This window comes from Vallitalea guaymasensis (assembly GCF_018141425.1).
Lineage (GTDB): Bacteria > Bacillota > Clostridia > Lachnospirales > Vallitaleaceae > Vallitalea > Vallitalea guaymasensis.
This window is the reverse complement of sequence record NZ_CP058561.1, coordinates 3,748,648-3,806,318: the sequence shown is the minus strand read 5'-3', so window position 1 is coordinate 3,806,318 and position 57,671 is coordinate 3,748,648. Positions and strand designations below refer to the sequence as shown.

At 30.6% G+C, this 57,671-nt stretch carries 49 protein-coding genes (2 of these 49 only partly in view); 4 read left to right on the top strand and 45 right to left on the bottom strand.

From position 1 onward, the window contains the following. The 7 genes from HYG85_RS16335 to HYG85_RS16305 form a co-directional block, all read right to left on the bottom strand. On the bottom strand, positions 1-1,430 hold the 5' portion of the coding sequence (locus HYG85_RS16335) for an ABC transporter ATP-binding protein (protein ID WP_212690543.1). It extends 310 nt beyond the left edge of the window; only the first 1,430 of its 1,740 coding nucleotides appear in the window; it begins with the start codon at positions 1,428-1,430; the stop codon falls past the left edge of the window. Beyond that, entirely contained in the window at positions 1,423-3,174 is a 1,752-nt protein-coding gene (locus tag HYG85_RS16330) for an ABC transporter ATP-binding protein (protein WP_212690542.1), read from the bottom strand. Before HYG85_RS16330 ends, HYG85_RS16335 begins: the two co-directional genes overlap by 8 nt. Continuing rightward, entirely contained in the window at positions 3,175-4,674 is a 1,500-nt protein-coding gene (locus HYG85_RS16325) for an ABC transporter ATP-binding protein (protein WP_212690541.1), read from the bottom strand. It abuts the gene before it with no gap. Continuing rightward, entirely contained in the window at positions 4,665-5,396 is a 732-nt protein-coding gene (locus HYG85_RS16320) for an energy-coupling factor transporter transmembrane component T family protein (protein ID WP_212690540.1), read from the bottom strand. Before HYG85_RS16320 ends, HYG85_RS16325 begins: the two co-directional genes overlap by 10 nt. Continuing rightward, positions 5,389-5,997 carry an MptD family putative ECF transporter S component gene (locus HYG85_RS16315; protein ID WP_212690539.1) on the bottom strand — a complete coding sequence of 203 codons (609 nt, stop codon included), beginning with the start codon at positions 5,995-5,997 and terminating at the stop codon, positions 5,389-5,391. Before HYG85_RS16315 ends, HYG85_RS16320 begins: the two co-directional genes overlap by 8 nt. A 142-nt stretch (positions 5,998-6,139) precedes the next feature. Further along, a complete protein-coding gene (locus tag HYG85_RS16310) occupies positions 6,140-7,108 on the bottom strand; it encodes a helix-turn-helix transcriptional regulator (protein WP_212690538.1) in 969 nt (322 codons plus the stop codon). A 27-nt stretch (positions 7,109-7,135) separates the two neighbouring features. After that, positions 7,136-7,798, bottom strand: a complete 663-nt coding sequence (locus tag HYG85_RS16305) for a class I SAM-dependent methyltransferase (RefSeq protein WP_212690537.1) — start codon at positions 7,796-7,798, stop codon at positions 7,136-7,138. A 213-nt stretch (positions 7,799-8,011) separates the two neighbouring features. On the opposite strand from HYG85_RS16305, the gene HYG85_RS16300 reads away from it, so the two are divergent. Continuing rightward, on the top strand, positions 8,012-9,193 hold the full coding sequence (locus tag HYG85_RS16300; RefSeq protein ID WP_212690536.1) for an MFS transporter: 1,182 nt from the start codon (positions 8,012-8,014) through the stop codon (positions 9,191-9,193). Between the two features lie 97 nt (positions 9,194-9,290). Here HYG85_RS16300 and HYG85_RS16295 read toward each other — a convergent pair whose 3' ends face one another. After that, on the bottom strand, positions 9,291-11,471 hold the full coding sequence (locus HYG85_RS16295) for an alpha-galactosidase (protein ID WP_212690535.1): 2,181 nt from the start codon (positions 11,469-11,471) through the stop codon (positions 9,291-9,293). 137 nt (positions 11,472-11,608) lie between these two features. Here HYG85_RS16295 and HYG85_RS16290 point away from each other — a divergent pair, with 137 nt between their 5' ends. Next, positions 11,609-13,579: a GTP-binding protein gene (locus HYG85_RS16290; protein WP_212690534.1), complete on the top strand. Its 1,971-nt coding sequence runs from the start codon at positions 11,609-11,611 to the stop codon at positions 13,577-13,579. A 290-nt stretch (positions 13,580-13,869) separates the two neighbouring features. On the opposite strand, the gene HYG85_RS16285 is transcribed toward HYG85_RS16290, so the two are convergent. The 34 genes from HYG85_RS16285 to HYG85_RS16120 all read right to left on the bottom strand — a co-directional run bounded on the left by HYG85_RS16285 (position 13,870) and on the right by HYG85_RS16120 (position 52,650). Continuing rightward, positions 13,870-14,973, bottom strand: coding sequence for a DUF3810 domain-containing protein (locus HYG85_RS16285; RefSeq protein WP_212690533.1), 1,104 nt, complete (start codon positions 14,971-14,973; stop codon positions 13,870-13,872). A gap of 69 nt (positions 14,974-15,042) precedes the next feature. Beyond that, the gene (locus tag HYG85_RS16280; protein ID WP_212690532.1) at positions 15,043-17,265 is read right to left on the bottom strand and encodes an AraC family transcriptional regulator; all 2,223 of its coding nucleotides are present in this window, start codon (positions 17,263-17,265) and stop codon (positions 15,043-15,045) included. Positions 17,266-17,370: 105 nt separating this feature from the next. Then, positions 17,371-18,774: a sulfatase-like hydrolase/transferase gene (locus HYG85_RS16275; RefSeq protein WP_212690531.1), complete on the bottom strand. Its 1,404-nt coding sequence runs from the start codon at positions 18,772-18,774 to the stop codon at positions 17,371-17,373. Positions 18,775-18,784: 10 nt separating this feature from the next. Next, positions 18,785-20,167 (bottom strand): sulfatase family protein, encoded by a 1,383-nt coding sequence (locus HYG85_RS16270; protein WP_212690530.1) that lies wholly within the window; start codon positions 20,165-20,167, stop codon positions 18,785-18,787. Positions 20,168-20,178: 11 nt separating this feature from the next. Beyond that, a complete protein-coding gene (locus HYG85_RS16265) occupies positions 20,179-21,291 on the bottom strand; it encodes a glycoside hydrolase family 88 protein (RefSeq protein ID WP_212690529.1) in 1,113 nt (370 codons plus the stop codon). A 27-nt stretch (positions 21,292-21,318) separates the two neighbouring features. Further along, positions 21,319-22,173, bottom strand: a complete 855-nt coding sequence (locus HYG85_RS16260; RefSeq protein WP_113673954.1) for a carbohydrate ABC transporter permease — start codon at positions 22,171-22,173, stop codon at positions 21,319-21,321. Continuing rightward, positions 22,173-23,117 carry an ABC transporter permease gene (locus tag HYG85_RS16255; RefSeq protein ID WP_244971211.1) on the bottom strand — a complete coding sequence of 315 codons (945 nt, stop codon included), beginning with the start codon at positions 23,115-23,117 and terminating at the stop codon, positions 22,173-22,175. The genes HYG85_RS16260 and HYG85_RS16255 overlap by 1 nt, the downstream gene beginning before the upstream one ends. Positions 23,118-23,194: 77 nt before the next feature. Then, positions 23,195-24,727: an extracellular solute-binding protein gene (locus HYG85_RS16250; protein WP_212690528.1), complete on the bottom strand. Its 1,533-nt coding sequence runs from the start codon at positions 24,725-24,727 to the stop codon at positions 23,195-23,197. Positions 24,728-25,198: 471 nt separating this feature from the next. Then, the gene (locus HYG85_RS16245; protein WP_113673952.1) at positions 25,199-25,924 is read right to left on the bottom strand and encodes an MgtC/SapB family protein; all 726 of its coding nucleotides are present in this window, start codon (positions 25,922-25,924) and stop codon (positions 25,199-25,201) included. A 154-nt stretch (positions 25,925-26,078) separates the two neighbouring features. After that, positions 26,079-27,479, bottom strand: coding sequence for a sensor histidine kinase (locus HYG85_RS16240; RefSeq protein WP_212690527.1), 1,401 nt, complete (start codon positions 27,477-27,479; stop codon positions 26,079-26,081). Then, the gene (locus HYG85_RS16235; RefSeq protein ID WP_330408026.1) at positions 27,469-28,140 is read right to left on the bottom strand and encodes a response regulator transcription factor; all 672 of its coding nucleotides are present in this window, start codon (positions 28,138-28,140) and stop codon (positions 27,469-27,471) included. Before HYG85_RS16235 ends, HYG85_RS16240 begins: the two co-directional genes overlap by 11 nt. A 126-nt stretch (positions 28,141-28,266) precedes the next feature. Beyond that, entirely contained in the window at positions 28,267-29,094 is an 828-nt protein-coding gene (locus tag HYG85_RS16230) for a hypothetical protein (RefSeq protein ID WP_212690526.1), read from the bottom strand. Positions 29,095-29,252: 158 nt separating this feature from the next. Continuing rightward, the gene (locus HYG85_RS16225) at positions 29,253-30,359 is read right to left on the bottom strand and encodes a class II fructose-bisphosphate aldolase (RefSeq protein ID WP_212690525.1); all 1,107 of its coding nucleotides are present in this window, start codon (positions 30,357-30,359) and stop codon (positions 29,253-29,255) included. A 46-nt stretch (positions 30,360-30,405) separates the two neighbouring features. Next, positions 30,406-31,830: a hypothetical protein gene (locus tag HYG85_RS16220; protein WP_212690524.1), complete on the bottom strand. Its 1,425-nt coding sequence runs from the start codon at positions 31,828-31,830 to the stop codon at positions 30,406-30,408. Between the two features lie 207 nt (positions 31,831-32,037). Next, the gene (locus tag HYG85_RS16215) at positions 32,038-33,246 is read right to left on the bottom strand and encodes an ROK family transcriptional regulator (protein WP_212690523.1); all 1,209 of its coding nucleotides are present in this window, start codon (positions 33,244-33,246) and stop codon (positions 32,038-32,040) included. Between the two features lie 95 nt (positions 33,247-33,341). Then, complete coding sequence (locus HYG85_RS16210; protein ID WP_212690522.1) at positions 33,342-33,881, bottom strand: 2'-5' RNA ligase family protein; 540 nt, start codon at positions 33,879-33,881, stop codon at positions 33,342-33,344. A gap of 69 nt (positions 33,882-33,950) precedes the next feature. Next, positions 33,951-34,655 carry an MBL fold metallo-hydrolase gene (locus tag HYG85_RS16205; RefSeq protein ID WP_212690521.1) on the bottom strand — a complete coding sequence of 235 codons (705 nt, stop codon included), beginning with the start codon at positions 34,653-34,655 and terminating at the stop codon, positions 33,951-33,953. A gap of 34 nt (positions 34,656-34,689) precedes the next feature. Beyond that, positions 34,690-34,896: a hypothetical protein gene (locus tag HYG85_RS16200; RefSeq protein WP_212690520.1), complete on the bottom strand. Its 207-nt coding sequence runs from the start codon at positions 34,894-34,896 to the stop codon at positions 34,690-34,692. A gap of 106 nt (positions 34,897-35,002) precedes the next feature. After that, positions 35,003-35,230, bottom strand: a complete 228-nt coding sequence (locus HYG85_RS16195; RefSeq protein ID WP_212690519.1) for a cupin domain-containing protein — start codon at positions 35,228-35,230, stop codon at positions 35,003-35,005. 80 nt (positions 35,231-35,310) lie between these two features. Next, a complete protein-coding gene (locus HYG85_RS16190) occupies positions 35,311-35,625 on the bottom strand; it encodes a hypothetical protein (RefSeq protein ID WP_212690518.1) in 315 nt (104 codons plus the stop codon). 99 nt (positions 35,626-35,724) lie between these two features. After that, positions 35,725-36,351, bottom strand: coding sequence for a non-canonical purine NTP pyrophosphatase (locus tag HYG85_RS16185; protein WP_212690517.1), 627 nt, complete (start codon positions 36,349-36,351; stop codon positions 35,725-35,727). A 268-nt stretch (positions 36,352-36,619) separates the two neighbouring features. Then, the gene (locus HYG85_RS16180) at positions 36,620-38,470 is read right to left on the bottom strand and encodes an ABC transporter ATP-binding protein (protein ID WP_212690516.1); all 1,851 of its coding nucleotides are present in this window, start codon (positions 38,468-38,470) and stop codon (positions 36,620-36,622) included. After that, a complete protein-coding gene (locus HYG85_RS16175) occupies positions 38,467-40,194 on the bottom strand; it encodes an ABC transporter ATP-binding protein (protein WP_212690515.1) in 1,728 nt (575 codons plus the stop codon). Before HYG85_RS16175 ends, HYG85_RS16180 begins: the two co-directional genes overlap by 4 nt. Before the next feature lie 30 nt (positions 40,195-40,224). Further along, positions 40,225-40,647, bottom strand: a complete 423-nt coding sequence (locus HYG85_RS16170; protein ID WP_113673939.1) for a MarR family winged helix-turn-helix transcriptional regulator — start codon at positions 40,645-40,647, stop codon at positions 40,225-40,227. A gap of 243 nt (positions 40,648-40,890) precedes the next feature. After that, the gene (locus HYG85_RS16165) at positions 40,891-41,517 is read right to left on the bottom strand and encodes a hypothetical protein (RefSeq protein ID WP_212690514.1); all 627 of its coding nucleotides are present in this window, start codon (positions 41,515-41,517) and stop codon (positions 40,891-40,893) included. Between the two features lie 4 nt (positions 41,518-41,521). Continuing rightward, positions 41,522-42,397, bottom strand: a complete 876-nt coding sequence (locus HYG85_RS16160) for a permease prefix domain 1-containing protein (protein ID WP_212690513.1) — start codon at positions 42,395-42,397, stop codon at positions 41,522-41,524. Continuing rightward, positions 42,390-42,713 (bottom strand): PadR family transcriptional regulator, encoded by a 324-nt coding sequence (locus HYG85_RS16155; RefSeq protein ID WP_212690512.1) that lies wholly within the window; start codon positions 42,711-42,713, stop codon positions 42,390-42,392. Before HYG85_RS16155 ends, HYG85_RS16160 begins: the two co-directional genes overlap by 8 nt. Before the next feature lie 179 nt (positions 42,714-42,892). Beyond that, on the bottom strand, positions 42,893-45,019 hold the full coding sequence (gene recQ, locus HYG85_RS16150; protein WP_212690511.1) for a DNA helicase RecQ: 2,127 nt from the start codon (positions 45,017-45,019) through the stop codon (positions 42,893-42,895). A 38-nt stretch (positions 45,020-45,057) separates the two neighbouring features. Next, the gene (locus HYG85_RS16145) at positions 45,058-45,999 is read right to left on the bottom strand and encodes a hypothetical protein (protein WP_212690510.1); all 942 of its coding nucleotides are present in this window, start codon (positions 45,997-45,999) and stop codon (positions 45,058-45,060) included. Positions 46,000-46,057: 58 nt separating this feature from the next. After that, positions 46,058-46,678, bottom strand: coding sequence for a TadE/TadG family type IV pilus assembly protein (locus HYG85_RS16140; protein WP_212690509.1), 621 nt, complete (start codon positions 46,676-46,678; stop codon positions 46,058-46,060). Between the two features lie 40 nt (positions 46,679-46,718). Continuing rightward, positions 46,719-47,324 (bottom strand): prepilin peptidase, encoded by a 606-nt coding sequence (locus HYG85_RS16135; protein ID WP_212690508.1) that lies wholly within the window; start codon positions 47,322-47,324, stop codon positions 46,719-46,721. Further along, a complete protein-coding gene (locus HYG85_RS16130; RefSeq protein ID WP_212690507.1) occupies positions 47,321-48,502 on the bottom strand; it encodes a TadE/TadG family type IV pilus assembly protein in 1,182 nt (393 codons plus the stop codon). Before HYG85_RS16130 ends, HYG85_RS16135 begins: the two co-directional genes overlap by 4 nt. A gap of 23 nt (positions 48,503-48,525) precedes the next feature. Then, the gene (locus HYG85_RS16125) at positions 48,526-51,771 is read right to left on the bottom strand and encodes a DUF5702 domain-containing protein (RefSeq protein WP_212690506.1); all 3,246 of its coding nucleotides are present in this window, start codon (positions 51,769-51,771) and stop codon (positions 48,526-48,528) included. A 348-nt stretch (positions 51,772-52,119) separates the two neighbouring features. Beyond that, entirely contained in the window at positions 52,120-52,650 is a 531-nt protein-coding gene (locus HYG85_RS16120) for a DUF6512 family protein (RefSeq protein WP_212690505.1), read from the bottom strand. A 221-nt stretch (positions 52,651-52,871) separates the two neighbouring features. On the opposite strand from HYG85_RS16120, the gene HYG85_RS16115 reads away from it, so the two are divergent. Then, the gene (locus HYG85_RS16115; RefSeq protein WP_212690504.1) at positions 52,872-54,125 is read left to right on the top strand and encodes an MFS transporter; all 1,254 of its coding nucleotides are present in this window, start codon (positions 52,872-52,874) and stop codon (positions 54,123-54,125) included. Between the two features lie 120 nt (positions 54,126-54,245). Here HYG85_RS16115 and HYG85_RS16110 read toward each other — a convergent pair whose 3' ends face one another. Next, positions 54,246-55,511, bottom strand: coding sequence for a tetratricopeptide repeat protein (locus HYG85_RS16110; RefSeq protein ID WP_212690503.1), 1,266 nt, complete (start codon positions 55,509-55,511; stop codon positions 54,246-54,248). Between the two features lie 245 nt (positions 55,512-55,756). Here HYG85_RS16110 and HYG85_RS16105 point away from each other — a divergent pair, with 245 nt between their 5' ends. Continuing rightward, on the top strand, positions 55,757-56,953 hold the full coding sequence (locus HYG85_RS16105; protein ID WP_212690502.1) for an MFS transporter: 1,197 nt from the start codon (positions 55,757-55,759) through the stop codon (positions 56,951-56,953). A 153-nt stretch (positions 56,954-57,106) separates the two neighbouring features. Here the strand turns inward: HYG85_RS16105 and HYG85_RS16100 are convergent, their stop codons facing one another. After that, positions 57,107-57,604: a dihydrofolate reductase gene (locus HYG85_RS16100; RefSeq protein ID WP_212690501.1), complete on the bottom strand. Its 498-nt coding sequence runs from the start codon at positions 57,602-57,604 to the stop codon at positions 57,107-57,109. A gap of 59 nt (positions 57,605-57,663) precedes the next feature. Further along, positions 57,664-57,671: the 3' end of a thymidylate synthase gene (gene thyA / locus HYG85_RS16095; RefSeq protein WP_113673924.1), read on the bottom strand. 823 nt of this gene lie beyond the right edge of the window; the window shows 8 of its 831 coding nt (coding positions 824-831); the start codon falls outside the window, past its right edge; its stop codon occupies positions 57,664-57,666.

Here is a 57,671-nt window from a genome sequence, read left to right as displayed (position 1 = left end):
CTTTGTTTTTCACCACCAGACAAAGATGCTCCTGCTTCACCTACCATAGTATCATAACCCTTATCAAGTGCCATAATAAAATCATGACATCTTGCCTTTTTCGCCGCCTCTATAACTTCTTCTTTTGTAGCTTCTGGTTTACCGAATTTAATATTGTTCATTATAGTATCTTTGAACAAATATACATTCTGAAAAACAATACTGATATTTTTTAGGAGGCTGTCACTAGTCATAGTCTTTACATCTACTCCACCTACCAGTACTTTTCCTTTATCTGTATCCCAAAATCTTGCAATCAGATTAGTTATAGTACTTTTACCACATCCTGATTTACCAACTAGAGCTGTCATACTGTGCTCTGGCACCTTGAAACTAATATTCTTGAGAATATCCCTTTCTTCGTATGCGAATGTTACATTCTTGAATTCTATATCATAACTATCAATATATATATCTTTCCCATCTTCATCTATAAGAGGTAAATTCTTCAATTCCTCATAACTATCAAGTCCTGCATCCATGATCCTAACAACTCCTGTAAGTCCACCTAATACTTTGAATGGAATATACATCTGGAAAATATAGATCAACATGGTTAACATGAAATAGCCATCTAAGTTACCTTTCATGAATAGATATGTAATCAATAATATAGTAGCTCCTGTACCAACAACAAATACTAGTTCAAACCAAAACAAAGGCTTCATGAACTTTTTCTCAAATTCAATTGATGTATCTCTGGAATCTTTATACTCTTTTTGAATTTTTTTAGCTCTTTTACCAGATAGATTAAACGATTTTACCACTGGTATACCTTCAATGTATTCTAGAACTGCATCAATCAATCGTGCTTGGGCTTTAGTACGTATCTTTGCATGATGCACCCCTACTTTTTGAATATTTTTTAGGGTAATATTAGCACCAACAAGAATAATAAGGTTGACGATTCCTATTCTGACATCAATTATCAACATGAATATTATACTAAGTATCATGCTGATATAACCGGTTACAACTTTTGACATTGATGAAATACCGAATTCTTCAGCAAAAGACATGTTTGTCGTAACAATAGATGTTATCTTTCCAACATTCCCGCTTGTAAAATATCCCATAGGAATTCTCTTGATGCGGTCAGCAAATAATAATCTTTCTCTTTCAAAAATCTCATACCCTGTACCTGATTGAAACCCATCAATTAATCTTTTTAGAATAGTTCTTATGATAACACTAGAGAACATGACTATACCAACAATCCATGCTTGTTTCATTGTTGCCTTTTCTTCCAGAATCAGATAAAAAACATATAATACAAGCATCATTGGCATCTGAGCACATATACCTTCGAATATACTTAGTACAAAAGCAATTTTTATCTTATAAGCAAATTCATTTGCAAGCTTTATTATTCGTTTTACAACACTAAGCATAATTTCCCTCCTCTATTTTAATATTCCATTCCATAGATTTCATGTGAGCATCCCATAAAGCTTTGTAATCCATAGAATTATTGAGAAGTTCATTATGAGTACCCTTATCTACTAATTTACCATCATCCATAACTAATATCTGATCTGCGTGTACAATAGTTGATAGACGATGTGCAATAATAATCAGTGTCTTATTGGCAATCAGATTATTAAGAGCTTCTTGAATCTTATCTTCATTTTCTGCATCTGTTGATGATGTAGCCTCATCTAGAACGATAATCGGCGCATCTTTAATCATTGCTCTTGCTATAGTGATTCTCTGCTTCTCTCCAACAGACAATTTTTTACCTGCATCACCAGCAGATGTATTATACCCATGTTCCAGATTCATTATAAAATCATGGCACCCTGCCATCTTTGCCACTTTTATGACTTCTTCATCTGTTGCATCCGGTTTTCCTATTCTTATATTCTCCATTATTGAAATATTGAATAAAAAAGTATCTTGAGCCACATAACTTATATACTTGGATAATCTATCAAAAGTCATGTTTTTAATGGAAACACCACCTATAGTTATGTCACCTCCACCAATATCCCAATAATGAACCAGCAATTTTGCTAAAGTACTTTTTCCACTCCCTGATCTACCTACTATAGCTGTCATACTATTTTCTTCTACCTTGAATGATACATCTTTTATTACATCCTTTTGTTCATATGCAAAAACTACATTTTCATATAGGATTTCATTACCCACAGGTGACTGACCATTATCCTCGACAGTTAAGCCTCTTTGTTCCATTGTTTTCTCTAATTCGTTGATTTTTTTGCTCACATGGGTAAGTAATCCCACATACTCCAGTAATCTTACAAGAGGTACACTGATACTTAGAGTCAGTAACACAGAAAAGATAAATGTTGATAGTGGTAATGTACCTCTTATATACATTGAAAATCCAACAGGTAGAAGTAATAAGATAGTACAAGGTAGAATCGCTGCATTCATAGCCATCAATGTCCATGAATCTCTATACAATGCTAGTGTAAAATCTTTTAATGTTGTTATAGCATTTTTATACTTTTCAAATGAAGTAGCCGTCTTATTAAAGATCCTTACCACTTCCATACCGTGGATGTATTCTACAATTGCAGCATTGGCTTTACTTGAGGCTTTATAGTAATCATCCATCTTACCGCTTAATCTCATCATAAGAGTCATAGCAATTATTCCAAAAGGAATAGAACCCATTGATAGTAGACCCATACGCCAATCTATGATAAATAATATTATAAAAACAATTAATGGCATAACCACATATGGAATCCCTTCTGGAATCATATGCGCTATATAAGCTTCCATACTGTCAATATCATCCACTAGATTCTTTTTATATTTACCTATCCCTTCCTTCTGTATATCTCCAATTGAAAGAGTCATTATTTTATTAGTAAATTTCACTCTCATCCCCATCAAAGTGTCATATGCCGCATCATGAGATGCGCCTAGTCCTTGTAAATAGAATATAGTTTGAAATAGGAGAAATAATAATATTCCACCAGCCATAATTAATAAATAACTTAATGTAAAAGGCTTGTCATCAACAAATTTTATTACTATATCATAAATCATGATATAAGGTATTATACCTGCTATAACACTCAAAAAAATCAGTGTCATGGCTTTATATACTTTGCTTTTATAATCACTTGCATATCTTATAATCTTTCTAAATCCATCCATTCAGACATCCCCCTTCTTAACCTGTTTCAATAATTTTGATTTTGTCTTTTCAGATAGCTGGTAACTATCAACTACTTTACCTTGTTCTAGCTGAATGATCCTGTTACAAGTCTTCAATATGAATTCATAATCATGGGATATTACAACAATGGATTTACCTTGCTTTTTTGATTCTAACAAATTATCACTAACTCTCTCCATGTTATCTCTATCCAGACCACTGGTAGGTTCATCAAAAAATTGTATAGAATGATTCTTGAACCCAGCTATTGCAATAGTCAGTCTTTGTTTTTCACCACCTGAAAGTGTAGATGGATGCCTATCCCGATAATGAGATAAATTGAACTCTTTTAATACATCATCAATAAGATTATTTTCATAATTCTCTTTCTTATTACCCAATATAAGTTCATTGTAAACACTGTCAGCAAATAGTTGATAGTCTGAATCCTGCATAACGAAATAAGTATATTCCATACGTTTCTTTCTCTTTATCTGTTCTCCATTGATATATATATGTCCCGATTGTTCTTTCATCAACCCGCAAATGGTTTTTACAAGAGTTGTCTTTCCTGAACCACATGGACCAACAATCCCTACTATCTCACCTTTATAAATATCAAGATTAATATCTTCAAGAATAATCTTCTTATTTTTTACTAATTTTAGATTCTTTACTTCAAGAACCTTTTCTCCAGTTGTTTTTCTGTTGATATCTAGTGAATGATTAACATTTACTGGTACATTCTTCAAATCAAATGTACGTATACCTTTTTGCTTTAAGACAGTATCTTTCATATTTACTAACTGTTCTTCACTCATATCTTCAATAATCTTACCCTTGTCCATATATAATATTCGATCAACCAGACCTAATAAATAATGAATTCTATGTTCTACAATTATGATTGTATGACCTTTTTCCTTAAGAACCTTCATTACTCCCCTAAGTTTAACTATAGATTCAATATCTAGATTAGCTGATGGTTCATCAAAGACGATTATGGACGGATTCATAGCATATATAGAAGCAATGGCTATTTTTTGTTTTTCACCACTTGACAACTCATGTACAGATCTATTCAATAAATCTTCTATACCTAAATACTCTGAAACTATCTTAATGCTCTCATTCATATGCTCTCTCTCATAACCGAGATTCTCCATTCCAAATGCTATCTCACTAGTAGTATTTGTAGTAAAAAACTGTGATCTTGGATCTTGGAAAACTGATCCTACTTTCTTAGATACATTATGTATTGGTTCATTCCCAACATCTATATCATACACATAAGCCTTACCACTTATTTGTCCCTCATAAAAATGGGGTATCAAGGCATTAATAGCACGTGTTAGGGTCGTTTTTCCACAACCACTTCTCCCTGTCACTAAGATACATTCACCTTCATCTATTTTTAGGTTAATTGTATCCAACCCTAGTTTTTTGACATTATTATATCTATAACAAAATTCATTCAAGGCGATGGCTGTTAATCCCATATAATCACCATCCCTCCTGTAATTATTATGTATAGAATATAGAAGTAATCTATAAACCTTAAATATAATTTATTTACATTAGTTTTTTTGCAAGGATAATCAATGGCTCTTGTCATAGCAGATGCTGCCAATTCCTCTGCTATCTTGCCACTTCTAGATAATAATGGTACCAATAGATATTCTATGGTTCTAAAAGGCTTTCTGATGAAACCATAAAATGATAGTTGAATGTTACGAATTGCCATACTATCTCTTATAATTTTAAGCTCTATAAAAATAGTTGGTATGAATCTTACAGTAACTGCAAAGGGCACAATAAGAACTCTAGGAAACCTTAGTTTGTTTAACGCTCCTATAAGTTCTGTAACATCTACCGTTCTGATTATTATAGTTCCCATCATACAAAAAGGCATAAAACGAACTAATATGAACATTAGCGTACCAATAGAGCCAATAACTTGACTATCGATTATATTAGGTAATACAACATAGCAAAACAGCAATCCCAAAGATAGTAACATATATTTTACAGCAGGTCCTATTACACCTAATGCCATCATCACTAGAATCATACTTAATATATAACCAAACATGCTCTTCCATGATTCTATGTTAAAAAATATAATCCCAGTAACTACAACATGAAATAGTTTTATTCTAGGGTCAAAAGTAATCCATCCTGACTTCTGCCTTTGGAAATTACCAATCATCACATTATCCATTGTATGATAATTCCTCTCTGTCAAAATGTTTTTTTAATAACTTTATTCCAAATACTCCACCTATGACTGCTCCAATAATAGTAGCTATAAAAGCAATAACTCCCATAGGTCCATGTACAAGATTAACAATACTTGTTATATAATCAGCTTTTCCTCCTAATTCTTTGGAAAGCTTGATGTAATAGTCACTGAAAAAGATGATTACACCAAAACTAGTACCGTAAAATCCGAGGATGAAAACTACAAATGACAGTACCATATAGAATTTCTTTCTATATTGCCCTATGTTAGCAATTATTTCAGCCAATATACCACCAATTGTAGTGAATATAACCATATGCCAAAGACCCATCAATGTCCAGATCAATCCTTGAATGATACCACTAATCACTATTGTTCCTTTTTTAGGTGAACGGCTGATAATCAACATATAGACTGGTCCTAGAGCTATGCTTCCAATAGCATAGAAGAACAGATAGAATACAGGTACAATCCCAACAATCATTCCAATTATTAGCACCAAAGCAAAAAAGACTGCATTATAGATTCCAATTGCAATTAAATTCTTACTGGTCAGCTTATTTCTATTAATTCTTTCCATAGCGAACTACTCCTTTTATTTTAGTTTTTCCTGATATTAATAATCAATATCATTATGCTAGCAAATATAATTCTAACATAATCAATTAGATTGTCGCTCGTTCAATCAGAATGAAAAACTATTCCAAAAAGGATAAATTATTTTATTTTCGTAGTTCTCTTGGTGTTATATTATAATACTGTTTAAATGCTTTACTAAAACTATTAAGATTATCATAGCCACATTCAAGTGCTATTTCCGTAATACTTTTATCTGTAGAGATAATTAGTGACCTGCCCAAATCCAGTCTTAAAGATTTGATATAACTATAAATACTCGTTGAATACAAGGTGTTGAAACCTTTTTTCAGCGTTGATTGACTAAGTCCAATCGTGTTGCTTATACTATCGATAGTCAACTTGTCAGATAAGTTGTTTTTTATATATCTCTCAGCTTCTAATATTTTTTTTATTGTATTTTGAGTATAGACATTTTCTTTTTTCAATAAGTTTTCTTCAATATGCTTTATCTCATAAATAAGCCATTCCATGGCTTTTATTTTCATCATTTCAAGATTCTCTTGATTTATTGCCTCCATTAGCTTATGTGCCAATGCTGTAACTTCAAGATTGCTTTTTATGGATATGTAATTCTTATGCTTGTTAGTCTGTTTACCAAGCTTAATAAAGAGTTCTTCTTCAATATGAAATATATTTGAAAATATTTCTACAATATCATCTGCAAAACCTATAATTCCAATTCCTTTATAATTATTTTCCAGCATCTCTAAACATTGGAGATTTTTTTCTCCATAATAATAGGAAGTTTGTCCTGCTCTAGCTATACAACTTTTACCGTCAATATCTGTTGCACAGATTTTGCCTTTGAAACAGTAATCCATTTTAAATATCTTCTTACTGTAAAATTCATAATCCTTCTGACTATTAAGTATATAATTATTAGAAAGGCTGAAATCACTTACATACACATATATCTCTGGCATCATATAATAGAATGTTATAGTACCACTTCCATATGGCTCCTGTAATTCATGTATAGTTATTTCACTTGTTTTTTTAATTATCTTAGTGCTTTTACCAAGTATAAATGAATCATTTTCTATACGTTTCATAATTTCTCCTTTCCATAATTGGGTAATCTATTTTTTTCTAGCTATTATATTGAAATGTCTAGAATAATATTTAGAATTTTCCAAGCAATATTTTGTTTGTTCTATAGGAACATCAATGAAATCAAAATCAACGAAATATTTTTTTATATCTTCAATATCTACATAAAAATGAGGTACGTCCTTTTCAGTTTCATGTTCATCTCTTAAGATGGTATTATCATCAATCCTTTTATAATTATCAGCGTGTTGGTACGACCAAGTATTTTTAGAAATAAGGGTTATGAATAATTCTCCTTTACTTTTCAATACCCTTTTTATCTCATCTAGTGCTTTAATGAACCCTTTAGTATCTGAATGATAAATAACATTATATGCTATTATACAATCAAATGTATCATTTTCAAAGGGTAGTTCAAGCATATCACATATTTGTGTTTCTATATCCAACTCTTCTTTTTTAGCCCAATTGTTGAGATGATTGATTCCATATTCAGATAAATCAACAGAATTAACCCTAAATCCGTTTTCTGCAAAAAATATGGAATGTCTTCCCAATCCACAACCTAGATCAAGAAATCTATGGAATCCTTTGGATGCCCAAGAATTAGCTAAATAACATGATTCTATTGAAGGTATTAACCAGTAGTCATCTTCATTCTTACTCCAATCCCAAGCTTTTGATTTTATCATAGTTATACCCCTTTCTCTTTCGCAATAAATCTATATTATCATTACTTGTAAGATAATACAAACAATATATATGCTCAACATGTTAAAAATCACTTATTAATAAAAAACTTATAGTTTTAGTTCAAAAATACTTGACAATGTATAGTTATGGAACTAAGATAAAATAATCATTATATGTTAAACGATAAACCAAAATTGTATAAGGAGACAATTATGATTACATTAATATTACTTATCATTATATACTTAGCATTCATTAGTTTGGGACTACCTGACAGCTTGCTTGGAGTAACTTGGCCAGCTATGCGATTGGAATGGGGTATGTCGCTAGATGCAGCAGGACTTGTTGCAATTCTAACTACAGGAAGTACCGTTTTATCAAGCTTCGCAAGTGGTCATGTAGTAAAAAGGTTCGGAACTGGTAAAGTAACTTTTATCAGTTGTATGATAACTGGAATGGCTCTGCTAGGTATTTCATTTTCCCCATCCTATTTCTGGTTATTATTATTAGCTATTCCATTAGGTCTTGGTGCAGGTTCAGTAGATACAGCACTTAATAACTATGTAGCACTTCATTTCAAATCACACCATATGAGCTGGCTTCATTGTTTTTGGGGTGTTGGAGCTACAGTAGGTCCAATTATAATGGCGCAGTGTATGTTGCTAACAGATTCATGGCGTTTCGGCTATCGTACAATTGGTATCATCCAGCTTGTTCTGGCTCTTGTATTGTTTATGAGTTTACCTTTATGGGTAAAACACAGAAAAATATCAGCCAGTAGCATAATTGAAGATAATCAGATAACTACAGAAAAACCAATAGAGAAGAATGTCTTTAAACTAAAAGGTGTGAAATATGCATTGTCAACTTTTTTCTTTTATTGTGCTGTTGAATTCTCAGTGGGTTTATGGGGAAGTAGTTTCCTTATACATGTTAAAAATATATCTGTAGAAACTGCTGCATCTTGGGTAGCTATGTATTATGGGGGTATTACCATTGGAAGATTCATATCGGGTTTTGTTACTTTTAAGATGAGTAATAAACAAATGATTCGTAGAGGTCAAATAATTGCTATGACTGGTTCCATACTGCTATTGCTCCCATTACCCCACTATGCTTTAATGGGCTCATTAGTTTTGATTGGATTAGGTCTTGCTCCTATTTTTCCTTGTATGATTCATGAGACACCAACTAGGTTTGGTAAAAATAATTCTCAAATCATTATTGGTTATCAGATGGCATTTGCTTATATAGGTGGAGCTTTCTTCCCACCATTATTTGGAGTATTAGCACGAACTGTAAGTTTAACATTATTTCCATATTATTTGATACTTTGCATTATGATTATGTTTCTTAGCTCTGAAACACTTACTGTACATACTAAAAATATTTGATATACCATTTACAGAATTAAATCTTGAAAGGACTGTGAAATAATATTTTGATATTAAAAATATATTATCCCACAGTCCCTAATTAATAAAGTAATATCTATGCTTTTCTAATTCTGAATCTTACGCTTTCAAAATCTTTCAACTCAGGCAAAGTCAATCCTAAGTTCATTAATTCATCTCCACCAAATATTCCTTCTAATCCATCAATTTTATAATTAAACTCTTCGTTAAGACCTCTACATCTTACTTGTTGGTCAACTGGGTTAGGCTCAGCTAGAATAGTTGTATAGAATAAGATTGCTTCAGTCTTATCCTTAGAAACAAAAATCCAAGCTCCATTGTTTTCTTCAAAAGGGTTATTTAATCTATAATAATCTCCATATTGGATAAGCTGTCTATTTTCTTTATAGAAATCAATTTGTTCTTTTATTTCACTAATCTGTTTATCATTATATTTTGTAAGATCAAGTTCATAACCGAAATTACCTGACATAGCTACATTCCCTCTTGTATTAAGAGGTGTGGTTCTTCCTACCTGATGATTAGGTGTACTGGAAACATGACTTCCCATAGAAACAGGTGGATAAACTAAGCTTGTAGAGTACTGTATCTTCAATCTCTCGATAGCATCTGAATCATCACTAGTCCAGATCTGAGGCATATAATATAAGATACCTGGATCGAATCTTCCTCCACCTCCAGAACAGCCTTCAAATAGGATATCCTTATGTCTGGTTACAATCTCTTCCATTATATAATATAGACCTAACATATATCTATGAGATGTTTCCATTTGTCTGTCTCTAGGCAAGTCCATGGACATAACATCTGTTAAATATCTATTCATATCCCATTTTACATATTTGATTGGTGCACTTGAAAGTACTTTGGATACTGATTCAATAATATAGTCACAAACCTCTTTTTTGGATAAGTTCAGAACTAATTGATATCTGCATGTAACTCTTTCTCTATTTTCAACATGTAGACACCAATCACTATGATTTCTATACAGGTCACTGTCAGGTGATATCATTTCTGGTTCGAACCATAATCCAAAATCCATATCCATATACCCAACATTCTCAGCTAGTTTTTCTAGTCCACCTTCGATTTTATCAGTATTCACATACCAATCACCTAATGAACAGGTATCATCATCTCTTTTACCGAACCATCCATCATCTAGAACAAATAATTCAACACCTATTTCACTAGCTTTTTTAACAATATCTTCTAAACTTTCTCTTGTAAAATCAAAATATGTAGCTTCCCAGTTGTTAATTACAATAGGTCTTTGTTTTTCTTTCCATGTACCTCTCATCAAGTTTTCTCTATACAGGCTATGATACTCACTTGACATGCCTCCAAGCCCTTCATTAGAATATACCATTACTACTTCTGGTGTCTGGAACCTTTCTTCTGGTTTTAGCTGCCAAGAGAAATTCAATGGATTAATACCCATAAGTAATCTAGTTCTATTGTGTTCACTTACTGATACTTCACCTAAGAAATTACCACTGTACACTAGGTTAAATCCAAATACTTCTCCTTTTTCTTCTGTAGTATCAGGTGACAATAGTGCCATGAATGGATTATGTACATGACTGCTAGTTCCTCTTGCACTTCCAATGGATTGGATTCCTTGTACTAATTGTCTCTTGACAATTTGACGTTCTCTAGCCCAAGCTCCTGATAGTTGCAATAACTCATAATCAGAGTTTCTATAATCAACACAACAACTTTGTGCATTGAGTACTTTTAATGTTTGATATCCTTTATTTATGATCTGTACAGATTTTGTTATAACGTTTCTATCATTGAATACTGTATAGTTCAATACTACCAAAAGATTGGTAACTTCATCTATCAGTGCTATCTCCAGTGTTTCTGCTTCATTTTCATCTGCATAGGTTGCAGGTAAACCTTCTAATCCTTTTTTACCTTTTATTATCTTATGAGAATCATATTTCAGATTAAGAATTCTAGAACCATTTTCTTGCTCAATGCTAAGAGCACCACTTCTTAGATCTACATGACCAAATGTTGGATATTCAAGTAGAGCTGAATCCAGTGCATACTGATCATCTTCTTCATTAGGTATTATACTCCAGCTTTTTGCTTTGTTAGTATTGATTACGTTATCATTGATATTTCTTATCTTTTTACCGTAATAAAGATGTATTAGATTATTATATTTATCCGCTTTAAATATATAACTTACGCTTTTTCCTTGTATATGGAATATTTTTTTGCTTTCATTATATTGTATTCCCATATCCATTTCTCCTCTCAAAGACATTTTACTATAAGTTTACCTTATTTTTCATTACATTTACATGGTATTATGTATAGTTTATATGGTATAATGTTGGCTAAGCATTAATTAACTTAATTTTGAAAGGAATTAAATTCATGTATAAAACAATAGGAATGGTAGCTCATGTTGATGCAGGTAAGACAACACTTCTAGAACAAATTTTATATCATACTAACTCAATAAAAGAAGCTGGTCGAGTTGATAATAAAAATACTGTCCTTGATTATCATACTATTGAAAAAGAGAGAGGTATTACCATCTTCTCTGACCAAGCCGTAACTACTTATAATGATTGTACATATCAACTGGTTGATACTCCTGGTCATGTGGATTTTTCTACTGAAATGGAAAGAGCCATTAGGATATTGGATTATGCCATAATAATAATATCTGCTGTTGAAGGAATAGAAGGTCATACTGAAACTGTTTGGCAGCTTCTTAGAAAGTACAATATACCTACTATGTTTTTTATTAATAAATTAGACAGGGTAGGTGCTGATTTCAACAATACAGTTAATGAAATCAAGAATACTTTCACAAAAGATTTAATGGTTATATCTAGTGAAGTTACCAGTGAAAACATTAATTATTTACTTGATAATCCAACAAGTGAATTAATAGAATCTTTGGCTGACTATGATGATGATATATTGAATAAATATATAGATGGAATAGAAGTAGAGAAAGAAGAATTAGTTAATACTGTAAAGAGATTGTTTAATGATAATGTAATATATCCTTGTTTATGTGGGATTGGTTTGAAGGGTATTGGTATCAAGGAACTCTTAAGAGCTATAGATACTTTGACAATCTCTGGACATACAGATGGTAATGGTGATTTTCCATCAGGAACTGTGTATAAGATTAGATATGACAATGCAGGCAATAAGCTTACTTTTATAAAATTGTATAATGGTTCACTTAAGGTTAAAGATACCGTAACTCATAGAATTATGGATAATGAGATTACAGAAAAGATTAATGAAATAAGGATATATAATGGAACTAAATATACTCTTTGTGATAAAGCCTGTTCTGGACAACTTATTGCAGTAACTGGGCTAGGTTCATCTTATATTGGTGAAGGAATGGGTGATATAGAGGATTATAATGATTTCTTGTTGGTACCTACTTTAAAATCTAAGGTGATATATGATTCGTCTGAGAATCCTAAGGAGATCTTAAAGATTTTTTCAATGTTAACAGAGGAAAATCCTTCTCTTGATGTTTTATGGATAGAAGAATTGAAGGAAATACATATAAAAGTAATGGGTACTATTCAGCTTGAAGTATTAACTCAGATTGTATTGGACCGTTTTGGTAAAACTATTGATTTTGGTACTCCGGAAATATTATATAAAGAGACTATAGCTAGTAAAACTCATGGTTTTGGACATTTTGAACCTCTGAAGCATTATGCTGAGGTAGAGTTTGATATAGAGCCAGCTCCTAGAGGTTCTGGGATATCAATTGATTCATTTTGCAGTGTGGATGTATTACATACTAGATGGCAGAGGTTAAGTCAGAAAAACATCCCAGATGCTTGTAAGAAAGGGATTCTTACTGGTTCGCCTTTGACAGATGTGCTTATTACCCTTACTACTGGTAAATCTCATGTTAAACATACTAGTGGTGGAGATTTTAGACAGGCTACTTTTAGGGCTATTAGGCAAGGGATTGAGAAAGTTGATAATATACTGTTAGAGCCTTTTTATCAATTCAAGGTGAAGATTGAAAAATATTTGTCGGGTAGAGTAATGACTGATATAACTAAGATGCATGGTAGTTTTGATTCTCCTGTTACAATGGATGAGCATGTTATGATTAGTGGTAGGGTTCCTGTTTCGACGGCGATGAATTATCCTAGTACTCTAGCTTCTTTTTCGTCTGGTAAGGGGAGTATTACGTTTGTTTTTGCTGGTTATGATAGATGTCATAATACAGATGAGGTAATAGAGAGATTGGGGTATGATAAGGATGCTGATAAGGATTATACTTCGACTTCTATTTTTTGTTCTCATGGGAAGGCTTATGGGGTTAGGGGGAGTGAAATAAATGGGGATTAATGATTAAGTGGTTGACGGTCGTGTAGGTAGTATAGGTGAATATTTCGTCAGCCGTTAAACGTCCGTGTTTAAAAGGCTGAGTTCGCCGTCCATGGCTCACTGCTTCATATTCACCTATACTACCTACACTCGGTTGTTCAATGTTTTAGTTATTTGGAATGGTTATACCTTTTTTAGCTTTTAAATTTAGTTTCACTAAACTAAATTTCAATTTCTGATTTAGTTTAGTGAAAATATCAGATATATATAGCTAACAAATTACTAGGATGAGCTATATCTTTACTTAATTATTATTTATTATAATTAAGTCTGTATTCTGCTATTAGAAGGTCTACCATTCTTCCGTAGCTTTGGACACCGTCTTGTTGTTTGTTTAGTTTGAGGTAGGTGTTATTTATTTTTGTTGAGGCTTTATCTATTGGTCCGGAGTATTTTTGCCAGAAGTCGTTGTTGTCTTGTAGGTCTCTTAGTACTCCTTCTGAATACGTAGCTTTTAGGGTAAAGTATGCGTTGGTGTCGTGTTCGTAGAGTTGTTTCATGGAGTGAATAAGGGCTAGCATTGTTCCGGAGTATTGGAAATCGGGGTCTGGGTGGGCTTTGCAGGTTAGGTAGGCTATATAGTTGGCTTCGTCTTCTCTGGCAAATCCTCTTTGATGTGCCATTTCGTGGGATGCTGTTGCGGGGAGTAATACATGGGTTCTGTCTTTATTGATATTAGCTTCAGCTGTGAAAGGGAAGTAGATGCCAGCAATACCGGAATAGGACATTACTTGGGAGAAAACTACACCTTTGGGATCTCCGTAATTACCGCTTAATTCTCGGTATGTGTCTGAGATATTGTCGTAGCCTTTATGTGCTCTATTGAAGACGTCTTTGTAGCCCTTTGGTATATACATTACGCCATTTTCATCTTCTTGAACTTGTTTTCTTAGGTCATTGGCTTCTGTAATTAAGCTCTCGCATAGACCTGTTAGTTCTTCTATGGTTGCATCTTGTACGTTAAGGTTGGCTATTTCAGAAAAGGGTAGTCTATAGTAGTTCAGACCCCAGATTAGTACAAATATGAAATATCCGACACTTATGAAGATTAATATTTTTCTAAGGAAATTTATTAGTATATATCTTTTTTTATTTTTGGTTTTTATTGTTGTTTGAATTATTTTTACTAGCTTGTATATAAAAAATGCAATAAGAAATATTATAAGTAATTCGGCTATTGAAGTTGGTATAATTCCTGTTATGGTACTAAGGAATTGGCTAATGTAACGATATATACCGTTTGAATAATATTTTTCGATAAATGCTGGTGAAGATTGTGCTATATTGGTTAATAATATTCCAATAGGTAGTAATAATATAAGGCTCCACTTAGAAATACTCTTTAATCTATCCATACCTGATTCCAACTTTCTAATTTATTTTATGTCAGTTGAAACGTCCCCTTGTCAGAAAACATTTCCATGTCAAGCTTTTCTGAATTGGTTTGGAGTAACATTATAATACTTCTTGAAGTATCGAATAAAACTCTGTGAACTGTTATATCCTAACTTGATTGCAATATCTTGTATTTTCATGCTTTTATTGTTTAGTAATAATTCTTTTGCTTTTTCCATTCTTAGGTTGGTAATATAATCAAAGACAGTGATTCCATTTTCTGTTTTGAATAATGTACTTAGATACCCTGGGGATAGATATACGTAATCTGCTATCATTTCCAAGGATAAATCTTTATTGTAATTATTTTTGATGTATTCTTTTACTTTGTTGATTATATTGTCATTTTGCATTACGTTCAATTTTGAAAAAAGCTGGATACATTTTCTGATGATGCTGTAAATTAATTCGTACATTTCATTTAGAGTTTTTGCTTCGTTTATTTTAGCGAATATCTCTCTGTTGGTTATGCCTATATCCTTCATGCTAAAGCCAAAGTTAGTCATTTGTTCTATTATATTTAAGCATACTTGGAAGTAGACATATTTTATATAATCAATATTTTTAATGCTTCCTTTTAGTCCTTCTGTAAGCTTTCTTAGTGCAGCAAAAGCCTTTTCTTCGTCCTGTTTCTTAAGGTAATTCAATAGTTCTTTTTCTATACTTTTATCATAGAAGATATTTTTCTCTATTTGCTGTGGTACCATATGTGATAATATTTTGTTATTACCTACAAAAAATTTGTACTCCAGTTGTTTTTGCACTTCTTCATAATGTTCATGGATATCTTCTAGATTATTGAAGTCATCACTTAGAGATACTGTCAAAGAAATATTATCCTTATTAAAATCTTCGTGGATTTCTGTAAGTAATGCATATACTTGGTTGATATCCTTGTTGGTGTTCATAATAATCAAGATTCTTTTTTCATTGATCTTACTTATTATTTTTTTGATATCAGGTTTATCGAAGTATTTATCCAATCTATCCTTTATCTTATTATTCATATTGGTATTTTCTAGTTCTATCAACATGAGATAATGGCTTGTGAAACTGAATTCAACATCCAGTAAATCTAGTACTTGTTTGAAGTTATCCAGATCAAAGGAATTATTGTTGATTATGTCATTGATGGAATGCTGTTTGAAATATGGGAATACATATTGGTAATCATTATTCAGTTTCAGGTTTTCAGTAAACAAATAGGCTATTACATTATCAATAAGCTGATAATCATTTTTTGAATCTATAGAATCTATCTTGGTTATCTTATTTATCTTTTTCATTAGATTCCTTATAGGTTTATATAAATAGTCTGAAAAGAAATATGTTAGAATCAGTGATATCAACAATATAATCAAACATGATATAATGTTTAATTTAGTTAAAACATTTGAAGTTTGGAATAAGTCCTTTGATTTTTGACCAACTACAAATGTCCAGTTATACTTGTTGGATATACTTTTCCAAACATATAGATTCTCACCGAGATACGATAATTCCAGATTGGTCTCGTTTTCCCCTGAAATATCTTCTAATAGTTTATCATTCCACTCATCATTATAAAATTCATCTGAATAGATGATAGAATGATTATTATCAAATACAAAATATTCTAGTCCATCTGTAGCTTCAACTATCAACTCATCCCAAAAGTTATCATAGTTGATATTAACTACAATATAAGCATTTTTTTCTCTGTTGAAAGAATAGAATTTTTTAATATAACTAAATACTTTCTCGCCTTTTACTGTTCTTGATGGAGTAACATAGTTTACTCCATCAAATTTTATATCAAAAATTGCTTTGTCTTCAAAGTTGTTTTTATCATATTTTGAATCACTTAGAATAATATTTTCTGAATCATTGAATAGATAAATTGAATCTATTAATTTATGTGATAGAGCGTTTTTCTCAAATAAACTTAACGCATCTCTCATAAACAAACTATAACTGTTTGGATATTCATTGGTGGTAACCAGCTTCCAAACACTTTCATTACTAACAAATTGGTTTATTAGTGCATCCATTTCAGTTAATTTTTGTTCAACCATAAGTCTTTTTTGATTAAGAGAACTTTCTCTTGAAATATTGACCTGTTTTAATAAATGATCGTTGCTGAATTTACCAATTATCGTGGTAATCATTATTACTGGAATCATTATAGAAATTGAAATTACAAAGAAAAACTTGTAGAATGTAGCGCTTTTACTTTTTTTATTGATAACATTTAAATCCATGACTCTTTTCAACAAAATCCACCCCATAATTACGCCTATCTTTAATAAAATTAACCCATCATAACAAAAAGCTTTTAAAAGTACATCTATTATATCACAAATTTCTACAAAAACATACTAATTTTCACAATAACTTTTGTCAATTACTTCCCTAGATTCCATTTCTATCTCTATTGGTTCTCTTCCTAATTCTTTTACCAATAATAGGTGTAATTCTTCAATTATATCCTTATATTTTGGATCATCAGCTAGATTATTGAACTCATTTGGATCTTTTTCCATATTGAACAACTGTCTCTCAGCACCATTATTACTGTCTATTTCATTAAAATATACATATTTATAATTACCTTTTCTAATCATACAGTGTCCAGCTGCGATATTATGTGCATAGTATTCACTGACAGAATAATTTCTCCAGTTGTCATCTTTACCATTGATTAGGTCAACCATAGATTCTCCATCCCAATCTTTTGGAGGTTCTGCTCCACATACGTCACATATTGTTTTTATCACATCCAGCAGATTACAAACTTCTGTTTTTCTTGTTCCATTACACCATTTTTCAGGCCAGCTGACTATCAATGGTACTTTAGCTGAACAATCATACATAGAGTTTTTCCACCATAATCCGTGGTCTCCCATATTTTCTCCATGGTCACTGGTATAGATTACTAATGTATTATCCTTTATTTCTGAATCATCTAATGTATTTAGTAGTTCTCCTACTTGCTCGTCAAACCAAGTTACCAAACCATAATATAGTTCTCTACCTTTTTTAATGATAGATTCATCCACTTGGTCATTCTGAAATGCTTTTCTCATGATTTTATAATGTTTTGGTAAAGATTCTATATGTCCTTCTGGTATCTCTGGCATAGGAACTTTATCTCTATACATATCATAATATTTTTGTGGGACTATCAGTGGAAAATGAGGTGCTAGATAACCTGCAAGCAAGAAAAATGGTTTATCGTCTTTTTGCCTGTTCCTAATTACATCGCTGCATATCTTTGTAACCATTTCATCATGTTCCATTACTCTGCTGTTATCATCAACGTAAAAATCATTGAACCTTCTAGATAGAACACTTTCTTGGGCTTGGAATTTTCCATCTGATAAATCTATCCTTTTGTTATATTTCTTTCTTACATTGGTATTGGTCCAAAATGGATATAGTTCTTCAAATCCGTATCTTCTATCTTTTGCATAGTGCATTTTTCCTCCAAGATAGCAGTCATAATCTACATCTTTTAAAACCGTAGCTAGAGATACAATATCATCGGTTTCCAACATGCTTTCATTACTCCATGCACCGCATTTATTTATGTATTTTCCAGCAGTTACAGATAGTCTAGCTGGAACACATATAGGGGAAGGGGTATAACAATTTTCGAACAGTACTCCCTCATCAGCTAACTTATCTAGATTAGGAGTTTTTACTATACTGTTTCCTGAAGCTCCAACAACTGAAGCTGCGTGTTCATCTGACATTATAAATAAAATATTAGGTTTCTTCACATTTATCACCTCAATCAAATACCCAGTCATTTTTCTGTTTTGACCAATTAACAAGTTCATCATGCAATGTTTTAATCAATTCCATGTTTTCTTTTTCTGTCGCTATATTATTCATTTCAAGAGGGTCCGATTCTAAGTCATATAACTCTTTTTCATTCATCTGATCATATATATATTTATACTTTTCTGTTATGACAGCTCTACGAACACAACCTAGCTCTGGATTTCCTGAATACTGGCAGAATACTTTTCTATCTTTTATTTCACCGTTATTATGTATTACCTCATAATTAGATGTTCCATCTAAGTCATTAGGCTTCTCTATGTCTAATTCGTCTAATAGTGTAGGTAGTATATCTAGATTAGACATTGTACCTTCAATCTTTCTAGGCTCCACATTTGGTATTTTTATTAATAAAGGTACATTGACCGCTTGTTCATACATTTCCATTTTTTGATACATACTATGCTGACCTAGATGATCTCCGTGGTCACTAGTAAACAATATTATTGTATCTTCCAATAATCCTTTTTCTTTTATCTTATCTATCACTTTACCTATTTGATCATCTACATAATTAAGAAGTGCCAGATGTGCTGACCATACTTGTCGCCACTCTTTTTCTGTTACATTTTCAGCAAGTTGTGCAGGTACTCCATCTCTTCTATTGACAGGCTCGTTTTTAGCTATTTTACCCACATTGTCAGGTAGAACTATATCATCTGGATTGAATTTATTGATATATTCTTCTGGTACTCTAAGGGGTGGATGTGGTGCCCAATAGTTAATGAACAATGCGAAAGGATTATCCTTTTCAACATTATCAATGACATCTATGCTTTCTCTTGTAAAATATTCATCTTTGAAGGTTGTTGTATCATGCTCCCATTTTGAAACATATGTATTAGAATATCTCTTGTTGATGTAATCTCCATCAGCTCTTAATTCTTTCACTTCTCTTGAATGTTTTTCATCCCTTTTTACAGATATTCCTAGTTCTTCTATATATCTATTGTAATCTGTTTGATCTATCCACTTATCATATTTAATCCTATCTTTTAGAGCTGGTTTTACCTTTATATGGTCTACTCCTACATGACTTACATTGTATCCATTCTCTTTTAGTATCTGTGGAAAAGGCTTATTATCTCTGGCTGTGATCCCTTTCCAATCATTGAATACTACTCCATTTTTAGTTGGGTATTTTCCTGTAGAAATAGCTGTTCTACAAGGAACACAAAGAGGGCATGTATTATATGCCCTGCTAAAAACTAAACTTTCTTTTGCCAACTTATTCAGATTAGGAGTAACCTCTATATTACACTGTCTCATTCCAATACTATCAGCTCTTTGATGGTCAGTCATAATAAAGACTATATTGTGTTTCTTCATAGCTTCTCCTCCTACCAAAATATTTTGTTTTCTCCTCTTAATTTTCCAAGTGCTTCTACAAAGAAATAATCTCCATAGATTATAGGTGTATTAACATACTTTTGTTTTGTATAATTAACTGTTCCCATTTTTATTAATGCTTCTTCATCTTCATCCCATGCTCCGTAATTCTCATATAAGGATTTTAATATTTCTTCAGCATTTTTATAATAATATTCTTTTTGACTACCTTCCATATATTTACACATCTCCAACATTCCACTGGCTGCACATGCAGCTGCTGATGTATCTTTTCCATCTCTTTGCTCTTTTGGAGCTCTGAAATCCCAACATGGAGCTTTATCATCTGGTAGATTGGCTAAGAAGAAATCCGTAGCTTGTTTAGCTTTTTCAAGATATCTTTTCTCCTTAGTGTATCCATAACCAATTGATAATCCGTATATAGCCCATGCCGAACCTCTAGCCCATGCTGATTCAGGTGAATAGCCTTGACCTCCTGAAGCATTGAGTCTTTTACCTGTATTAGGATCGAAACATACGATGTGGTGAACAGAACCATCTTCCCTAATGAATTCTTTTATTACTGTATCTGTATGCGCCATTGCAATATGCTTGAAACGTGGGTCTTTTGTTTCTTCTGATGCCCAGTATAGAAGTGGTATATTCATCATACAATCAATAATAGCCCAGCCTTCACTATGGTTGAATACATTATCGTTCCACGCTCTAATGAAATTTCCCTTTATATTGAATCTACCTGCTAGATGGCTGGCTGCAATAAGACCTCTTCTTTTAGCAGTTTCGTCATTAAGTAACTTATAATGTGCAACCGATGATAATATCCACATAAACCCTACGTCATGATGTATATCCAGAAAATTATTCAAATCATAATCTAATTTTTCTTCACATGACACTGCATATTCTTTTAACTTATCTTCTTTTGTATCTTTATAGATCAACCATAATAATCCTGGCCAAAAACCGGCTGTCCACCAGCCTGATCTTTGACTATCATATTTCCCGTCTATGGATACGTGGGGAAATGTATCTTTTATTCTATCACTTATTCTATCTACTTTTTCTACAACCTGCTCCCATGATTCATCATACCATTTTGCCATTGTCTATAATCTCCTTTACTATCCTTCTTAACCTTTGACTGAACCAAGCATTACACCTTTAGTAAAATATTTTTGTAAAAATGGGTATACACAAAGTATTGGAACTACAGAAATCATAACAGTAGCCATTTTAAAGTTTTCAGGAGATGTAAAGACATCGTCTGTGTCAATATTTGCTGTCGTCTGATCTAGCATATCTCTTAAGACTACTTGTAAAGTCCATTTGGTTTTATCATTTATATACATCATACCTGGTAAGAATGCATTCCAGTTATAAACTGCATAGAATAACCCTACTGTCGCTAAAACTGATGTTGATAATGGTAATATGATTTTAAATAATATCCCAACCTCGCTACAGCCATCTATTTTGGCAGACTCTATCAACCCCATTGGGATGTTTTTAAAGAATTTCATTATAATTAATAGATTATATACAATTATCGCTTTTGGTAACATCAATGACCATAATGAATCTATCATTCCGAATTCTTTTACAACTAAGTATGTAGGAATCATACCTCCATTAAATAGCATAGTGAACATTATGAACCAAAAGATTCCTTTTCTCCCTTTTAGATTTTCTCTAGATAAAGGATAGGCTGTAAGTACACTCAAAAACATACTTATTGCTGTTGCACCTAAAGTGACAAGTACTGAATTCAATAATCCTGAGTAAATAATATCTTGTTTGAATGCTGATATGTAAGTGTTTAATGTAAATCCATTAGGAATGAAATAGTAGTTTGTCAATGTAACCTTATTAGGGTCACTCAAGGAATACATCAATACATACCAAAATGGATAAAACATCAATATTCCAACAATCACGAAGAAGCAATAGTTGAATACGGTAAATGGAGTAATTTTTTTCCTAACCATTATAAAAGTCCCTCCTCACCGATTTTCTTACTTAGTTTATCTGTTCCAACAACTAATACTAGAGCTATTACTGATTTAAACATATCTACTGTAGCAGCAATACTGTACTGTCCCCTCTTAAGACCTGTACGATAAACATATGTATCAAATATATCACTTATACTTTGAACCAATGGAGTCTGTAATACCATAATCTGTTGGAAACCTGCATTCATTACCTTTCCAATCCTTAATATTAATAGCATAACAATAATTCCTGAAATAGCTGGTAATGTTATATGTAATGTCTGTTTCCATTTACTAGCTCCATCAATACTAGCTGCTTCATATAGATTAGGGTCAATTTGAGTTAATGCTGCAAGATATACGATAGTTCCCCAACCGGATTCTTTCCAAATATCAGATAAAATCAAGATACCTCTAAAATGTTCTTTACTTGCTAATAGATTAACTGGGTCATGTCCAAATAATCTATATATCTCACCAACGATTCCATATGTAGGTGAAAAAATGTTTAACATAATACCACCAATAACAACCCATGAAAGGAAGTGAGGTAGATAAAGTACTGTTTGACTGATTCTACTGAACTTGATACATCTCATTTCATTTAACATTAATGCTAAAATAATAGGTACTGGAAAACCAATTAATATTTTCAACAAACTAATTACTATTGTATTAGAAAATACCTGTTTGAAATCTGTGGAACCAAATACTGTTCTGAAATTGTCTAATCCAACCCAAGCACTATCAAAAATACCCTTAAATATATCGTAATCCTTGAAAGCTATAACTAAACCAAACATTGGTAGATATCTAAATAATACAAAATATAATAGGCCTGGAATCAATAATATATACAGCCATTTATTTTTCTTCAAATATCTCATTGTATCGCTAGATGTCTTATTTTTAGTTTTTCTTTTTGCTATTGCCTGCATATTATATTCCTTTCTTAAGTATATAGTGTGTTTCAAAATGCTATTTCATCTTAAAACACACTATATCTATCAGTCATTTATTTTCTCGCTTGATATTTATCATTAACAGCTTTAGTTAAAGCTTCTCCACCTCTTTGATTCCATTCTTGAACAAATGAATCGAATCCTGATTCAATATCGGTTGCTCCTACGATCATTCCAATGAATTCTCTGTTTGTAAAATCAACTAAATCAGCTTCATATTTACTGGATTCGTCTACCATTATTCCATCTGCTGGATTACTTGCTGCACTCTTCTTAGAATAATCAATAGCATCTTGGAATTCTGGTGATGAATGGTCTATTAATGCAGTTTTAGCAATATAAAATTTGTCAATATCCAACTCTTTTCCTTTTGCATTATCGATAAGTCTTGTTACATGACCGTCTTCTTCTTTGTAATGTTCACCTTCTACTCCGTAGTTGACGAATTTATTTCCTTCTTCAGAAGCTGCCCAAGCCAATAGTCTTAATGCTGCATCTACATCTTTACATTCGCTGCTGATACCTGTTCTAACCCAACCTTTTGCAGATTCTGTTCTAACACCGATAGGACTGTCACTACCACCTTGTAAAACTGGTCCGTATACAAATTCACCTTCTGGATTCTTTTGAATGAATGGTGCATAATAGTTTTGGAAATTGTTTTTATCAAATAAGTGAATCTTAGTCTCACCAGCACCAAATGTTCCAGCTTTTACTTTAGTTTTCCATCTGCTACTATTATCAGTAACAAACTCTGGGTCAATTATTTTTTCATCATATAATTTCTTTAGATATTTAAGAGCTTCTTTTATCTCTGGTTGTACTGAACCATTTACTATTTGACCATCTTTTTCCATCCAATAGTTAGGAAGTACTCCATAAGCACCAAATATATGATCCATGAATTTATCTACTCTACTATAACCACCCATAGCAAAAGTATCATTTTTACCATTTCCATCTGGATCTTCTAGTGCAACTTTTTTTGCAAATTCATAGTATTCATCAAGAGTAGTTGGAACTTCCATTCCAAATTTGTCTAACCAATCTTTTCTATAAGCGATAATACTAAGTGGTCTAGCTGTACTATAACCTATCGCATATATATTTCCGTCATCATGTCTCATAGTATTCCATACTTCTTCTGTTCTTGAAGCTTTTAATTCTGGATACTTATCAAAGTATTCATTAAGTGGTAGTAATGCTCCACCTTTTGCTAACTTATCTTCCATAGCATCTGTATAGAAATTCATGATGTCTGGTCTTTTACCAGAAGCTAAGATAATGTTTAATTTGTTTTCAAGTTCTTTTGTTGTTACTTGAGTTATTTCTAATTCAGTGTTTGTTTTTTCTTCTATATAATCTTTTGAAAATGATTTATCCTGGATATCTCTACTATGTAAAAATAATTTTAACTTAGCAGGTTTATCACTTGTTTTGTTTGATTCATCATTTGCATCATTATTTTCATTCGACGTTACATTAGTATCCTTATTTGTATCCTTTTCATTATCTTTTTTACCACAACCAGTAAAACTAGCTAAACACATTGCAATAATTAATAAAATTACTGTAAATTTTTTCATTTGATGTAACCCTCCCTGTTGTTTTCATAAGAATAATGGTTAAATTTTACAACCAACATTTATTGCGCGCATTGCTTATTGGATGATTTCACGATACATTAATTTTGCCCAACTTTCAATAATATATTTTTAATTTTATAGTATTATTTGTATTCTTTGCGTTTTTTTCATATTAAAAAATATTAATATTGTTGTATTATATTAATATATACCCCCTAAAAACAGGCATTTATATCAATTTTACTCATATATGACTTAGGGACGTTTCCTTTGTCATGTTGGTGAAATCGACTTATTTTCTATGGCATGGGGACATTTTTAAGATGACAAAGGAAACGTCCCCTAGTCATAATCATATAAATAAAAAAAGATAGACCCAAATTTATGAGCCTATCAATAAGTATTGATCAATTATTTTATTTATGTATTTCAGTTAAACTTTAGTAGCTACTAACCAAAATACCATGCAGATTATAAAATCTTTACCTGTTTAATATTCTTTTTCCTGCATAGATCTTGAACTATCTTAGTGCAATTAACATATTTAGGTACATCAATGCTGTAAATTGAATGTCTAATGATTTCTCCTTCACTAGTAGCTGCTGTTTCATCTAAATCGGATTCTTCACTTAGGAACTTAATTTTTCTTACTTTTATATTCTTCATATTAAAGTATTTTTGAATACCTTTCATAAATTCCTTATCCCCTGTATATTGTATATCCAAGGAAATAGTTGATACTTTGTCAATGAATTTGTCTTCCACTTTCTTAAGTATAACTAGTGAAATAAATACTCCAATAGTAGATGCAGCTGTTATTACATACATCCCAAGTCCTATTGCAAGACCTATACAAGCAACTACCCATATAGAAGCAGCAGTTGTTAATCCTTTTACTAATCCTTTTTCACGGATTATTGTTCCAGCACCAAGAAAACCTACACCGGTTATAACTTGTGCTCCCATCCTACCAATATCAGCTTTTAGAGCATTAGCCAACTCTGGTTTTTCCTGAATTAGAGCTATTGTTCTTTCAACCGATTCGATTTGAATAATAGATACTACTGCAGCACCAACACAAACTAGTATGTGAGTTCTAAAACCAGCTGGTCTATTGGTAATCTGCCTTTCATAGCCTATTAATCCACCTACTAGAATAGCAATAACTATCCTAATAATCACTTCATATTCTTCCATCTGTCCACCCTTTTCCAATATATATTAATATATTTATATGATATTAAACTTAAAAGCTTCCTTCAATTTTGAAAGAAGCTTCCTAAGTATTTATATATTATTATATATATTATATACGAATTTGTTTTTTTTTCAAGTAAAATCTTAAATTTGTCTACAATTTCCATTGAATCTTGAATGTAACACCCTTTTTTTCATTATAAGCCACTATACTCGCACCATTGATATCCAACAACCTTTTGACGATATATAGCCCTAGACCGCTTTGTCCATTTTTACCTTTTTTGAACATTATAAATATATCATTGCTATCTTGTATATGCTCACCATCATTATAGAAGCTAAGACTAACTTCATCTTTCTTCTTTTCAAGAGATATCTTAATTATTGAGTCAGCATACCTAATCTGATTACTAAGAATATTCTCAACCACTATTTTCATCTGATTGAAATCAGCATTAATATATACATTATCCATCTTAATCTCTGTCTGGAACTTTTCAAGTTTCATAGTCATGTTATTGATAACTTCTTCAGCAACTTCTTTTAGATTTATCTTTACTTTATTCTTTATCTCACTTTCAAAATAATCTAATCTCTGAATATATAATAAGTTATAAACCAGTTTTTGTAATCTGCAACACTCGTCATCAATTATTTCTAATGATGATTCTGGCGTTCCTTTGGGATACAAGCCCTTTTTTAATGCATCTACATAACTCTGGATAATCATTATTGGAGTTTTCAATTCATGTGAAATAGAATGAAGTTTCATTTTCTGTTCTTCATCGTATTTTAATAACTCTTTTCTCATTTCTTCAACCGTACTTGCCAAAAAACCTATTTCATCGTTTCTTTTAATGGTAATAGGTGAATCAAATTTCCTTTTAGAAATTTCTTTTACTGAGTTACTTAGGTTAATTATTGGCCTAGTTAAATGTCTAGACAAGAAAAAGAAAATAATTAGTATAGCTATAATCGTTAACAATAGACCAATCCCCATTTGATTAAATAAATTCTTTTCAAGGGAATCATCCAGGGGTTCCCACCTAAGGGCAACTCTATACAATGTATTGTTTATTCTAGTAATTTGAGGTTTGTCAAAAAGTTTAGGTACTACATATACTTTATTTGAATAGCTCAATTCATATTTAGTAATAACATAAAATAATTTTCTACCGTTAACATCAATATAATATCTTCTAGACTCGTCTTGTTGATTATTAATATTATCCTCAATATTTTTTATAATATCTTCTGTCAATTCACTTTTAATCAAATTAGTTCTTCTAGCTTCTTTCCGTGTTAATTGACCATTTATCTTTATCCAAAAAAGCTGTTCTATGCTTCTATTATCTTCGCTGTCATTAATGAATTTCTCTATATCTGTAATCTTTTCATTATTATCTATATTATCTTCAAGAACTCTATATATATCTTCATGGTAATAATTATTAAAAGCTCCTACCAATAGAAAATAGGTGATTACTGCAAAAAATATTATCACTCCCAAAAAAGCTAACATTAATTTTGAGTTAATTGATTTAATTTTCAATTTCACACCACCTATAACCATAACCATAAATAGTCTCTATTCTTATATCAGGTAATTTTTTCCTTACTCTTCTAACAAGGTCATCAACTACTCTGTCACTTCCATAATAGTCTTCTCCCCATACTTTATTGAGAAGGCAATCCCTGGACATAGCATTATTTTTATTTTCAATTATAGTACATAAAAAATCAAATTCTCTTGAAGTAAGTTCAATGACTTTATCTCCACTGTAAACCATTCTTTTGTTAAAATCTATTTTATATTTATTATTGATTAGTATATTATTGTTTCCTTCTTGTTTATAAACTCTTTTCAAAAGTTTTCTTGTCCTGATAACAAGTTCCATTGGCAGAAATGGCTTGGATATGTAATCATCGCTACCCATTTGTAAACCAGTGATTATATCTAAATCTGTATCTCTAGCAGATATAAAGATAACGGGAATATTTTCATTATGTTTTTTTATTCTTTTAATAAGCTCATATCCATCAAGATCAGGAAGCATTATATCAAGAATCCACAGATGCATATCTTCTTCTATACATTTTTCTGCATCCAAACCACAGGTAAAGCTTTTTACTTCATAACCTTCATTTTTTAAATAAAATACTAAAATATCATTCAGATTCTGTTCATCTTCAACTAAATATATCTTAAACATTATGAATTCTCCCTTTCATAATTTTAATCACTTATTTTTATTCACTTATTGAAAGGATGAATAATTGATAATTATTCATCCTTAATTTATATTATATATAAAAATTATTTTATATTAAAGGGAAATTTATAAACTTTTTTCTTCTTGTGCTGAAGAATCATTAATAATAAGTTCTTTATCTTCTATGATACTTTTATCTTTTCTTGCTCTTCTTACTTTCAAATCAAATGCTTCACCATCTTCAACTTTTTCAATAATTTCTTGTATTCTTTCTTTAGCAGAGTTATATTGTTCTTCAGTTATTTCTTCGTTATTCATTTTTTGTTCAAGTCCTGCTAGTTTTTCATTTAATTTTTCCAGCATTTCTTCTTGGGATAAAGCTTTTCCATGTTTCATAAATCCTTTTCCTTTACCCATCTTAGGCATTTCACCATTTTCAACAGCTTCAATTGTCTTTGTAATCTTTTCTTTTATCTTCTCATATTCATCTTGTTCAATCTTGCCATCATTTAATTTTGTTTCTAGCCCTGCTAATTGTTCATTCAACTTCTCTAGAAGCTCTTCTTGGGATAAAGCTTTTACATGTCCTAAAAATTTTCCTTTACCCAATTCTGGCATTTCATCATTTTCAATAGCTTCAATTATTTTTGTATACTTTTCCTTTATTTCATTATATTTTTCTTCTTCAATATTTCCGTCTTCATATTTTTGTTCTAATTGGGCTAATGCTTCGTTCATCTTGGCTAAGTGTTCTTCTTTTGTAAGTGGTTTAGCCTGTTTATCAATTCTAAACTTAGCAATCTTATCCTTAAACTGGAAATTCTCTTTTTCAATAGTTTGTGTAGCCTCCACTGAAGTTTTTGTATCTTGGTCTGTTTCACTTGCCATAGTCGGCACCATCAAATTTGCTGATAATATAACTCCTAATCCTAATGTCACTATTTTCTTTATCATTTCTATGACCTCCTAATAATTATTTTAACCCCAAATTAATCGATCGAATTTAATTTTGGTCTATAGTTAAAAGGTTTGTTTTAACTATGTGATTAGTATAGCCATAGAATGTAGAAGAATTATCATAAAAATATGTGAAATTATGTGAAACAGTTTTGTTAAAATAATTCAGCAGTACCAACTTGACCATATTTAACAATCAATTGTCCTACTATCTCTTTAACACCTTTTTCAACACATTCCAATATATCATTCTCTTCAGTAGTTTTACCTGTTCCAGAAATTACGCTATCATACATTGGATATAAATAAACTCTCTCGTCAATTAATTCTGGTCTATCTTCTATAATTTTCTTGATTTGTCCAACTCTAGAATTATCATCTATATTATTATTATCTTTAAAATACTCTCTAATATATCTAGTAATCGCTAATCTGATATCTGTTCCCACATTTACTTTAGCTATACCATAAGGAACTACTTCAAGCACTTGCTCAATAGGAATACCATGTGCATTTTCTAATTTCCCGCCTAATTTATTAATTCCTTCTACTAAATATTTAGGAACAGTTGAAGAACCGTGGGAAACTAGTGACCCTTTGATATTTTTGAATTTCATATTTTCATATGATGCTATAGCAATCTCTTTACTGATTACAACATCTTTTCCTTTTGCCGCTCCATGACTTGTACCATAAGATATTGCTAAACAGTCAACACCTGTTTTCTCAAAAAATTCACAGACTTTATTAGGGTCAGTATATAATGAACCACTATGGTTAGCATTATCTTCTCTACCAGCTAATACTCCCAGTTCTCCTTCAACAGTGACTCCTTTTTTATGTGCATAGTCAACTATTTCTTTTGTAAGAGCAATGTTCTCTTCAAATGGAAGATAAGAACCATCAATCATTACTGACGTAAAACCTTCGTCAATACAAGCTTTTACAAGTTCTTTATCATGACCATGATCCAAGTGTAAAACTACAGGTATATCAGTTTTTTTAGCAGCTTCTTTTACTTTTTCAGTAATAATCTTAATACCTTCAATCTTTTCTTTTAATGTAGCATTAAGAAAATCTTCTCTACCAGCTATAAAACCAGTTGCGAATTCTATTATCTGCAATATAACAGGTGATCTGAATGTTTCATGAATTTCTATAGCCGCTTTCACTTCATTGGTAGTATGTACATTAAATGCTCCATACGCAAATTTTCCTTCTAAAGCTTTATCAAGTAATAATTTCATAGGTACTAATGACATTATTTCTTCCTCCTTATATTATCTTTCTTATATTATGTTTCTTATATTATCTTTGTAAAAAATGTTCATAAGCTACTTTTTCCATTGGTTTAATACCAAGCCATGCGGCTACTTCCATCATTTCCTCACCTAAATCATTAAATGCCAAGGCGTAATGATGTGGTTGATGCTTTACAAGAATGGTTTCTACCAAATCTCTGACTTCAATTGGTTTTGTGTTAAGTTTCAAGTTGGACATCCATCCTCTTGAACCATCAAAACTTGGTTTTTCAGGATGAATAAATTCACCTGTGAGAAGAAACATTTCTTCACCATCTTTGGTAAATCTTGCAGCAGTCCCTTTTTGTTTGGCAAAAATCATATCTGCAACAGGAGCATTTTCTTTCAGCCCTTCTCCAGACCAAGGTCCAGGATTACAGTGTGAGGCTAATTTTACTTCTCCATTAAAAGCTACATTATTACATCCCAGTCCACAATGCCAGAATAATACACTTTCATCCTTCTCGTCAAAATCAGATAAATCCATAAGTAATGAAGGTTTATCATTCATATATCTCATCATCATCATGGTAATAAGTCCATATACATCACCTTCACAAGCTGTGGTAAAATACAGTTGATTAAGTCTTCCTATTGCTGCACATGAAACCATATCAAGTTCTATTCTGAATTTTGGCCAGCAGCTAAGAGCAATGCCATCATATCCATTTTCTTCTTTGAAATCTACAACGGCTTTAATCAGACGTGCGTTTTTATTTATTTTCTCTTTTGCTAAAGCATTGCAGCTGCAGCTATCTTTTAATATTTGTTCCATGATATCTTGTACATCTTCATCTTCATAAGATAGCATTTTATGTTTTATCTCTGAAAATTCATGATTTCTATATAGTTTTACTCCAAATCTTTTTTGAAGTTTTCTTTCATCAAAATATTGGTTGTCAAATCCATTAGCAATACCACCAATTAAAGCAATCTTTGCGTTTTTTATATTTTTTATGGCTGTAAGAGCCTTTATTGTTATTGCAAATCTTCTTTGGAATAATTCATCATTCATGTAACCGTAGAACCACTTGAATGGTAAATCATATTCTTTAAGATACTGCCCTATGATACTTGCATTCATGTTCATTGCACAGAAAGAGTTAATTGGTAATGGACCAGATGCAGTTGGTTCCTTGACTGCCCACAAACCAATAGGTATATTTAATTTTGTTAAGATTGGAATGATTGTTCCTGAATTAAACGCACTACTTTGAATCATGATAAAATCGATTTTTTCCTTATCTAAAAAAGTGTATGCTGCTTCAGCTTCTTGGTCAGTATATATTCCATCTTCTACACATATAAAATCAAAATTCATTTCTTCGCTTAGTTTTTTCATTTCCTGCTTTGAACGATTATAAATACCTAATTTATCGCCTGTGAAATTCTTGTGCATTAATCCTACAAGACCAATTTTTAATCTTTTCATATCATACCTTCTTTCTTTTTTCATAATTTCAGTCTGAAATTATTTACCCAATAATAAAAAGTGAGTAAATCACTTTTTATTATTATATAATACATCTTTTCCCAATTAAATTTCAGTCTGAAATTAACCTATTTTTATTTTATATCCTTATTAAAGTTTTGTCAAGATGATGTATCATATATATATCTTAAATCATTTTATTCATTTCTATACATTCTTAAAATAAGCTTTATATACTAATGCCGCCGCTCCAATTTCATATACATAATCCATTTGCTCTCTTTTTTTGAACTTGATATCTCCAATGAGATCAGTGAATACTTCCTGCTTAGTCTTATCTATCACTTGGTCAAACATAAAATCATTATCAAATAATTCACCAGATAAAACTATAATTTCTGGGTTAAGTATTCCCATAAGATTAGACAAACCAATACTAAGTATGGTTGTGGCTTGGTCCAATACTTCTTTACAATATCTATCTTCATTATAGAATTCACATATTAGACTATAATTCAGTTTACTTCTATTTCCTTTTATGAAGTCTTTTATAGGTGATGTGTCAACTTGTGATATTTTCTCATTTAAAATCTTTTCTATCCCTTCAGTTGAACAATATGCTTCTACACAACCATATCTTCCACAATTACATTCTCTACCATTAACAGCTACAGTCATATGTCCAAATTCACCAGTAATATTATTTTTTCCTCTTAGGATATTACCATCAACAATAATTCCACTTCCAATACCTTCGCCACAGACAATATAGGCTATGTCTTTATACCCTCTACCATAGCCATACCAATATTCACCTAAAGCTCTTGTGTTTGGATTATTATCAACAAAAGTTTGAATATTAAGCTCTTTTTCTAAAAAAGTCTTCAAAGGGATATTTCTAATATTAAGATGTGGATTAAAATTATGGAGTATACCCTTATCATAGTCAACAACTCCTGAAGAACCTATACCTATACCAATTACATGCTTTATTGATATTTTTGATTCATCAATTAGACTATGAATCATATCAAGTACAGTTTCTAAGAACTCTTTTTCTTTTTTCACATTATTAATAGAAACCTTTTTACTGATTAATATATTTTTATCCAAGTCTATTATTGATGCTCTAATATTATTTCTATATATATTCATTCCCATACAACATAAAGCAGATTTTCTTAGCTTAAGATAAATAGGTTTTCGCCCTGCATGAGTTTCAACCATACCACTTTCTTCAACTATTTTTTCCTCTACCAGCTGCTTAACTATTCTTGTTATTGTAGGTCTTGAAATGTTTGTACCATTAAAAATATCTATACGAGTAACAGGAGCATTCTTTCTAATATAGTCAATAATCTGTATCCTATTTTTTTGTCTAAGAGCTGATGTGCCTTTTATATTTTTATTTATCATTGTATCAATCCTTTACTACTATATAAGCATAGCTCAATTATTTCACTCTGAAATTAATTTTACATATATCTATTTGTTTTGTCAAATATTTATTACTATAACTCTATCACTTCTAAATATTTACTCGGAAAAAATTCCACTAATGAAACCCTTGTGATTTTTGCTTTAAATGGCTTGAATGTATTTCTTAATAATTCTATTCCCTTCATTTGATTATTGTTAGTAGTATTAATAGTCATGGTACAATGAGGTATCCAAACATCTGGTTTATAATAATCATTAAACCATGCATCATATCCATTATCACATATTTCATTATAGAATCCCTCATGATACTCCAATAACTGTTGAGATACCTTTGGTGCTATAAAACCAACTCCTTCATTGGTAGGAAATAGACCCAGATAAGAAAAAATCACCTCAAATGGTTCTATTCTACTAAAATAATCATTCATAATATTTCTAAGCCCACTAATATCTTTAGTCTTTTCATCAAAAACAGCAAACGCTATATGTGGGTGTGCCCCATTTTTATACATGTATGAGCTAATATTATTCTGACATAATAGTCTCCAATATTCTATTAACTTATCTTCACTCTTTTTATCAAAATTAACTTCGATTGCATATCCCATAATATCCTCCTTTATCTTTTTAACAACATCTATACATCAATAATTACCTAATAAACATCCAATTAAACTCTATATAATATTCTTTAATCTATTGAGATTGGATTGGATAAGCTCTATCTTTGGAAGCATATATCCATGACCAGTTATTATATGTACAACATTTGAATTATTAATAAATTCTATAGCAGTTTCCAAATGTTCTTCTTTTGACAATGGAGCATCTGGAGGTATAACTGGGGGCTTAAAAACATCTACTTCATTCCCTAATAATGTATCACCAACAATTAATATATCTTCATAAAATACTACTAAACTATCATATGTATGTCCAGGTAAATGTTTAATTACTAACTTTTTCCCCTTAAATAGTTCAATATTATATATCTCTTCAAATTCAACATCTGATAATTTTGGTTTTGCTCCATTTTCTATAATACCTCTATTTACTAACCTTTCCAAATCATTAGATATAAATTTTTCTAGATACTTATTAGTGTAATTAGTTGATATTATACTAGCATTAGATATGAAATGTGAACCTAGAGTATGATCTATATGCCAATGAGTATATATTATCTTGCTTACTGACCTGTTAAACGTATCTGATATATTTTCCATTAACTCTTCCATCAGCTCTCTTGTCTTAAATGTATCAATTAATATTAATTCTTCATCATCAATAACTGAAACATTATTAAAAAATCCTGATATAAGTTCTGTATAAACATAAACATTCTCAAGCTTATTAACTTTAAGTTTATTTATATGTATCAATCCCTTCTAGTTTTATTTTCGTCTTAGTATATCACTATTCGCCATACAACATATTTTTTATGTACTTAGATTCCTCATCTATAAATTTTTGCATTCCAGAAAGTGTTACATATTCATTCGTTGATATATCAATAGACTCCCTATTCTCAAATTGTTCCTTAATCAAAGATTGTTTCATCTGATTTATTTCTACTGCTCTTACAATATCCGGTATATCAAATGCTGTAGCATCCTCCAACATAGTCCATATTACCTTTCTTTGTGGAAGTAAATATAATTCATAATCAATAGCATAAGATTCTTGATGATATATACTACAAACCCCTTTTCCTAAGTTATTTTTCTCTCTAAATGGTGTCCATATCTATCCACTCATCATTGTTAGTTACTCTTCCCCATTTTTCATTACCAATACACAGATGACTATTGAATTTCATATCACTATCGTAATTATTTCGAAAATGCACTGAATCTGGAGCAATAGCTCCTAACAAAAAATCATTGGGTTTCTTAATTTGAGGTGTCTGTTGTATTATGTTATATGCAATATACAAATGCGTCATTGCAAAAGGCATATTATTCCTCCTCCATTATCTTTAATAAATCAACTTCCACTTTCTCTAATCTACTGTGACTCAAAATTTTCAACTTATACTCATTCATCCAGATTCGCCACCATAACAGTACTTACTAACCATATAATAATTGCTGGAGTATAATATATCATTCCAACAGCAAAATCCAGATCAGGTAATATCCATTTGAAAAAGATTAAATTATACCCACCAAATAAGATAAAACTTATAAGTCCCTTCAAATATGAACTACCATAAATAAAAAATCCTATACCTGGTATAAAAAGATTAGCAATAGTGCTTACTCTACCCTTGAACCATTTATATTCCCTTTTTAATTCATCTATCTCCTTATATAATTCTCTTTTCACTTCTCTTAATTCTTGATTTTCCATTCATACCCCACCTTATATCTATATTTACTTAAACAACTATTACCTCTATTATAATAAGTTCAATAACTTTCCTTATTTCACTTTATGTATCATTATATTTTATACCTTATTTGACTCTGATAAATTAAAAACCTTAATAAAAAATCTCCGAAATCCACTTATAACCCCTAGATTATCATCCTCTCCTTCCTGCAAATCATAATAATACTTCATACTTTTCATATCAACAGACAAGGAATCAAGTGGAAACCCTTTACGAAAAACATCATGAGGTCTATCTACCATATAAAACTTCTCCGAATTCAAATCCTCACCATCATATCTATAAACAGTATTTTCATTCATAACCAAACAAATTGAATTCTTATAATATGCCCTTAAACGTCCCCCATATTTCCTAGCTAAATCACTATAATAAGCTTGCATCTCCAAATCTGTTAAAACCTTCCCATTCACTCGTTTAATATAAACCCCAGGTTGATCTTCCTCATCAACATCATCAAAAAACAACCCTGAATCACATGAGAATACTGGTCTCTTTAATTGCTTATAATAACTCATTGCTTTAGCAAATGCATTATCCAACGGTTCTTTACCATTCTCCTCTGCTTCTACAATCTCTATATCAAATGAATCAAGATGCATTAAATTAATATCAAGCCCCTCTAACATCTTAACCATACTCAAAAACTTTGAAGGATTATATGTCCCATAAATCAAATCCATACTTACAATCAATCCTCTCACACGCAGTATATTCTTATAACAAGTATATCTATCCACCAAAATCTTGTCAATAATTCCATCAAATTACATCCCTAATTATAATTTTTTACCACCCCCACTACCCTAGCCATAAAAAAGGTGTATATAGTTGGTTTAACGCAGACCGACCGCTTCTCAGGGTAAGGCAAGTTAAACCTACTATATACACCTTGCACTAGCCATATTGATTCTACCTCAAAAATAAAATCTCAAGCCTTTAAATAAATCTCTAAACCGCTTCTTCACTTCCAACAAACTGACTATTATAAAGCTCAGCATAAAAGCCATTGAATTCAAGCAATTCCTGATGATTTCCTTTCTCTATAATATCACCATTATTCATTACAAGAATCATATCCGCATCCTTAATAGTAGACAAACGATGGGCAATAACAAAACTTGTTCTTCCCTTCATAAGTGACTCCATAGCTTTTTGAATATATATCTCCGTCCTAGTATCAACACTACTTGTTGCTTCATCGAGTATTAGAATTGATGGATTAGCAAGTATCGCCCTAGCAATAGTCAAAAGCTGTTTCTGTCCTTGGGATATATTATTAGCTTCTTCATTAAGTACAGTATCATACCCCTCTGGAAGGGTTCTAATAAAATGATCCGCATGTGCAGCTTTTGTAGCCCTGATGATTTCTTCCTCACTAACCCCTTCTTTTCCATAAGCGATATTATCTCTTATGGTTCCTTTGAACAACCACGTATCTTGAAGAACCATACCAAAGAGATTTCTAAGATCACTTCTTCTCAAATCATTAATGTTAACACCATCAATGCTAATAGTACCATCCTTAAGTTCATAGAACCTCATAAGTAAATTAACCAACGTTGTCTTTCCAGCACCAGTAGGACCCACTATAGCCACTGTTTGACCTTTCTTAACATCAATATTCATATTATTGATAAGAGTAACATCCTCTTTATAACCAAAATCAACATGGTCAAATCTAACATTTCCCTTTAGATTATCAATTTGCACTGGATTATTTTTATCTGGTATCTCTTCTTCTTCATCTAATACTTCAAAAACACGCTCAGCAGATGCAATAGTTGACTGAATAATATTAGCAATATTAGCTGTTTGAACAATTGGCTGACCAAATGATCTTGAATATTGAATAAAAGCTTGAATATCACCTAACTGAATAGATTTCTTTATCATCAATATACCACCAGCGATACAAACAAATACATATCCTAAGTTATTAACAAAACTCATCATAGGCATTATGATACCTGATATAAATTGCGCTTTCCAGCCAGCCTCATATAATTTGTTATTGATTTCTTTAAACTCTTTTATTGATTTTTTCTCATGTCCATAAGCTTTTACAATCTTATGCCCTGTATACATTTCTTCAACATGACCGTTAAGATTACCGATTATTTCTTGCTGACTCTTAAAATATTTTTGTGACTTCTTGGCTATATTCTTAGTGATTATAATACTTAATGGTAATGTGGTAATAGTAATAAGTGTCAACAAAGGGCTTATTGTCAACATCATGACGATAACACCTACTATAGTTATTATAGAAGTTATTAACTGTATAACGCTTTGTTGCAAAGTATTACTTATATTATCAATATCATTAGTAACACGGCTTAGTATTTCACCATGAGTACGGGAATCATAATATTTAAGTGGTAACTTGGTAAGCTTCCTGCTAACATCTTCACGCATTGTAAAAACTGTTTTCTGAACAACACTTGCCATAGTGAATTGCATAATAAAGCTGAATAAAGAACTTAAAATATACAAAACACCAAGCACGATTAGAATATTCAATATAGCATCAAAGTCAACTGATGCGTTAGGCACGCCTTTAATGATTTCCATAAAATCATTAAAAAGTCTTGTTGTAGCCTTTCCCATTATCTTTGGTGCCAGAATAGTGAATATTGTACTGCAAATAGCCATTATAACTACAAAAATAAGACTTACTCTTCTAGGTTTTAGATACCCTAATAATCTTTTTAGTGTTCCTTTGAAATCTTTTGCTTTCTCTACAGGCATACTCATGGCATGACCTCTACCCGGTCCTCTTCCTACTTTACCTTTACTCATGCTAATTCCTCCTCTGAAAGCTGTGAAGATACAATCTGTCTATATACATCACTTGAGCTTAGCAATTCTTTATGTGTTCCCATTCCTACAATACGTCCTTCGTCTAGAACAATTATTCTATCTGCATTCATTACAGTAGTCACACGCTGTGCAACAATTATTACAGTATCATTTAGTGTTTCTTTCTTTAGAGCTTGACGAAGTCTCGCATCAGTCTTGAAATCCAAAGCTGAAAAACTATCATCAAAAATATATATTTCAGGTTTTCTGACTAAAGCTCTTGCAATTGACAAACGCTGTTTTTGTCCTCCTGATATATTAGTACCGCCTTGAGATATCTCAGAATCATATCCATCTTTCATATCATTTATGAATTCAGTTGCTTGAGCTATCTCACAAGCATGAACTATTTCTTCTTTATTTGCATCCTCTTTTCCAAATCTGATGTTTTGGGTTATGGTTCCACTGAATAATACTGCTTTTTGAGGAACTAAACCAATCTTACTTCGTAAATATTCCTGAGACATTTTTCTAATATCAACATCATCAATTAATATGCTACCTCTTGATACATCATAAAATCTAGATATCAAATTAACTAGTGTAGACTTTCCTGAACCAGTTCCACCTATAATAGCAGTAACCTCTCCAGGTTCAGCTTGAAATGATATATCTTCCAAGGCTTCACCTTCAGCATTATTATATCTAAAAGATACATTTTTAAATTCAATATATCCTCTTTTTTCAGTTTTATCCGCTGGATCATTAGGATCATTGATTTCTGGTTCTACATTCAGAACTTCATTAATTCTGATAGCAGATGCAGATGCACGTGGTATCAAGATAAAAATCATGGTCAACATGATTAATGAGAACATTATCTGAGATACATATTGGATAAACGCCATTAAATCTCCAACCTGCATAGCACCATTATTAATTTTAAAAGAACCGAACCATATAATGAATATAGTAGTAAAGTTAAATAACAGCATTAGTATTGGAGTCAAACATGCCATTAACTTATTAACTTTTATAGCTGTATTAGTTAAATCTTTATTAGCATCATTAAATCTTTTCTTTTCATGATTAATCTTATTGAAAGCTCTAATAACCCTTATGCCAGTTAATCTTTCTCTTAGCACTAGATTAAGCTTATCTACCTTGACTTGCATTGATTTGAACATAGGTATACTTTTACTAGCCACCAAACCTATTACAATTCCTAGTATAACAACAACCACTATAATAATTAATGATAGATTAGGGTTTTTGTTGATAGCCATGATAATACCACCTATAGCCATTAGAGGAGCTCTGATGAACATTCTTAATAACATAACAACAAGATTCTGTATCTGTGTAATATCATTGGTTGTTCTAGTTATTAATGAAGCAGTACCTTTTTCATCAAATTCTTTTAAAGAATAATTTTCAATCTTTTCAAAAACCTTATTTCTTAGATTTCTCGCAAATGCACTACCAGTCTTAGCTGACAGCATACTTGTTAATATAGAACATAGTCCGCCTAGAGCAGCAATAAGTAACATGAATGCTCCTGTTTTTGCTATATATCCTATGTCCTGCTTAACAATACCTATATCAACTATATCAGACATTAATGTTGGCAAGAATAACTCGGTTAATGTTCTTAAGAATGTAAATATAAGTATAATAATAATTGATAAACTAAAAGGCTTTAAACCTTTAAGTAATTTAATCATATCTTATCTCTCCCTTCATGATGTAATCTTCTATAGCTTATCTAATATTGCTTCCATTTCTTCAAAATTTGAAATAAGCTTTTGGATGTCTTCATCATCTAGCTTTTCTAGTTTTATTCTTATATTTTCTTTCATAACTTTTTTATGTTTATCTAATGCCTCTTTTCCTTTTTCAGTTATAAACAAGTTAATTATTCGTCTATCTTTTTCATCTGTCTTTCTTTCAATTAGCCCTTCTTCAATTAACCTGTTAGCTACCTTTGTCAAATTTGATTTTGGGATCATGAGCCTTTCACAAAAATATTTCATAGGCTTTCCATTTTCATGCTCTACCATACCAATCAATCTCATTTGATGCAAGGAATTTTTGTACTTTATGTCTTTAAACAATTTTTTATTAATCAGAGGGAAAAATTTCAATATGCATTGTATCAATCTTTCTCTTTCTGTCATATCTACCTTCCTTTCAATTATTCTACAACCTACATAGTTATTATACGTAAATATAATAAAATTGTTATACTTTATAATTATTGCAAATTATAATAGTTATACAATACAATAGTTGTACAGTTAAATAGTTGTAATGTATAACTATTTTATATTAAAAAAATATAGATGTCAATGATAATTTTATAAATATAAAAAACCTATCCTATAAAATTATAACCTTTATAAGATAGATATTTTTCCTTTCTATTGTTTGACACAATTACTTTTGATTATGCTTTCAACAATTTTTGATTGTTTATTGCTAATTTTCACCTTAACATATTGCTCACCTGTATTAGCTTCAAATTGAACTTTACCATTATTTAAAGGTATTAACTGATATTTTTTTATGTCAGAAAAATTCAATTCTCCTTGTACAGTTATAATTCTATTATCAAATACATAACATCTCATACCGTAGAACCCTAGTACCATTATCATCATTAAAAGCAATAGAACTATTATTGTTATGAGTAGTATAAATAATATATTAGAATAATATTTCTTAAAATAAGATTCTGATATACCCGAAATAAATGTAAATGAAAATGCTATTACTATTAAATAAACCATTAACCCATTATTCCTTTGGTTAAAGTCTTTATTCAAACATGAAAATATTATTTTATCTTCTCGTTGACCAATGTTCTTATCTAATTTTCTAGTCAATTGTTGCATACCAAATATGCTTATTGTACTTAATATCCCAAAATAAATACTTTCAAAGGAAGGAGTAGTAATGACTAATAACAGTAAAAGAGCAAAAAAACATATATTCAATATATTTATAATCAATCTTTTTTTAGCTATATTATTTTTTAATTGTAACACCTACTCACACCCTTTCGGAAATAATACCTGAAACCATTTCATATTGATTATTACTAACTTTTATTTTTCTTGTAATAGGGAAACCTCTATTATCTAAAATTTGAAGCATATAGGTATTTTCATTTTTATAGTAAGAATTCAACCATCTTACATTATTTATAGCTGTCCATGAAATAAATTTTCCAAGAACAATCAATCCTTCATTAGTTACTATGTACTTAGGTATTCTCAACTTATTTATTAGAAAAGTTGATATAATAGCAGATGTGAATAGTATTATTAATAATATTAATTTCCACAAAGTATTATCTTCAATGGCTCCAAGTACCAATCCAGTACCAAATAAAATCAATATTGGTGAAAATATGATTCCAATGATTATATATTCTACATATATATGTTTTTTCACTGGCCATATAATGAGTATAGGTATATCTTCGCTATTCATCAAATACTTTGAATTTGTATGAGATGTCAAGGAAGAGAACCCAACTATATTTAATATATTAAAAAAATATATTACTGAACCTAAACTTTCTGTAGAATATTCAGTGAATACAAATAGTATTACACATCCAATAATCAGTAAGCCAATACTAAGCATTCTAAGCATCCTAATAAGCTGATTCCTTTTTCTAACTACATCTCTATTAGTAAAAGAATAACCTATCTCATTAGGGTCACCCATTTGCATTAGAGCTTTGGATATAGCTTCATCATTACTATAACCCATATCTATGAATTCTTCTGTTAAACAATCAATATGATCTACCAATTCATCTTTGATTTTTATTGCTTCCTCTTCTGTGTTGATTTGATTACCAACCTTATCTAAAAATAATTTGATTCTTTTATCCACTTCTTGTACCTCGCTATTCATAACTCAACACATCATTAATGGCTTGTTGGAATATCTCCCATTCAGTACTTCTTTCTTCTAAAGTACTTATACCCTTTTTCGTAATCTGATAATACTTTCTTTTTCTTTCTCCAGGGTTTTGTTTCCATAGAGACTCAATAAGCTCTTTTTTTTCTAAATTATGTAATATGGGATATAAGGTTCCTTCTTTGAATTTAAAAGTTCCTTTTGATAAGATTGCAAACTCTTTTATCATTCCGTATCCATACATAGGCTCTTTCTTTAACAGATTCAATATCATTATATCTGTAGTTCCCTTTAATAACTCTTTATTCATATGTAACACCACCTATATTATTAAAGTATTGTTAAGGGTCATTACAATAGAGATATACCTCTATATGCCACTGGTTTTTTATTATTCATAGAAATAAAATACCTAGCATAACAATGCTTTGTTATGCTAGGTATTTTACCATTAAATATATTTTTTGTCAAATTTTCTCAGAGCTTTATTTAATACCATTTGGCTATTACTGCTTTGATGGCATTATAAGTAATATTCTCAGGTAGTGCATCTTTGATAGGTCTTAACTTGTCTAAACCAATAGCATCAATGGCACTTTTGATTGTATCTTCTTCTCCTTCTGGTATGAATCCTTCAATATCAACATCTACTCCATTAGTATATGCTTCAAAGATATGATTTTCTATGGTTCTTATTGTTAAGCCTCTTTCTTTGGCTACTTCATTAATATCATTCAATTCATTATATAGTTTTGCTGATATAACATATGAAGGTTCATCACTTTTTTTCTTAGCTTTTTTAGTATTTGGTTCAGAGTAATTTATTGTATCTACTTGTATATTATTATCTTCTATGTATTGTCTTATGATTTCCATGAACATTTCACCATACTGCTCGTACTTTTTCTCGCCAACGCCTTTAATGTTCAACATTTCATATTTGCTAGTAGGATATTTTGTGCTTAACTCTTTTAGTGTTTCATCGCTGAATATTACATAAGGTGGAAGATTCTGCTCACTAGCAATTTTACGTCTAAGTACTCTTAGCTTCTCAAATAACTCTTGTTTTACTTGTATTTTTTCTGTTTTCATCACATTTCTAAATACTTTTTCGTTATCTTTAAGTACAGAAATTGCTTTTTTATCTATCTTGACAACAGGATATTCGTCAGTTGTCATTCTAAGATAACCTTCTGCGATCAGTAGATTTATCATATCCTTTATACCATCAATGGTATATTCTGACATAAGCCCATAGGTTGACAGATTGTTGAATCCTAGACTAAGAACCCTTTTATTTTTAGAGCCTCTTAATACCTCTGCAATTAATTTAGTACCGAAACGTTCTTTCATTCTTATGACACAGGATAGAATCTTCTGGGCTTCTATGGTCATATCTTCTTTTTTAATGTCTTCATTACAATTACTGCAATTACCACATGTATCGTTAACATTTTCCTCTCCAAAATACTCTAGTATATATTTTCTTAGGCACGTGGTTACATGACAGTATTTAGTCATTTTCTGAAGTTTTTCATATCTATATCTTTTTCTTGTATCATCCAATTCATCTGCTCTATCAATTAGAAATCTTCTTAGCTGTACATCACCAGCACTGAACAGCAGTATACATTGAGATTTTAATGAGTCCCTGCCAGCACGTCCTGCTTCCTGATAATAAGCCTCAATATTTTCAGGCATATTATAATGGATTACATATCTAACATTAGACTTGTCTATACCCATTCCGAATGCATTAGTGGCTACCATTACGTCAATATCATCAAATAAAAATTTCTCTTGGTTTTCTTTTCTTTGTTGTGGATTCATGCCCCCGTGGTACATACCAGAGTTGATTCCCTGCTTAATTAATAATCTACATAGATTTTCAGTATCTTTTCTTGTTCCTACATAGATAATCCCTGCTTCACCTTTATGTTTCTTAGCATAATCAATGATAAAATTATTTTTGTTAGCACCTTTCAACACAGTGAATGTAAGATTTTCTCTATCATATCCAGTCTTAAATACATTAACATTATTTAACCCTAATCCGCTAATTATATCTTCCTCAACTTTTTTGGTGGCAGTGGCTGTTAAAGCTGCAATAATGGGCCTTTCTTCAAGATTGTCTATAAATTTGTTTATCATCATGTAACTAGGTCTAAAATCATGTCCCCATTGTGAAATACAATGAGCTTCATCTACAGCAATAAAAGATATCTTATTTCTTCTTGTTATCCTGTATATAGTTTCAGTTTCCAATCTTTCTGGCGCAATATAAACAATCTTGTATTTTCCCTCTTCTATAGCTTGTAATCTATATTCAATATCTTCATAGGATAGAGTGCTATTGATATATGTAGAATCTATTCCTGTTGCCTTAAGACTATCAACCTGATCTTTCATCAAAGATATAAGAGGAGATATTACTATGGTTATACCATCAAAAATAAGTGCTGGTATCTGATAGCATATTGATTTTCCACCACCTGTTGGCATAATAATTACAGTATCCTTATTATTAAGAATACTGTCTATGGCCTCTTCTTGACCTTTCTTGTAATCATCATATCCATATAACTTCTTTAATATTTCTTTTGCCTTCATATTCATAAGATACTCATTCCTTCTGTACAATTATTAAGTAATAACTAGATTATCTTACTATATCCTAAAATGGTTTCCTTTTCTTTTATTACATTTATAAGCTCTTCTTCTACTACTAAGCTCTGCTGATGAAGTCTACTGTTAATATCAATTACATCCCATTTAGTTTCTGCAACCCTAGTTAACGTCCCTTGAAACTTTTTGTTCTCCATCATATTCTCGAACATACCTTCCAACCAATAGTTGACGTATTTCAAAAGATTATTGGTCTTTATATTCTCTGAGAACTCTATACTGATATTATTAAGATATTTGTAATATTTTTTCAAACAACATTGTATCTTATATAAGTAACTAAGTGTTTCATCCATATCTACTTTTGATTTATCATCCAGTAATCCACCATTTCTAATCTGTACTACATCTAATCTATCCGCTTTTTCAAGTATTTTTTCTGTTTTTTTCAGGGTAAATCTTAGATTTTCTCCTGCTACATATGCTTTTTTGATTTTATTATTTTTTTCTTCTAGTTCCTTTATTTTTTTATTTGCATTTATTAATAAACTTGACCTTTTATTATCTTGAGATATTATGAGCTTTTCTTTTTTATTTACTACCTCTAGATATTCTTTAGCTATTTCCTCATATTTATCAAGTTCTTTTCTGATTGATTTTATTTTGACATTAATATCTTCTATAGCTTTTAGATACTCATCATACTTTAATCTAGCAACTACAGCCTCTTTTTCTTCTTTCTCTAATTTTCGTTCTTTACTAAAAGATACTGTATGAACAAAATTTTTGAAAGTGAAACCGTTCAATCTTTTGACATCGTTTATTTCCATCTCTAATATTATTTTCTGCCTATCACATTTATTAATTAAATTATGTCGTTCATCAAGAATAGAATTATAATGTTCATTTAACTTCTGTTGTTCTATAACTTTATTTTCTAAATCTTTTATTTTCTTTTGTAGAGACTCCATATTTTCCCCCGCCTATTAATAGTTACTAAACAATTATATCATATAACAATTAATCCTTCTATTGTAATTTTCTAAAAAAATCTACAATTCCATTCACTTTATCCTTATATTTATTCTTTGCTTTATTTATTGAAGGAATATAATCTGACATATCATCAAGTAAATCTACATTTCTTATTAATTCTGCCTGGTCATTTATTACCGCTTTTGAACTTACACACATAGTAAGTTGTCTATTATTGATACTCAGTATCTTATTAATCACATTGATAGGAGTATTGAAGTCCTTGTTTACAGTTATAGTAACCTTCTTTTTTATTATAGAATTTGTTACCTCAGTATTTACATTAATTTTATCATCTTTCAATATTAGCTGTTTTTTCATTTGATTTGTTACGTAAGTCTTAACATTATCCCTTAGGATATTGCCTGATGTGAACCTCCAATACAAACCTCTATTCAATCTACTATCATTTGATAATACTTTTCCTGTGTCAAAATCTATTTTGCCCACATAAGCCAATTCATAACGATCAGCCGTTTCATTAACTATTGCTTTCATGCACGTTACATCATGAAGATAGATACCTATGTATATTAAACATAACACAGCAAAAAAAACTATAGGAAAGACTAAAGCTGCTTCCACAGTTAAACTTCCATCTATTTTATTATTCATACTTATATATCACCTGATTCCAAAAAAGATAATTTATTGATTATAAAATAATTATTATTAAAAAAGCACATAGCATAAAAGGGACCATAGGCAGCTTGGTTTTTCTATTCACCTTACCAAATGCCATCAACCCCAACCCTATCAATCCACTTAACACTAATGAATATAACAAAACTGCTAATGCCATTTTATATCCTAGTATAAGACCAATAGTTCCAATAACAAGAGCATCTCCTATACCTATAGCTCCCTTTGTCAGGACTGAAATTAGTGCTATAATTCCACCTATCCCCACAAATCCTATAAGAGAATGAGTCCATATGACATTAGGATTAAAAAATACTAATATCACTCCTATTATGAATGTGATTATTACAACATTCATAGGTATCTGTTTATCTTTGCAATCCCTTATTGTAGTGATTATCAGAAACCAAGTAGTCAATTCCATAGCAATAAAATAATTGGTCAGTTGGTATTGATAGTATAATAAATACGTTACGGTAGTTACTCCTATTACAACCACTAGTCCTTTGATTCTATTTTTATTATTACTTGAAAAAATATTTTTGAGATTAGTATCAAAAGAATAACTATAAGTTAGTATTCCTAGCGCTAAACCTATTAGAATAATTACAATACTCATTTTGAATCAATCCTTTGCTTTTTCTTTTTACAATTTTCACATATTCTTCTCCCCATATCTTTAGCTTGTTTTAATGTCAACTCCATTATATTATCAGAATGTATCTGGGAACATAAGGGATTAACATGATAAACTTTACCTTCCGGGGTGTGATATACAATCTTAATATGATTTTTATCCATACTCTTAGCACATGTTTCACATAATTTTGAACTATGCGTATCGGAGTCATAGGTTTCAGGCATGGTTATATTGTTGAGGCAAGTGATATAAGTGTGATATACTTCACTATTTTCTACACAATACACAATGATATCATCTTCACTAGCTTCGTCTGCCTCACTATTATCATCTTCTAAGCAAGAATTGAATCCATCACTGTTACCTGTCCATCCCCTCACCTTGACTCTCTGTGTCATAGATATGTCTTTTATTCCTGGAAAAGGTATAGAAATGTCCAGCTTATATTTAACAATTAAATCTATATCCTCATCATCTAACATAAACCTTGAAAATCTGAAATTCATTCCATCCCTACCGTTGACTATATACCACTTTTTATATTGCTCATCACTTATATAATCATTAAATATATTCTTAGCCATCTTAGTACCAACAAAATTATTGGTGACAGCTAAACCATCATGTATGCATCTGCTGATTAATGTTCCTTTGATACCATGTAATGTTTTATCTACCGAATTTATAATATCATTAAGGTTTTTATAAGCTTCACTAGCATTCCCTATTACTTCCTCTTTGATCTTAGATATTGTACTTACACAATCATTTATATACTCATTCATATTACCGCTGCCATACATATCCTTGAATGTAGAATCCTTATTTATATCACTAATACCTATATAAGAATTCCCTCCCTCAATAATATTAAATAGATTTTCTAAGTTTTCATTGAAAGTATCTATATTTTCATTAGTATCATTTAGATTTTCGCTAGATGTTTTATATATTTCTTGCTGTGCATCTAATATCTCTGATTTATCCATTATATAAGAATAAGCAGCTAATTCATTTGCTGTTTCTGATAAGCCATGTTGAATGCTTTCATGTATATACATAATTTTAATTATATAAACAATAGACAATATTGCCATTAGAAAAATAGGTAACACTATGGCTGCTTCAACTGTCAATGAACCTTTTAGTTTTTTCATGTTATACATGCCTCTTTTCATAATTAGTAAACCATGGATGTATTAATCTCAAAACTATAACCTTTATCAGCTAAGCCCTTTGCTTCGTCTGGCATAAAAGGCAAATCAAAGAACAAGAAATTGACTGTTACTTCTGCAGTAACATCCAACCCAGCTGCATAATCCTTAAGATTGAATTCACTCTCATTCCTGCTTTTTTGCAAGTTGAATTGGATTAAATCTAGTACTCTATATAATTTAACATCATCATCTACTCCTATTAATAACATTAAACGAAGATAATCATTGTAAGAGAATGATGGCATCAGTGAAGTTATCTTAGAGCCTTTTCCTTTAGTTTTCAAGCTATTATCTATATCCACATTCACCTTTTGTACTGTAGACTTTCTTACTTTATCAGCAATACTGTTAATATGTTTTTTAGTGATATCTTTATATTTACAAGATGTTTTTTCAACTACTTCGTTGATTTCTGATTCAAATCTATTAGATATCTGTCCTATTCCTCCTAGAACTTCGTTAATAATCTTTTGTTTAGCTTGTTCTATCTTTTCCTTGAACTTTTCAAGTATCTCTTTTTTAATTGAAATAACCTGAGAATATGATGCATCAACTATTCGGTCAACATATTCATTATATATGGTATCAATTATTTCTTTTATTAAATCATTGCAACCAATATTACCATAATCATCAGGTAGCGGACGATTATCTATTCCTTCCCTAAGATTATTGAATGAATCATTTATAATGGTATCAATAGTATTATCAACTTCATCAATGGTGTAGTTAAGTGACCTCTCAGCTTCATCCAGCACTTGTGATAATTTATCTTCTGCATACTCTGAAACACTACCTTCTAATCTTTTAGTTATAAAAGATATATTGCTCTGTACAGTCTTTGAAGCTGCATCTATCACTTGCAAAGATTTATCTGTAACATAATCAGTTGCTTCATCAATAATACCATTTGCAATTCCTTGTAAACTGGTATACCAGTCACCACTGGTTTTAATAAATGCAACTTTTCGACCTTGTAACAAATACCTTACATCAACACATGATTCAGCATAACTCCAAGCTGCCATGATAAGCGCTGCAACGATATATGTACCCAATCCAAAAGTCCACCATCCTGCTATGGAAGTAGCAATACTCATGACTAAGGTCCTCTTGCTAGAGTTAGTGAGTATATGTATATAATTCATGACGAATCTTATACCTAAAATAGTATTGGATACATGTTTCAGGTTAATATTTTCGTCTAAACTCCCTCCAAGAATATATTCTACTTCATTATTAAGATAATGGTCATTTTTAGAATAATTACTTAAAGTTAATGGAAGAGCATCAGGTAAGTTATCCGTAGCTGATTTAAAATTCCCTAATATATATTCACCTATATATATTTCATCTCTAAGGTTATAAGTGATATCTTTTAATTTATCAGCTATGTTTCCAAAAACATCTAGTGACTTGTTAGTAAAATTATCATTTTCCTCATTCTCAAAGTCTGCATCTTCTTCATTAATTAAGTTAATATACTCATTATTGGAACTAAGAACAGAAGGTATGTTATCCTTATCTATCTCATCACTGACATTTTGGTCTTCCTCGTTGAACTTAATATTTTTGGTAGCATCTGTTACTTCATTTCTAGGATCTTTCTTATCTTTCTCTTCATCTGATAATGATTTCATATTCCCATAATTGAAAACCATGTTTTTTGTTGAATAATGATTATGTAAACCATTCTCTAATTGGTATAATAAACTGCTAAATTTCTCTGTATAATTATTATCATCATAGGTATTCATATAGCTATTCTGATTGGATAATAGGTTACTTGTTGTTTTTATTTCATCCATAAAAGCATATAATATATCTTTTTCTTCTGTGCCGAATTCTCCATATAACATATGATTAAATAGATCGTTTTTCATGTTATTCAAATCGTTTACATGGAGTACATTATTTGATAATACCCTAACATTATTTTGCAGTTCATCTTTAATTGCTAATAGATTATTTACTAGAGTATATGTTTTATCCTCACCTTCTTCTATTGCTAATTTACCTTTTAAATCTTTTAGTTCATTTTCTATTGCATTAGAGGTCTGTTCAATTATATCTTCTTTATCATTGTTAATATTATTTTCAAGTTCATCAATGGATTCTTTTATTCTATTACCTTCTACTTGTATTTTCTCAATTACTTCAATGGCAGATATGTTGCTCTCTAGATATGCTGGTAGATTAGAAAGATTGGCAATGCCTCTTTCTATGTTATCCTTGTAGACCATTACAGTATCTAACTGATTAATAAATGAATCATGAAGTTCGTTGCTTCTTTCAATGCATTCAGATATATGATCGAGTTCATCTTGATCTCCTAAATCAGTATCAGATAGCTCATTTATTTCTTGTCTTATATAATATAGTTGTTTATATGTATTTATCATTGTAGTCTTACAACTGTTGAAATCATAAATATCATCTCTTAGATTATTGATATCACCATAAATATCAAATATGGTTCCTCGTAATCTGCTTCTTATATACTCATCAGGTATATCTTTGAAACACCTGTCCCTAGTTATACCTTTATCTTGAATTATTCCTTTTACATAGAAGTCTTCATAACTTATTTTACCTTTTTTACTTATGTCTAGACCATCTATCAATCTTTCAAGCTCCCTGTATTCATCATCTATTTTGGAAACTTTATGAGTTATCTCCATTTTCTTTTTTACGTAATCAGTGGTTTTTGAGGCTTTTGTTATAAGGTTGAGTTTTTCGAGAATAGGTTCAATGACTAATAATGGAGCTCGATATTTCATATACTCCAGAATTTCTAATCTGATATAATCAGTATCAGGTTTAACTATAGTATCTGTAGGCATGACACTAGTTACCTTAAGCTTGTAGTCATATAAATTAAAGTTCCTCTGGCTATCATCAGAATATAATCTTTTATATATACGGTTCATTTCTGGTAGATCTTCATTAGGTTCAAGAGAGGCATTAGCATATTCTTCAATCTTATTGATATAGTCTTGTTTCTCTAACATGAACATCCCATATTCATCAGATATTTGTGAATCATAGCTGGCTAGAATTGAATTGGTAGCGTTTCTAAGAGCTCTTAGGGATTGTAACCTCGCTACCCTGATTCTAGTAGAATCGATAACGGTACAAGTGAATACAATTATTATTAGTAATATACAGCTCAAGAACACTGTTACTGCTCCATCTGTTTTTTTGTTCATCCAAATTCACCCCATTTAAACATAAAAAATAAGCCTTTGCAAGCTTATCTATAATTAACAATTTATATTCAAAGTAAAAATAGCATTACAAACTAATTAATATCCCCCCTAATATGCAGAAAACATAATTTCATAATTAATAAATTATATTTTAACAAAATATATTTTCAGCACACCTAGAATTATTATAAATTAATTTTAAGTATTTGTCTACAATATTTTATATTTTTTGTAATAATATAAAATAAATAGGCGATTTATGTTGAATGCTAATATTTTTATTTTGGTTACAATTATATCAAAATGAATATTATTCATTTAACTTTCCCACTACAAACACCCATATAATCATTTAAAAAATATTCCATAAGCATTGGCGGATATATCCTTAAATAAATCAGTTTTTATTGGGTAAAAGGTAAACACAAAAAATGGTATAATCAATAATATTACCATAGAAATATATACTCTTTCATATTGGGAATGATTAACTTCGGATATCAATACTCTATAGCTTATAATCTGAGCTACAATGAAACCTGCTATACCTGCAATTATATCAACTACATAGAATGGTAAATTGACACCTGATAAAGCATAGAATATTAAAAGTGAAGTAATAATTACAGCTAACAATCCTATCATCTTACCATACCAGAAGTTCTTGCAGTATCTAGATATAAAAAATGCTTCTACAACATATAATGCAAAAAGAGAAAAAAATGCTATTTTCACATGCTCCCATATGCTTTCATTAACAGCTGAGAATAAGGTTAAACTCATTATCCCAGTATTCTTATAAGATATATGAAGAATGTACCACAATATAACTACACCGATCAGACCTACAAACTCCCAAAGAAATACCTTCTTACTCATAATAACACCTCATTTTAGTAATCATATTTTCTTTTATTATTTGTATTTATAATAAATACATACATAGTAAAAAAATATTTATTTATAAATTTTTCCTGATCCATTAATTTTTATAAAGTATTTTCCTATTCTATTGACTTTTTATTATATTGGATTTACAATCAGACTTGAACGTTTAGTTGCACTATTCATTTTTATGCCAAATAAAAAGGACGTATATTATGATTTTTAATAAGTCTAAAAAACAAGGTATCACTGATTATAACATTAAAGTTAATATATATAACGGTATCGCATTCTCTATATCCATTAACCTGGTCAAACCGTATTTCGCAAAATTTGCTGAAAGACTAGGGGGTAATGATTATCATTTTGCATTACTCAATTCTTTACCTGCATTATTAAGTGTTTTTGCTTTTCTACCTGGTGCTCTTATGATAGAATCAGCCAAAAGCAAAACAAAGATTACTAGTAAATTCTTATTAGCACAGAAACTGATATACTTGTTAATAGTTACTGTCCCTTTTCTAGGCAGTGTTAACAAGCCTTTTTTATTTGTTTTATTAATAGGTCTAATGAATTTCCCAGGTTCAATTGCAATCATGGGTTATCAATCTTCAATGGGAGATATTTTCATCCCTCGTAATAGAGGTAGAGCTATGAGTCTAAGAAATAGGTACTCAGATTTTTCTAGGCTGATTATATCTTTTATATCAGGTCAAGCTCTTACACTAATACCTAAGACACCACAACAAACCATTATTCTTTATCAGATTTTCTTCTTTATTGCCTTTGTATTTGGTATTATTGAATTCATCATGTTACTTAGATTCAAGAACAGACAGGATAAGGAAGAAGTGGTAAAAGAAAAATATTTTGCCTTATTCCTTGAGACAGTTAAGGATATACCTAAGCAAAAGAAATTGATTACGTTCATCATATGCTCACTTATGTTTCACTTCGGTTGGCAAATGGGCTGGCCCCTATTCAGTATATACTCCATTAAGATTCTACACGCTAATGAATCTTGGTTAAGTATAATGACAATCGTAAATGGTGGTTGTTCAATTATCGCATCTACTAGATGGGCAAAATTTGCTGATAAAAAAGGTAATAGTCTTGCACTAGCTTTAGCAACCATGGGAATGGCAGTTACCCCTTTACTGTATGTTTTATCAAAAAGTCTTTTGCAATTGGTAATATTTAATATTTTAGTTGGAATAGCAACAGCTGGAACCATACTTATATTATTTAACCTTTTACTGGAGGTAACACCAGATAAGAATAGAACTATATACATAGCTATTTATAGTATATTAATAAACATATCAGCTACCATCGCACCACTTTTTTCAGTATGGCTGAAAGATATGACTTCAATATATTTCACTTTGATACTTGTAGCAATACTAAGACTTATAGGAAGTATAGCTTTCTTCATTAGGAATTTAAAGCTTAATAAATGCAGTACATAAGAAGGTATGTTGTTATTACATTAGAAGTTTGACTACAGATTTTAAAGATAGACTAGTTTTAGCTAGCCTATCTTCTTTGACATTGACATTAAATTTGGATCAATTTGTAATTAATTAATACTATTTACAAAAAGTGACTTTGTTGTTTAGATTCAACAGTTCTTTATAAATCTTATTGGCTTCTTTATATTTTCTTTTATTTTCTAGATATTCAATAAGACCTAATTTTATGTCTATTGCCACATCTATCTTATCCTTCTCATAATATGCTAATATCTCTTTTGTTCTTTTGTAAAAAATATCTTCGTTGAAATGGTAGATCTTTAATTGTAAAAACTCTAATAAGGGATAGTAGCTAGAGTCTTTATATTCTTCCCTAAGGTATTTATCAAATATCCTATCCACTTCATCCATTTTCTTCAGATAATAGCATATTTCTGCATAGTTGTAAGCAGGCAATAAAGGGTTTGTTTGGATATCCATTGCTTTTTTACAATATTCCATACTTTTATCGTATTCATTTGTATTGAAATATAGATAAGATAGATTAGTGTAAACATGCCAATAGATTTTTTTGATATCAAAATAATTTGCTCCATTTAATGCAGACAATAAATATTTTTCCGCTTTTGTGTAGTTCTTTAGATAACAATGACATATTCCAAGATAATTATGACACCACATTGCATTTTTATAGTATCCATTTTTCTCGTAGCTGGCTAATGCTTTCTCAAGATGATAAATACCTTCTATGGTACGATTGTTAAAGCAATAGTTACATCCAAGCAAGTAATTAGCCCATGGGGTTTCTTTTATGTTTATAGCCTCTTCAATCTTATTAATACCTTCCATGTGACTATTGAATTTATAAATTACTTTACCTGATACCATTAGAAATATATATTTTAACTTTTTAGGTAATGTAGAATATATTTTATCTATATTTTTAATGTCATGTTCAAGAGTATTATAATCCTCTTTTAGTACAAAGACTTTGTAAAGCAATTGATATATTTTATACTCTATATTGTATGGTGATAATTTTATAACCTCTTCAATCTCTTGAATTTCACTGTATATATTAGTGGCTTCTTCATAATTTAGTATCTCTATCATAAGCATCATTGTATAGAACTTCTGCCTTAGCTTTCCTATACTTTCTATTTCAGTTATTTCATCAATACCTAATTTTTTCAATAACTCTTCTATAATATCTCCTCTTAGAGTTTTCTTACCGTTTTCAAAATAACTAAGATGGCTTTTTGAGCATATACCATATGCTAGAGCCTCTTGGGAATATTCGTTTTGTAGTCTGTTATACTTGATCCAGCCTGATAGGAAATCATATTCTACTTCTTTGTTAAATACTTTTACATAACCTTTCAATATTATCCCTCACTTTAAATGTATGTTATATAGTTTTGTTCACATATTATGGTCAAATTATAACTAATATTATAACTTAATGCAAGTATTATTATAGTATTATTCAACTTGTTTTGGTTGTTATTTGTATAGTCAGCTTTTATAATTTATATATGTTGGTTGAGAGTTTAATATTAATTAGATTCTTCGCTAAACAGTCGTTAAGATAGTATAGGGGAATAAAATAATGTTTGGAGTGATAATTTATGAAATATAAGAATAATGTTCTTTTGGTTAGTGGTAATATAGTATCTAAGATGGGTAGTACTTTACATAACATTGCTTTGAAAAGTTGGTTGATCTCTATAAGTCATAACGCTGCTTTGTTAGGGTGGATAAGTGCTTTGACTACTATTCCTATGTTGTTATTTAATTTTGTATCAGGGTATTTGGCAGATACTAAGAATAAAAAACGAATAATTGTTGTTACGGATTTTGTTAGTGGGATTGTATGTTTATTGTTTGCTTTATTGGTTAATATTAATAAGATATATGTACCTCTTATATTGGTGGTTAATATTACGTTGGCGATTTGTCATTCTCTGTTTTCTCCATCATTAAGAGCGTTGGTTCCTGCTATTATATCCAAGGAGACAATAAAAAAGACCAATGCTGTTTTATCCAATCTTACTGAGTTGGTGAAGATTGTATCTCCTGCTTTAACTGCTTATTTATTAACTATTGATTCAATATCTATAAAAACTCTATTCGTAATTAATGGTGTCAGTTTTTTACTTTCGTCAATTAGTGAGATGTTTATAGATTACCGTTATAAAAATGGTAATTCAAAATCATCAGTAAAAGATTTATTTTATAATATCAAGGATGGTTTTTATTATCTTAAATCACATACTGTTTTATTTAAACTAATTATTTTTGCTATGATAACCAATTTGTTTTTATCTGGATATAATGTTCTACTACCTTATTATGGTGAAGTTATTTTGAGAGATTCCAAGATCTATGGCATTGCACTAAGTTTTGAAGCTGCTGGTGCTATTATTGCATCATTTTTTATTTATCTCTCCAAGAAAAAAGAGGTTGATTTGAATGATATTGTCAAGGCGACTATTCCTCAAGGATTATCCTTGATTATTGGGGCATACCCACATTCCTATGCTCTATTTATATCAGTCTTTTTATTTGGTTATTTTCTTTCAAGATTCAATGTGTTGTTCTTTACTTATATACAATCTAATTGTGATGAGAGTTATTTGGGAAGGGTATTTTCGGTTATATTTACAATGGCTGGTGTTTTAATGCCTCTAGGAGATATTATATTTGGATATGTTTCTTCTATACTTGCTAATTATACTTTTGTTGTTATTGGTGGTGGTATCCTAATTGCGACTTTATTCATATTCAATAAGAAACCAAAGGTAAATCAAACGTATAATCCTTGATTTACTTGGATTAAATTAAAGAAAGAAAGCGAAATTAGTAAATTAATTTTATTTTCTATAGTTCAATGATATTTTTATTAGATATAATAAAAAGCTATCAATTTATAAGGTAATTTAGCAGTTTACCTTTCTAAATTGATAGCTATATTATTTTTATTTTAATTTATTGTTTTCATATATTGTCCACTGAAACTTAAGCCCTTCATGTTCTTTCATTTCGCTTTTCCAAGTTATGTTCCAGTTATCAAGTTCATCCAAGTTATTGATGTACTTATCAGCAGGTAGCTTACCATATATCTTAGTAACATAGGCTTTCTCACAATTATCTAAGAATAAATTGTAAATTTCTGCACCACCAATAATAAATACTTCATCAGATTCGTACCTTGTGATATAATCTAAAACTTCATCTTTACTGTGACAGACTACAGTATCTTCACAAGTAAAATCTTTATCTCTAGTTAAAATTATATTTTTTCTTCCTTTTAAAGGTTTTCCTTTTGGTAAGGACTCTAGAGTTTTTCTTCCCATGACAACAACTTTGTTCATTGTCTTTTCTTTGAAATAAGGTAAATCTCCTGGTAAATAGGTAAGTAATCCACCGTTATAACCTACTGCCCAATTATTATCCACAGCAACTATTAAGTTCATCCACAAATCACCCTTTTAGTTTATATGTTATCCACATATAATTAATCTTTGTTAACATCTTACACAG

Coding starts and splice junctions, on each gene's coding strand:
- HYG85_RS16330 (WP_212690542.1), bottom strand. CDS start 3,174: ATGGATGGATTTAGAAAGATTATAAGATATGCAAGTGATTATAAAAGC.
- HYG85_RS16325 (WP_212690541.1), bottom strand. CDS start 4,674: ATGGGATTAACAGCCATCGCCTTGAATGAATTTTGTTATAGATATAAT.
- HYG85_RS16320 (WP_212690540.1), bottom strand. CDS start 5,396: ATGGATAATGTGATGATTGGTAATTTCCAAAGGCAGAAGTCAGGATGG.
- HYG85_RS16315 (WP_212690539.1), bottom strand. CDS start 5,997: ATGGAAAGAATTAATAGAAATAAGCTGACCAGTAAGAATTTAATTGCA.
- HYG85_RS16310 (WP_212690538.1), bottom strand. CDS start 7,108: ATGAAACGTATAGAAAATGATTCATTTATACTTGGTAAAAGCACTAAG.
- HYG85_RS16305 (WP_212690537.1), bottom strand. CDS start 7,798: ATGATAAAATCAAAAGCTTGGGATTGGAGTAAGAATGAAGATGACTAC.
- HYG85_RS16300 (WP_212690536.1), top strand. CDS start 8,012: ATGATTACATTAATATTACTTATCATTATATACTTAGCATTCATTAGT.
- HYG85_RS16295 (WP_212690535.1), bottom strand. CDS start 11,471: ATGGGAATACAATATAATGAAAGCAAAAAAATATTCCATATACAAGGA.
- HYG85_RS16290 (WP_212690534.1), top strand. CDS start 11,609: ATGTATAAAACAATAGGAATGGTAGCTCATGTTGATGCAGGTAAGACA.
- HYG85_RS16285 (WP_212690533.1), bottom strand. CDS start 14,973: ATGGATAGATTAAAGAGTATTTCTAAGTGGAGCCTTATATTATTACTA.
- HYG85_RS16270 (WP_212690530.1), bottom strand. CDS start 20,167: ATGAAGAAACACAATATAGTCTTTATTATGACTGACCATCAAAGAGCT.
- HYG85_RS16265 (WP_212690529.1), bottom strand. CDS start 21,291: ATGGCAAAATGGTATGATGAATCATGGGAGCAGGTTGTAGAAAAAGTA.
- HYG85_RS16260 (WP_113673954.1), bottom strand. CDS start 22,173: ATGGTTAGGAAAAAAATTACTCCATTTACCGTATTCAACTATTGCTTC.
- HYG85_RS16255 (WP_244971211.1), bottom strand. CDS start 23,117: ATGCAGGCAATAGCAAAAAGAAAAACTAAAAATAAGACATCTAGCGAT.
- HYG85_RS16250 (WP_212690528.1), bottom strand. CDS start 24,727: ATGAAAAAATTTACAGTAATTTTATTAATTATTGCAATGTGTTTAGCT.
- HYG85_RS16245 (WP_113673952.1), bottom strand. CDS start 25,924: ATGGAAGAATATGAAGTGATTATTAGGATAGTTATTGCTATTCTAGTA.
- HYG85_RS16235 (WP_330408026.1), bottom strand. CDS start 28,140: ATGTTTAAGATATATTTAGTTGAAGATGAACAGAATCTGAATGATATT.
- HYG85_RS16230 (WP_212690526.1), bottom strand. CDS start 29,094: ATGATAAAGAAAATAGTGACATTAGGATTAGGAGTTATATTATCAGCA.
- HYG85_RS16225 (WP_212690525.1), bottom strand. CDS start 30,359: ATGTCATTAGTACCTATGAAATTATTACTTGATAAAGCTTTAGAAGGA.
- HYG85_RS16220 (WP_212690524.1), bottom strand. CDS start 31,830: ATGAAAAGATTAAAAATTGGTCTTGTAGGATTAATGCACAAGAATTTC.
- HYG85_RS16215 (WP_212690523.1), bottom strand. CDS start 33,246: ATGATAAATAAAAATATAAAAGGCACATCAGCTCTTAGACAAAAAAAT.
- HYG85_RS16210 (WP_212690522.1), bottom strand. CDS start 33,881: ATGGGATATGCAATCGAAGTTAATTTTGATAAAAAGAGTGAAGATAAG.
- HYG85_RS16200 (WP_212690520.1), bottom strand. CDS start 34,896: ATGTTGGAGGATGCTACAGCATTTGATATACCGGATATTGTAAGAGCA.
- HYG85_RS16195 (WP_212690519.1), bottom strand. CDS start 35,230: ATGCCTTTTGCAATGACGCATTTGTATATTGCATATAACATAATACAA.
- HYG85_RS16190 (WP_212690518.1), bottom strand. CDS start 35,625: ATGGAAAATCAAGAATTAAGAGAAGTGAAAAGAGAATTATATAAGGAG.
- HYG85_RS16185 (WP_212690517.1), bottom strand. CDS start 36,351: ATGGATTTGATTTATGGGACATATAATCCTTCAAAGTTTTTGAGTATG.
- HYG85_RS16180 (WP_212690516.1), bottom strand. CDS start 38,470: ATGAGTAAAGGTAAAGTAGGAAGAGGACCGGGTAGAGGTCATGCCATG.
- HYG85_RS16175 (WP_212690515.1), bottom strand. CDS start 40,194: ATGATTAAATTACTTAAAGGTTTAAAGCCTTTTAGTTTATCAATTATT.
- HYG85_RS16170 (WP_113673939.1), bottom strand. CDS start 40,647: ATGACAGAAAGAGAAAGATTGATACAATGCATATTGAAATTTTTCCCT.
- HYG85_RS16160 (WP_212690513.1), bottom strand. CDS start 42,397: ATGAATAGCGAGGTACAAGAAGTGGATAAAAGAATCAAATTATTTTTA.
- HYG85_RS16155 (WP_212690512.1), bottom strand. CDS start 42,713: ATGAATAAAGAGTTATTAAAGGGAACTACAGATATAATGATATTGAAT.
- recQ (WP_212690511.1), bottom strand. CDS start 45,019: ATGAATATGAAGGCAAAAGAAATATTAAAGAAGTTATATGGATATGAT.
- HYG85_RS16145 (WP_212690510.1), bottom strand. CDS start 45,999: ATGGAGTCTCTACAAAAGAAAATAAAAGATTTAGAAAATAAAGTTATA.
- HYG85_RS16140 (WP_212690509.1), bottom strand. CDS start 46,678: ATGAATAATAAAATAGATGGAAGTTTAACTGTGGAAGCAGCTTTAGTC.
- HYG85_RS16135 (WP_212690508.1), bottom strand. CDS start 47,324: ATGAGTATTGTAATTATTCTAATAGGTTTAGCGCTAGGAATACTAACT.
- HYG85_RS16130 (WP_212690507.1), bottom strand. CDS start 48,502: ATGAAAAAACTAAAAGGTTCATTGACAGTTGAAGCAGCCATAGTGTTA.
- HYG85_RS16125 (WP_212690506.1), bottom strand. CDS start 51,771: ATGAACAAAAAAACAGATGGAGCAGTAACAGTGTTCTTGAGCTGTATA.
- HYG85_RS16120 (WP_212690505.1), bottom strand. CDS start 52,650: ATGAGTAAGAAGGTATTTCTTTGGGAGTTTGTAGGTCTGATCGGTGTA.
- HYG85_RS16115 (WP_212690504.1), top strand. CDS start 52,872: ATGATTTTTAATAAGTCTAAAAAACAAGGTATCACTGATTATAACATT.
- HYG85_RS16105 (WP_212690502.1), top strand. CDS start 55,757: ATGAAATATAAGAATAATGTTCTTTTGGTTAGTGGTAATATAGTATCT.
- HYG85_RS16100 (WP_212690501.1), bottom strand. CDS start 57,604: ATGAACTTAATAGTTGCTGTGGATAATAATTGGGCAGTAGGTTATAAC.